The sequence below is a fragment of the Pseudomonas sp. Xaverov 259 genome (assembly GCF_019352915.1).
In the GTDB taxonomy this organism is placed as follows: Bacteria; Pseudomonadota; Gammaproteobacteria; order Pseudomonadales; family Pseudomonadaceae; genus Aquipseudomonas.
Map to the genome: position 1 here is coordinate 1 of NZ_JAAAFV010000057.1, position 57,671 is coordinate 57,671.

At 59.2% G+C, this 57,671-nt stretch carries 50 protein-coding genes and 2 tRNA genes (1 of these 52 running past the window's edge); 19 read left to right on the plus strand and 33 right to left on the minus strand.

From position 1 onward, the window contains the following. Window positions 1-76 precede the first annotated feature (76 nt). The 9 genes from msrQ to mrcB all read right to left on the minus strand — a co-directional run bounded on the left by msrQ (window position 77) and on the right by mrcB (window position 9,897). A complete protein-coding gene (gene msrQ, locus K0H48_RS22745; RefSeq protein ID WP_017139218.1) occupies window positions 77-697 on the minus strand; it encodes a protein-methionine-sulfoxide reductase heme-binding subunit MsrQ in 621 nt (206 codons plus the stop codon). Further along, a complete protein-coding gene (gene msrP / locus K0H48_RS22750) occupies window positions 697-1,710 on the minus strand; it encodes a protein-methionine-sulfoxide reductase catalytic subunit MsrP (protein ID WP_219269292.1) in 1,014 nt (337 codons plus the stop codon). The genes msrQ and msrP overlap by 1 nt, the downstream gene beginning before the upstream one ends. Window positions 1,711-1,773: 63 nt before the next feature. After that, window positions 1,774-2,631 carry a CDP-diacylglycerol--serine O-phosphatidyltransferase gene (gene pssA, locus K0H48_RS22755; RefSeq protein WP_017139220.1) on the minus strand — a complete coding sequence of 286 codons (858 nt, stop codon included), beginning with the start codon at window positions 2,629-2,631 and terminating at the stop codon, window positions 1,774-1,776. Between the two features lie 144 nt (window positions 2,632-2,775). Next, entirely contained in the window at window positions 2,776-3,792 is a 1,017-nt protein-coding gene (gene ilvC / locus K0H48_RS22760) for a ketol-acid reductoisomerase (protein WP_219269293.1), read from the minus strand. Window positions 3,793-3,839: 47 nt separating this feature from the next. Next, window positions 3,840-4,331: an acetolactate synthase small subunit gene (gene ilvN / locus K0H48_RS22765; protein WP_003176102.1), complete on the minus strand. Its 492-nt coding sequence runs from the start codon at window positions 4,329-4,331 to the stop codon at window positions 3,840-3,842. A 2-nt stretch (window positions 4,332-4,333) separates the two neighbouring features. Beyond that, on the minus strand, window positions 4,334-6,058 hold the full coding sequence (locus K0H48_RS22770) for an acetolactate synthase 3 large subunit (RefSeq protein ID WP_219269294.1): 1,725 nt from the start codon (window positions 6,056-6,058) through the stop codon (window positions 4,334-4,336). 431 nt (window positions 6,059-6,489) lie between these two features. Continuing rightward, a complete protein-coding gene (locus K0H48_RS22775; protein ID WP_219269295.1) occupies window positions 6,490-6,819 on the minus strand; it encodes a YqcC family protein in 330 nt (109 codons plus the stop codon). After that, window positions 6,819-7,556: a hypothetical protein gene (locus tag K0H48_RS22780; RefSeq protein WP_219269296.1), complete on the minus strand. Its 738-nt coding sequence runs from the start codon at window positions 7,554-7,556 to the stop codon at window positions 6,819-6,821. The genes K0H48_RS22775 and K0H48_RS22780 overlap by 1 nt, the downstream gene beginning before the upstream one ends. A 16-nt stretch (window positions 7,557-7,572) precedes the next feature. Next, on the minus strand, window positions 7,573-9,897 hold the full coding sequence (mrcB, locus tag K0H48_RS22785) for a penicillin-binding protein 1B (protein WP_219269297.1): 2,325 nt from the start codon (window positions 9,895-9,897) through the stop codon (window positions 7,573-7,575). 118 nt (window positions 9,898-10,015) lie between these two features. On the opposite strand from mrcB, the gene K0H48_RS22790 reads away from it, so the two are divergent. The 3 genes from K0H48_RS22790 (at window position 10,016) to K0H48_RS22800 (ending at window position 12,487) form a co-directional block, all read left to right on the plus strand. Then, window positions 10,016-11,572 carry a bifunctional aminoglycoside phosphotransferase/ATP-binding protein gene (locus tag K0H48_RS22790; protein ID WP_219269298.1) on the plus strand — a complete coding sequence of 519 codons (1,557 nt, stop codon included), beginning with the start codon at window positions 10,016-10,018 and terminating at the stop codon, window positions 11,570-11,572. Window positions 11,573-11,665: 93 nt separating this feature from the next. After that, on the plus strand, window positions 11,666-12,010 hold the full coding sequence (locus tag K0H48_RS22795; protein ID WP_056859776.1) for a pentapeptide repeat-containing protein: 345 nt from the start codon (window positions 11,666-11,668) through the stop codon (window positions 12,008-12,010). A 204-nt stretch (window positions 12,011-12,214) separates the two neighbouring features. Then, window positions 12,215-12,487, plus strand: a complete 273-nt coding sequence (locus K0H48_RS22800) for a TfoX/Sxy family protein (RefSeq protein WP_138813831.1) — start codon at window positions 12,215-12,217, stop codon at window positions 12,485-12,487. A gap of 243 nt (window positions 12,488-12,730) precedes the next feature. Here the strand turns inward: K0H48_RS22800 and K0H48_RS22805 are convergent, their stop codons facing one another. The 3 genes from K0H48_RS22805 to K0H48_RS22815 are packed head-to-tail and all read right to left on the minus strand — an operon-like array spanning window position 12,731 to window position 15,410. Further along, complete coding sequence (locus tag K0H48_RS22805) at window positions 12,731-13,498, minus strand: heme ABC transporter ATP-binding protein (RefSeq protein WP_219269299.1); 768 nt, start codon at window positions 13,496-13,498, stop codon at window positions 12,731-12,733. Next, complete coding sequence (locus K0H48_RS22810; protein WP_219269300.1) at window positions 13,498-14,535, minus strand: iron ABC transporter permease; 1,038 nt, start codon at window positions 14,533-14,535, stop codon at window positions 13,498-13,500. Before K0H48_RS22810 ends, K0H48_RS22805 begins: the two co-directional genes overlap by 1 nt. After that, window positions 14,532-15,410: a hemin ABC transporter substrate-binding protein gene (locus K0H48_RS22815; RefSeq protein WP_219269301.1), complete on the minus strand. Its 879-nt coding sequence runs from the start codon at window positions 15,408-15,410 to the stop codon at window positions 14,532-14,534. The genes K0H48_RS22810 and K0H48_RS22815 overlap by 4 nt, the downstream gene beginning before the upstream one ends. 157 nt (window positions 15,411-15,567) lie before the next feature. On the opposite strand from K0H48_RS22815, the gene K0H48_RS22820 reads away from it, so the two are divergent. Then, window positions 15,568-15,885: a Rieske (2Fe-2S) protein gene (locus tag K0H48_RS22820; protein WP_219269302.1), complete on the plus strand. Its 318-nt coding sequence runs from the start codon at window positions 15,568-15,570 to the stop codon at window positions 15,883-15,885. Here the strand turns inward: K0H48_RS22820 and sfsA are convergent. Beyond that, window positions 15,882-16,595 carry a DNA/RNA nuclease SfsA gene (gene sfsA / locus K0H48_RS22825; RefSeq protein WP_219269303.1) on the minus strand — a complete coding sequence of 238 codons (714 nt, stop codon included), beginning with the start codon at window positions 16,593-16,595 and terminating at the stop codon, window positions 15,882-15,884. The genes K0H48_RS22820 and sfsA overlap by 4 nt on opposite strands. Continuing rightward, window positions 16,595-17,767, minus strand: a complete 1,173-nt coding sequence (locus K0H48_RS22830) for a pyridoxal phosphate-dependent aminotransferase (RefSeq protein ID WP_219269304.1) — start codon at window positions 17,765-17,767, stop codon at window positions 16,595-16,597. The genes sfsA and K0H48_RS22830 overlap by 1 nt, the downstream gene beginning before the upstream one ends. Window positions 17,768-18,088: 321 nt before the next feature. On the opposite strand from K0H48_RS22830, the gene dksA reads away from it, so the two are divergent. From dksA to K0H48_RS22900, 14 genes are all read left to right on the plus strand, one after another. Continuing rightward, window positions 18,089-18,532: an RNA polymerase-binding protein DksA gene (gene dksA / locus K0H48_RS22835; RefSeq protein WP_003194150.1), complete on the plus strand. Its 444-nt coding sequence runs from the start codon at window positions 18,089-18,091 to the stop codon at window positions 18,530-18,532. A 95-nt stretch (window positions 18,533-18,627) separates the two neighbouring features. Beyond that, window positions 18,628-19,515: a tRNA glutamyl-Q(34) synthetase GluQRS gene (gluQRS, locus tag K0H48_RS22840; RefSeq protein ID WP_219269305.1), complete on the plus strand. Its 888-nt coding sequence runs from the start codon at window positions 18,628-18,630 to the stop codon at window positions 19,513-19,515. 62 nt (window positions 19,516-19,577) lie between these two features. Next, complete coding sequence (locus tag K0H48_RS22845; protein WP_003176118.1) at window positions 19,578-19,754, plus strand: hypothetical protein; 177 nt, start codon at window positions 19,578-19,580, stop codon at window positions 19,752-19,754. Next, window positions 19,738-22,692 (plus strand): sensor histidine kinase, encoded by a 2,955-nt coding sequence (locus K0H48_RS22850; RefSeq protein ID WP_219269306.1) that lies wholly within the window; start codon window positions 19,738-19,740, stop codon window positions 22,690-22,692. The genes K0H48_RS22845 and K0H48_RS22850 overlap by 17 nt, the downstream gene beginning before the upstream one ends. A gap of 22 nt (window positions 22,693-22,714) precedes the next feature. After that, window positions 22,715-24,145, plus strand: a complete 1,431-nt coding sequence (locus K0H48_RS22855; RefSeq protein WP_219269307.1) for a sigma-54 dependent transcriptional regulator — start codon at window positions 22,715-22,717, stop codon at window positions 24,143-24,145. 707 nt (window positions 24,146-24,852) lie between these two features. Beyond that, window positions 24,853-26,256 carry a polynucleotide adenylyltransferase PcnB gene (locus tag K0H48_RS22860; RefSeq protein WP_219269308.1) on the plus strand — a complete coding sequence of 468 codons (1,404 nt, stop codon included), beginning with the start codon at window positions 24,853-24,855 and terminating at the stop codon, window positions 26,254-26,256. Between the two features lie 2 nt (window positions 26,257-26,258). Further along, the gene (gene folK / locus K0H48_RS22865) at window positions 26,259-26,744 is read left to right on the plus strand and encodes a 2-amino-4-hydroxy-6-hydroxymethyldihydropteridine diphosphokinase (protein ID WP_219269309.1); all 486 of its coding nucleotides are present in this window, start codon (window positions 26,259-26,261) and stop codon (window positions 26,742-26,744) included. Between the two features lie 315 nt (window positions 26,745-27,059). After that, window positions 27,060-27,860, plus strand: coding sequence for a 3-methyl-2-oxobutanoate hydroxymethyltransferase (gene panB, locus K0H48_RS22870; RefSeq protein WP_069786517.1), 801 nt, complete (start codon window positions 27,060-27,062; stop codon window positions 27,858-27,860). Then, complete coding sequence (gene panC, locus K0H48_RS22875) at window positions 27,857-28,708, plus strand: pantoate--beta-alanine ligase (RefSeq protein WP_219269310.1); 852 nt, start codon at window positions 27,857-27,859, stop codon at window positions 28,706-28,708. Before panB ends, panC begins: the two co-directional genes overlap by 4 nt. Before the next feature lie 224 nt (window positions 28,709-28,932). Continuing rightward, on the plus strand, window positions 28,933-30,597 hold the full coding sequence (gene pgi, locus K0H48_RS22880; protein WP_065911187.1) for a glucose-6-phosphate isomerase: 1,665 nt from the start codon (window positions 28,933-28,935) through the stop codon (window positions 30,595-30,597). 105 nt (window positions 30,598-30,702) lie between these two features. Then, the gene (acs, locus tag K0H48_RS22885) at window positions 30,703-32,640 is read left to right on the plus strand and encodes an acetate--CoA ligase (protein WP_219269311.1); all 1,938 of its coding nucleotides are present in this window, start codon (window positions 30,703-30,705) and stop codon (window positions 32,638-32,640) included. Between the two features lie 18 nt (window positions 32,641-32,658). After that, on the plus strand, window positions 32,659-33,528 hold the full coding sequence (locus tag K0H48_RS22890) for an oxygenase MpaB family protein (protein ID WP_219269312.1): 870 nt from the start codon (window positions 32,659-32,661) through the stop codon (window positions 33,526-33,528). Window positions 33,529-33,584: 56 nt separating this feature from the next. Next, window positions 33,585-34,601 (plus strand): class I SAM-dependent rRNA methyltransferase, encoded by a 1,017-nt coding sequence (locus K0H48_RS22895; RefSeq protein WP_219269313.1) that lies wholly within the window; start codon window positions 33,585-33,587, stop codon window positions 34,599-34,601. 87 nt (window positions 34,602-34,688) lie between these two features. Continuing rightward, entirely contained in the window at window positions 34,689-37,622 is a 2,934-nt protein-coding gene (locus tag K0H48_RS22900; RefSeq protein WP_219269314.1) for a DUF748 domain-containing protein, read from the plus strand. A gap of 307 nt (window positions 37,623-37,929) precedes the next feature. On the opposite strand, the gene K0H48_RS22905 is transcribed toward K0H48_RS22900, so the two are convergent. The 16 genes from K0H48_RS22905 to rlmE form a co-directional block, all read right to left on the minus strand. Continuing rightward, complete coding sequence (locus K0H48_RS22905) at window positions 37,930-38,529, minus strand: BON domain-containing protein (RefSeq protein WP_219269315.1); 600 nt, start codon at window positions 38,527-38,529, stop codon at window positions 37,930-37,932. Window positions 38,530-38,824: 295 nt separating this feature from the next. Further along, the gene (pnp, locus tag K0H48_RS22910) at window positions 38,825-40,930 is read right to left on the minus strand and encodes a polyribonucleotide nucleotidyltransferase (protein ID WP_219269316.1); all 2,106 of its coding nucleotides are present in this window, start codon (window positions 40,928-40,930) and stop codon (window positions 38,825-38,827) included. Window positions 40,931-41,125: 195 nt separating this feature from the next. Then, complete coding sequence (gene rpsO / locus K0H48_RS22915; RefSeq protein WP_219269317.1) at window positions 41,126-41,395, minus strand: 30S ribosomal protein S15; 270 nt, start codon at window positions 41,393-41,395, stop codon at window positions 41,126-41,128. 115 nt (window positions 41,396-41,510) lie between these two features. Beyond that, window positions 41,511-42,428, minus strand: a complete 918-nt coding sequence (gene truB / locus K0H48_RS22920) for a tRNA pseudouridine(55) synthase TruB (RefSeq protein WP_017139248.1) — start codon at window positions 42,426-42,428, stop codon at window positions 41,511-41,513. 3 nt (window positions 42,429-42,431) lie between these two features. Further along, window positions 42,432-42,827 carry a 30S ribosome-binding factor RbfA gene (gene rbfA, locus K0H48_RS22925; RefSeq protein WP_003176137.1) on the minus strand — a complete coding sequence of 132 codons (396 nt, stop codon included), beginning with the start codon at window positions 42,825-42,827 and terminating at the stop codon, window positions 42,432-42,434. 159 nt (window positions 42,828-42,986) lie between these two features. Next, the gene (gene infB / locus K0H48_RS22930; RefSeq protein ID WP_065911181.1) at window positions 42,987-45,509 is read right to left on the minus strand and encodes a translation initiation factor IF-2; all 2,523 of its coding nucleotides are present in this window, start codon (window positions 45,507-45,509) and stop codon (window positions 42,987-42,989) included. A gap of 27 nt (window positions 45,510-45,536) precedes the next feature. Next, window positions 45,537-47,018 (minus strand): transcription termination factor NusA, encoded by a 1,482-nt coding sequence (gene nusA / locus K0H48_RS22935; protein WP_071485563.1) that lies wholly within the window; start codon window positions 47,016-47,018, stop codon window positions 45,537-45,539. A gap of 47 nt (window positions 47,019-47,065) precedes the next feature. After that, window positions 47,066-47,524, minus strand: coding sequence for a ribosome maturation factor RimP (gene rimP / locus K0H48_RS22940; RefSeq protein ID WP_032865935.1), 459 nt, complete (start codon window positions 47,522-47,524; stop codon window positions 47,066-47,068). Window positions 47,525-47,664: 140 nt separating this feature from the next. Continuing rightward, window positions 47,665-47,741: transfer RNA gene (locus tag K0H48_RS22945), tRNA-Met, on the minus strand. A gap of 96 nt (window positions 47,742-47,837) precedes the next feature. Further along, a tRNA-Leu gene (locus K0H48_RS22950) sits at window positions 47,838-47,923 on the minus strand. Between the two features lie 22 nt (window positions 47,924-47,945). Continuing rightward, the gene (secG, locus tag K0H48_RS22955) at window positions 47,946-48,329 is read right to left on the minus strand and encodes a preprotein translocase subunit SecG (protein WP_010206600.1); all 384 of its coding nucleotides are present in this window, start codon (window positions 48,327-48,329) and stop codon (window positions 47,946-47,948) included. Window positions 48,330-48,333: 4 nt separating this feature from the next. Continuing rightward, window positions 48,334-49,089: a triose-phosphate isomerase gene (tpiA, locus tag K0H48_RS22960; RefSeq protein WP_219269318.1), complete on the minus strand. Its 756-nt coding sequence runs from the start codon at window positions 49,087-49,089 to the stop codon at window positions 48,334-48,336. 66 nt (window positions 49,090-49,155) lie between these two features. Continuing rightward, window positions 49,156-50,493 carry a phosphoglucosamine mutase gene (gene glmM / locus K0H48_RS22965; RefSeq protein ID WP_219269319.1) on the minus strand — a complete coding sequence of 446 codons (1,338 nt, stop codon included), beginning with the start codon at window positions 50,491-50,493 and terminating at the stop codon, window positions 49,156-49,158. 16 nt (window positions 50,494-50,509) lie between these two features. After that, window positions 50,510-51,361, minus strand: coding sequence for a dihydropteroate synthase (gene folP / locus K0H48_RS22970; protein WP_219269320.1), 852 nt, complete (start codon window positions 51,359-51,361; stop codon window positions 50,510-50,512). A gap of 8 nt (window positions 51,362-51,369) precedes the next feature. Further along, entirely contained in the window at window positions 51,370-53,280 is a 1,911-nt protein-coding gene (ftsH, locus tag K0H48_RS22975) for an ATP-dependent zinc metalloprotease FtsH (protein ID WP_032865933.1), read from the minus strand. A 200-nt stretch (window positions 53,281-53,480) separates the two neighbouring features. Further along, the gene (gene rlmE / locus K0H48_RS22980; protein WP_017139255.1) at window positions 53,481-54,131 is read right to left on the minus strand and encodes a 23S rRNA (uridine(2552)-2'-O)-methyltransferase RlmE; all 651 of its coding nucleotides are present in this window, start codon (window positions 54,129-54,131) and stop codon (window positions 53,481-53,483) included. Window positions 54,132-54,237: 106 nt separating this feature from the next. Here rlmE and K0H48_RS22985 point away from each other — a divergent pair, with 106 nt between their 5' ends. Next, window positions 54,238-54,546, plus strand: coding sequence for a YhbY family RNA-binding protein (locus tag K0H48_RS22985; RefSeq protein ID WP_017139256.1), 309 nt, complete (start codon window positions 54,238-54,240; stop codon window positions 54,544-54,546). 8 nt (window positions 54,547-54,554) lie between these two features. On the opposite strand, the gene K0H48_RS22990 is transcribed toward K0H48_RS22985, so the two are convergent. The 3 genes in view from K0H48_RS22990 to carB are tightly spaced (at most 28 nt apart) and all read right to left on the minus strand, a layout consistent with a single transcriptional unit that may run on beyond the window. After that, window positions 54,555-54,959, minus strand: coding sequence for an MFS transporter (locus tag K0H48_RS22990; RefSeq protein ID WP_219269321.1), 405 nt, complete (start codon window positions 54,957-54,959; stop codon window positions 54,555-54,557). 28 nt (window positions 54,960-54,987) lie between these two features. Continuing rightward, window positions 54,988-55,464, minus strand: coding sequence for a transcription elongation factor GreA (gene greA / locus K0H48_RS22995; protein ID WP_056858277.1), 477 nt, complete (start codon window positions 55,462-55,464; stop codon window positions 54,988-54,990). After that, on the minus strand, window positions 55,461-57,671 hold the 3' portion of the coding sequence (gene carB, locus K0H48_RS23000) for a carbamoyl-phosphate synthase large subunit (protein ID WP_058419962.1). The gene runs 1,011 nt beyond the window's last position; only the last 2,211 of its 3,222 coding nucleotides appear in the window; the start codon falls outside the window, past its right edge; it ends in the stop codon at window positions 55,461-55,463. The genes greA and carB overlap by 4 nt, the downstream gene beginning before the upstream one ends.

Consider the following 57,671-nt stretch of genomic DNA (forward strand, 5'->3'; position numbering starts at 1 on the left):
CCAAGGAGTTTTCCGTTTCGACTGCGCCGGAAGTGGGGCGAATTATAGACAGATATAAAACGCCGTCAATCCTTAATTACGCTTTTGTCGCAGAAAGTGGTTTTTTCGCGATAAGACGAGGAATCCGGCGCATCACCGGCGGGATCCGCAACACCAGCAGCAGCGCCCCTATAGATGCATAGATCGCCCACTCCTTCAAATCGGCCCGCACAATCCACAGCATATGCAACAAACCGAGCCCAAGAATCACGTACACCAGGCGATGCAGCTTCTTCCAACGGCTGCCCAACCGGCGCTGGCTATAACGATTGGACGTTACCGCCAGCACCAATAAACCAAGGAACCCCAGCGCACCGACAATAATGTAGGGCCGTTTGCGTAGCTCCACGCCAAACTGCGACCAATCCAGCCCGAGGATGAATACGCAGTACGCGGCCAGGTGCAGCGCCACATACGCAAAACACCACAACCCCAATTGCCGACGTACAGCAATCCACCCTGCCCACCCGCTGAGCTTCTGCAACGGCGTCATGCCCAACGTGACCAGCAACAGGATCAAGGTGCCAAGCCCCAGCCGATCCATCAGCACTTTGCCTGGATCAGGCCCAAGTACAGAGCTCCACGCCTCATACAGCCAGAAGAATGGCCAGATCGCCGCGGCTATAAAGACGCCAATGCGCCAGATCGGATAACGCATCAGTAGTTCTTCCGCAGATCGAGGCCCGTATAGAGAGAAGCGACCTCATCCGAATAGCCGTTGAACATCTGTGTCTCGCGCACATTCGGGCTGAACAGGCCGCTCGGCAAACGACGTTCACGCGCCTGGGTCCAGCGAGGATGGTCGACGGTTGGGTTCACGTTCGCGTAGAACCCATACTCATTGGCCGCAATGCTTTGCCAAGTCGTCTTGGGCTGCTCGCTGACCAGGCTGATTCGCACAATCGACTTCACGCTCTTGAAGCCATACTTCCACGGCACTACAAGACGCAATGGCGCGCCGTTCTGGTTCGGCAATTCCCGTCCATACATACCCACGGCCAGGATCGCCAACGGGTTCATTGCTTCATCCAGACGCAGCCCTTCTACATACGGCCAGTCAATCAAGCCGAAGCTGGAGCGCTGCCCCGGCATGCTTTTGGGGTCTTGCAGTGTTTCGAAGCGGATGTACTTGGCTTTAGCGGTGGGCTCGACCTGCTTGAGCAAGGCTGAAATAGGAAAGCCCATCCACGGAATCACCATCGACCACGCCTCGACACACCGCAGACGGTAGATACGCTCTTCCAATTGATAAGGCTTCATGAAGTCTTCCAAGGCATAGCGCCCAGGTTTGCCGACTTCCCCATCAATCACCACACTCCAGGGTTCGGTCTTGAGTGAACCGGCATTCTTCGCCGGGTCGCCCTTGTCCGTACCGAACTCATAAAAGTTGTTGTAGTGGGTCGCGTCTTTGAACGGGGTAATGGCTTCGTCCTTTACCGTAACCGCCTGCCATTGAGTATTGGGCAGCTTGTCGGCAAACCAGCCTGGAGCATTGCCCGGCTCGACATCGGCATAACGCGCGGCATCTTCGGCGCTCGCCCAACGTGGCAAGGCAGTGGCAGCAACACCGGCCAGCGCACCGCCGAGCAAGCTGCGGCGCGAAAGATAGAAGGATTCAGGCGTGACATCCGATTCGTGACAATCGGATGTTTTGGGGATCTTGATTAACATGGCAACTCCGCAGCATTGGAGAACTGATGCACCAATAGACTGCGGAGTATGGGGGAAATTACATTAAGGCAATGTTTTGTCGCGGCGCAGGTGCAGCAGGTATTGAACCGGACCCGACGCGGCATACACCAGGAAGGCCAGCAGCAGAATACGCGGAGGATCACTGAAGACCACCGCGAACACCAGCACCACCACCAGGATCGCCACGAAAGGCACGCGCCCCTTGAGATCAAACTCCTTGAAGCTGTTGTACTTGATGTTGCTGACCATCAGCATGCCGGCGGCCGCAACCATCAAGGCCACCAGGAACGACATCTTCGAACCCTGGATGCCGTAGTCGCTGAACGCCCAGACGATACCGGCCACCACACCCGCCGCCGCTGGGCTGGCCAGGCCGATGAAGTAACGCTTGTCAGCAGTGCCCACCTGGGTATTGAAGCGCGCCAGACGCAACGCCGCGCCGGCGACATAGATGAAGGCAACCATCCAGCCGACCTTGCCCATATCACCCAGCGCCCAGGCAAATGCCAGCAGTGCCGGGGCAACGCCGAAGGCCACCATGTCCGACAGCGAGTCGTACTCGGCACCGAACGCGCTTTGGGTATTGGTCATGCGCGCCACCCGGCCATCCAGGCCGTCGAGCACCATGGCCACGAAGATTGCGATGGCGGCAAAGCCGAAATACTTGCTGGCACTCGCCGCATCACCCGCCGCCAATGCGCTTTGCGCACTCATGGAGTTGATGATGGAGTAGAACCCGGCAAACAGGTTGGCCGTGGTGAACAGATTGGGCAGAAGATAGATACCACGATGCCGGACCTTGCGACCTTCCGCATCATGCCCTTCTTCGACATGTTCATCGATCGGTAGCAGGCTTTCGGCGTCAGAGGCCTGGTTTGGCTCTTCGGGACGTTCGGTCATGGACTTTACCTTGCAACGGTGTGAAAAGAATTCGACAAATACTTGCAGCGCGTGTGCGCCCGCAAACGATGCAGCTTTATACCAGAACCCGCCCTCAAACGAAAAAACGCGGCCTAAGCCGCGTTTTCCCTTGATGCGTACGACTTAGTTTTTGGCTTTGTCGACGATCTTGTTGGCACCGATCCACGGCATCATGGAACGCAGTTGCTCGCCGATGATTTCGATACCGTGAGCGGCGTTGTTACGACGCTTGGCGGTCATCGAAGGGTAGCCGGTAGCGCCTTCGCTGATGAACATTTTGGCGTATTCGCCGTCCTGAATACGTTTCAGGGCGTTGCGCATGGCCTGACGGGACTCGGCGTTGATCACTTCCGGGCCAGTCACGTATTCGCCGTATTCGGCGTTGTTGGAGATCGAGTAGTTCATGTTGGCGATACCGCCTTCGTACATGAGGTCAACGATCAGTTTCAGTTCGTGCAGGCATTCGAAGTAGGCCATTTCTGGCGCGTAGCCAGCTTCAACCAGGGTTTCGAAACCGGCTTTGACCAGTTCAACGGTACCGCCGCACAGTACGGCTTGTTCGCCGAACAGGTCGGTTTCGGTTTCGTCCTTGAAGGTGGTTTCGATGATGCCGGTACGACCGCCACCAACGCCAGCTGCGTAGGACAGTGCCACGTTCTTGGCGTTGCCGGATGCGTCCTGGTAGATCGCGATCAGGTCAGGGATGCCGCCGCCTTTGACGAACTCGGAGCGCACGGTGTGGCCCGGTGCTTTCGGCGCGATCATGATCACGTCGAGGTCAGCGCGTGGCACAACCTGGTTGTAGTGAATCGCGAAGCCGTGGGAGAAGGCCAGGGTGGCGCCTATCTTGATGTTCGGCTCGATTTCGTTCTTGTACAGCGCGGACTGGAACTCGTCCGGGGTCAGGATCATGACCAGGTCGGCAGCTGCAACGGCGGAAGCAACGTCAGTCACTTTCAGGCCGTGGGCTTCAGCCTTGGCAACAGTGGCCGAGCCTTTGCGCAGGCCAACAGTCACGTTAACGCCGGAGTCTTTCAGGTTGCACGCTTGGGCGTGGCCCTGGGAACCGTAGCCGATGATGGCGACTTTCTTGCCCTGGATGATCGACAGGTCACAATCTTTTTCGTAATAAACTTTCATGAGGTTCCTCTATATATCCAGGCCGTAAGGCCATTCACTAATTTGGGTTAGATGCTGAGTACTTTGTCGCCACGGGCAATCCCGGTGACACCACTGCGTACCGTTTCCAGAATCGAGGCCGTCCCGATCGACTGGATGAAGCTGTCCAGCTTGTCGCTTGTACCGGTCAGTTGCACGGTATAAACGCTGGCGCTCACATCGACGATCTGCCCGCGATAAATGTCGGTGGTGCGTTTGATCTCGGCACGTTGGGCACCCGTGGCCTTGACCTTGACCAGCATCAGCTCGCGCTCGATGTGGGCACTTTCCGACAGGTCGACCAGCTTGACCACTTCGATCAGCTTGTTGAGGTTCTTGGTGATCTGCTCGATCACCTCATCGTGGCCAACAGTGGTCAACGTCAAGCGCGACAGGGTCGGGTCTTCGGTCGGCGCCACGGTCAGGCTTTCGATGTTGTAGTTGCGTTGCGAAAACAGGCCGACAACACGAGACAGAGCGCCGGGTTCGTTCTCCAGAAGCAGGGAGATAATGTGCCGCATGATTAGGTACGCTCCGTCTTGTTCAGCCACATGTCGCGCATAGAGCCGTCTTTGATCTGCATCGGGTAGACGTGCTCGCTGGTATCCACTTGAATATCGAGGAACACCAGGCGGTCCTTCATGGCGAACGCCTCTTCCATCATCGGCTTCAGATCTTTCAAATCGGTGATGCGCATGCCGACGTGGCCGTAGGCTTCAACCAATTTGATGAAATCCGGCAGCGATTCCATGTAGGAATGGGAGTGACGGCTGTTGTAGCTCATGTCCTGCCACTGACGAACCATACCCAGCACGCCGTTGTTCAAGCACACGATCTTCACCGGAAGACCGTACTGCAGGCACGTCGACAGTTCCTGGATGTTCATCTGGATGCTGCCCTCACCCGTCACGCAGGCGACGTCGGTGTCCGGGAAGCTCAGTTTCACACCCATGGCCGCAGGGAAACCAAAGCCCATCGTGCCCAGGCCACCGGAGTTGATCCAGCGGTTAGGCTTGTCGAACTTGTAGTACTGCGCAGCGAACATCTGATGCTGGCCCACGTCGGAGGTCACAAAGGCGTCACCCTTGGTCACTTCGCACAGGGTTTCGATCACGGTTTGTGGCTTGATGATGCTGCCGTCGCCCTTGTCGTAAGGGAACAGGCCGCGGTCACCGCGCCATTCGTCGATCTGCTTCCACCAGCTGGCAACCGATTCCTTGTTCGGCGTTTCGCCGATGTCCTTGAGCGCCGCAACCATTTCGGTCAACACGCTTTCTACCGGACCTACAATCGGCACGTCGGCCTTGATGGTCTTGGAGATGGACGCCGGGTCGATGTCGATGTGGATGATCTTGGCATTCGGGCAAAACTTGCTCGGGCCGTTGATCACACGGTCATCAAACCGCGCGCCCACCGCCAGGATGACGTCGGCGTGGTGCATGGCCAGGTTGGCAGTGTAGCTGCCGTGCATGCCAAGCATGCCGACGAACTGACGGTCCGTGCCCGGGAATGCGCCGAGGCCCATCAAGGTGTTGGTTACCGGCAGGTTGAGCAGCTTGGCCAGCTCGGTCAAAGGCGCAGAACCGCCGCCCAGAATCACGCCGCCGCCGGAGTACAGCACTGGGCGCTTGGCCGCCAAGAGCATTTCTGCCGCCTTGCGGATTTGCCCCGAGTGCCCACGAACGGCCGGGCTGTAGGAACGCAGCTTGGCTTTCTTGGGGAAGACGTATTCGAATTTCTCGGCCGGGTTAGTCATGTCTTTCGGGATATCAACCACGACAGGGCCCGGACGACCGGACTGTGCGAGGTAGAAGGCCTTTTTCATGACTTCCGGGATTTCCGACGCATGCTTGATCATGAAGCTGTGTTTCACGATCGGCCGGGAGATACCGATCATGTCGGTTTCCTGGAATGCATCGGTACCGACCATGGTGCTGGGCACCTGGCCAGAAATGATCACCATCGGGATGGAGTCCATATAGGCAGTCGCGATGCCAGTAATGGCATTGGTTGCGCCTGGGCCGGAGGTTACCAGTACCACACCGGCTTTACCGGTGGCACGGGCGTAGCCGTCAGCCATATGGGTCGCGGCCTGTTCGTGGCGAACCAGGATGTGGGTAACAGCCGGTTCCTTGAACAGTGCGTCGTAAACATGCAGCAGAGCACCACCTGGGTACCCGTAGATATAGTCGACGCCTTCGTCACGCAAAAAGCGGACGAGCATCTCACCGCCAGATAAAAGCTCCACGTTGTTCACCTCTAAAACGCCAGAATACCGTCCGTTAAAAACCGACGGGTCTTAATAGGTTTACTTCTCAACAGAGCATGAGCGACGGTGGTCGCCGACTACGTCAGCACTGACTGAGCAAGTATTGGGATCGTCCCAAGTGTTGCGGGCTTTTCCCACCCAGCGCGAGGTAACGCGTTGCGGGTGTTACAGGTCGGCGCGGATATGCGCCTCATGATCTGCTGAGCGGGCCTGCTTCTGGCAGTCCCGATACAGCGGACTTTGGATTCTTCTGTTTCAGCCCCTTCAAGTCAAGCAATAATTGCGCTTTTTTCCAACTAAGCGCATGAGAACGAAGATTAAAGGGGTTTGAGGAGGGATAAAACTCGCCTGAATGTCGTCAAGCGGTAGAAATGTGCGCAAGACTGCCGGAAAACCCGGCAGTCAGGCAATTAACGAGCGTCGACGATCAATTGGTCGAACTTTTTCAGCGCATTGCGTAAGCCAATGCTCTCAAGCGGGCGATCGGCGTAAACCATCTCCGCCATCTCCAGGATCCCCGATGCATTGGGCAATGGCAGGTCCTGCTCGAGAATCTGCTTCATGCGCGCCAGGAAAATCCATTGCAGCCACTGGTGAAAGTCCAGCGTGTCCACCGAAAACGGCTCGACGCTGCTGAGCGCTTCAGCGCTGGGGGGCACTTCGTCCCACCAACCCTGCACGCGTAACTCACGCTCAATCAGCAACAGCTGTTCGGCAATTGCCGGAAACCGTGCATCCATCAGAGGCTGACCTTGGCTTTTTGCCGCGCCTGGGCAGCACCGGCGGCGTCGCCTTGCGCAGCACGCGCGTCACCAATCAAAGCCCACAGGTTGGCTTGCAGGTCCGGGCGGCCGTTGGCCAGGGTCAGGCCGCGACGGGCGAACTGCTCGGCTTGCGGCGCATCGCCTTGGGCCATGCGCACCTGGGCCAGGCGATACAGCACTTGCGGCTCGCGCGGCGCCACACGCTGGGCACGCTCAAGGCTCGACGATGCACCGTTCAGATCACCACCCGACTGTTGCTGCTGGGCGGTGGTCAGCAAAGCCAGCACCGGCCCGTCCAGTTGCTCGTCAGCCGACAGACCACCCGCGTTAGACGACGACGGAATACCGCTCGGCGTCGATGGCGGCATGTTGTAGGTGCCCTGGTTGATCGGTGCGGTCTGGATCGGTGCGGCGTTAACCGGACCCGAAGTGCTTGGCCCTGGTGTCCAAGGTTCGGCACTGATCGGCGCCGACGTCGCAGCACCGCCGCCCGGCACCATCACCACCACGCCCGAATCCTGCGGTATGGCCTGAGGCGTGGCTTGGGCAGGACGCTTGACCACGGTCTGACGGAAACCGCCAGTGGCCGAGATACGGTCGTTATTGGAAACGTTCGTGCTTGAGTCCACCACGGGGATGGAACCGCGCTGCACGCTGGAGCAACCGCCGAGCATGACCAGGGCGGTAATAGCTGGAATCCACAACTTGTTCACTTGAAACCCTCTTTGCTTAATGCATCCAGCCCTTGACCCAATCCATCACCGAATCCGCGTCAGCGGGCGCACTGCCACCGCACGCAGCACCAGCAGGTGGCTCGCTGCCGCGAATATACGGCATCTGTACCGCGCCCGGACAGTTGGCATCGGAGCCCTGCCCCGTGTGCGGATCAATCCAGGCCTGCACGATATTGTCCGGCTGCGGCATGTTCAGCGGCAACGGGTCGGCCTTGCGCATGAAACTGGTCCACACCTGCAGCGCACCGGTGGCACCGGTGAACGGAGTTTTGCCGTTATCGTCGCGGCCCAGCCACACCACGGCCAGCACATCCTGGCCGAAGCCTGCGAACCAGCTGTCACGCGAGTCGTTACTGGTGCCGGTCTTGCCCGCCAGCGTCAGGTTCGACGGCAGCACGCTATAGACCGAACGCCCGGTGCCTTCACGCATTACTCGTTGCATGGCGTTCTGGATCAGGTAGATGGAGCCCGCGTCAAAGCGCTGCTGGATCTGGAACGGATAACGCTTGAGCGGTTCGCCGTCGGCGGTCAGTACGCTGCGAATGCCGCGCATCGGGGTATTGAAGCCACCGTTGGCGAGGGTCTGGTACATCGTCGCCACTTCCATCGGGGTCATGGCGCCAGCGCCCAGCAGCATCGATGGGAACGCCGGGAACTCACGGGTGATGCCCAGTCGCCCCAGGGTTTTCAGCACATTCGGCACACCCACTTCAAGCCCAAGGCGCGAGGTGGAGATGTTGTAGGAATGCGCCAGGCCTTGGTACAGGAACACGGTGCCGTGGGAGCGACGATCAAAGTTCTGCGGCGTCCACACCTGGCCATCCGCCCCTTTGACCGACAGCGGGTCATCCGACAGCCAACTGGTCAGCGTGTATTTGCTTGGTTTTTCCAGGGCCGTGAGGTAAACCGCCGGCTTGACCAACGAACCGATCGGCCGCACCGCATCCAGCGCACGGTTGAAACCGGCAAAACTGGCCTGGCGGCTGCCGATCATGGCCTGCACTTCACCGGTTTCCGGGTTGGTCACGACCATGGCCGCTTCGACTTCATCCGAACCTTTACGGCCGGTCAGGCGCTTGAAGGTATCGTTGACCGACGCTTCGGCCTTCATCTGCAGGATCGGGTCAAAACTGGTGAAGATCCGCAGGCCTTCTTCGGTCAAGTCTTCGTCGCGGTAATCTTCACGCAACTGGCGTTTGACCAAGTCGATAAAGCCTGGGAATGAACTGTCGGCCAGCTTGCCGCGCGTGGTCACACCCAGTGGCATTTTTTTCGCCGCCGCGACTTGTTCAGCGGTGGCTACACCCTGCTGTTCGAGTACATCCAGCACCAGGTTACGGCGTTCAAGTGCACGTTCCGGGTTGCGGCGCGGGTTGTAATAGGACGGCCCCTTGACCATCCCCACCAGCAACGCAACTTGATGCAATTTCAATTCAGACAAGGGCTGGCCAAAGAAGAACTGGCTGGCCAAGCCGAAACCGTGCACCGCGCGCTGCCCATCCTGGCCGACGAAGACCTCGTTAAGGTACGCCTCGAGAATCTCCTGCTTGCTGTAATGCAGCTCCAGCAGCATGGCCATCATGGCTTCGGTGAGTTTACGGGTGAGGCTGCGCTCGTTGGTCAGGTAGAAGTTCTTGACCAATTGTTGCGTGAGCGTACTGCCGCCCTGGGTCATTTTGCCGCCGGACGTGTTAACCCAAATGGCGCGCGCAATCGACTTGGGCGACACGCCCCAGTGGCTGTAGAAATCGCGGTCTTCCACGGCGATCAGCGTATCGAGCAGGTACGGTGGCACCTGATCAAGCTTGATCAGGATGCGGTCTTCGAGGTTCTTGGGGTAAATACCGCCGATCATCAGCGGTTCCAGGCGCACCACCGGCAACTTGGAGCCATTGAGCGACGACAGTTCGGCAACGTAATCGCCAGAGAAGCGCACGCGCACCGGCTGGGCTTTTTCCAGGCCTTCATAGAACTGGAAGCCACGGGTATTCAAATCGACGGTATTGCCGCTGACAGCGGCGGCGCCGGGGCCATTGCTCACCGGTTCGCGGCGATAGCCCAAGGCGTCGAGTTCGGTAAGGAAGTCTTCCTTGCTCAGCTTTTGGCCGGTAAACAATTCCAGCGGGCGTGCGTACACCTTGGCCGGGATGGTCCAGCGCTTGCCGGAGAATTTCTCCTGCACCACGGCGTCGAGGTACACCGCGAAGCCTGCGAGCACCACAAGGCCTACCAGGCTTAGCTTGATGGCCCAGCCCAGCCACGGGCGCAGGCCACGTGAAGGAGGTTTTTTACGGGAACGGGGAGATCGGGTTCGAGTCATGGCGGCGGATTATACGCACTTTATTGAGGATCAACATGAGCCGGACAGCGGTTTGCACGACCGACTGTAACCGCCATAATGCCGGCCATGATTTCCCCCAGACTTTGAAGGATCGCCCGTGAGCCAGTCCCTGATCGCAGCCCTGCAAAACCCGGCTTTGTATCCCCATCCGGTTGAAGCGTTTCAAGTCATTGAGACGCATATTTCCTGGGTCATACTGACCGGCCCCTATGCTTATAAGCTGAAGAAACCGATGAACTTCGGCTTTCTGGATTTCACCCAACTGGACGACCGCGGCCACTTCTGCCGCGAAGAGCTGCGCCTTAACCAGCGCCTGACTGAAGATTTGTATCTTGACGTGTTGCCAATCACCGGCAGCGTAGAGGCCCCGCAATTGGGCGGTGATGGCCCGGTCATCGAATACGCGCTGAAAATGCGCCAGTTCCCGCAAAGCCAACTGCTCAGCACCCTGCAAGCCAATGGCGAGGTCACCAGCGCGCACATTGATGACATGGCCAAGCAGATTGCGCACTTCCACCTCACTGCCCCGAAAGTGCCGCAGGACCACCCCGCCGGCACGCCGGATGAAGTGATGGCGCCGGTTCGCCAGAACTTCGACCAGATCCGCCCGTTCCTCAGCGACAAGGCCGACCTGGCCCAACTCGAAGCCCTGCAAGCCTGGGCCGAAGCCAGCTTCGAACGCCTCAAACCACTGCTGGCCCAGCGCAAGCTCGAAGGCTTCACCCGCGAATGTCACGGTGATATCCACCTGGGCAACGCCACCTTGATCGATGGCCAGGTAGTGATCTTCGACTGCATCGAGTTCAATGAGCCGTTCCGCTTCACCGATGTGTACGCCGACACGGCCTTCCTGGCGATGGACCTGGAAGACCGTGGCCTCAAGTCCCTGGCGCGCCGCTTTATCAGCCAATACCTGGAACTGACCGGCGACTACCAAGGCCTTGAAGTGCTGAACTTTTATAAAGCCTACCGTGCACTGGTGCGCGCCAAGGTGTCGTTGTTCAGCATGCCCAGCGAGGCCAGCCCGGTGCAACGCGCCACCACCCTGCGCCAATACCGCAACTACGCCAACCTGGCGGAAAGCTACAGCACTATTCCGTCGCGCTTCCTGGCGATAACCCACGGTGTTTCGGCCGTCGGTAAAAGCCACGTGGCCATGCGCCTGGTCGAAGCCTTGGGTGCCGTGCGCCTGCGTTCGGATGTGGAACGCAAACGCCTGTTTGGTGAACAGAAGGTCGAGAACACTCCGCAAGCCGGTATCTACGCCGCCGAAGCCAGCGCTGCCACCTATGCCCGGCTCAACGAAGTCGCCGATATCGTCCTGCGTGCCGGCTACCCGGTGGTGCTGGACGCGACCTTCCTGAAAAGCGCACAACGCAACGCCGCCGCCAAGATTGCCGAGGCCACTGGCGCGCCCTTCCTGATCCTTGATTGCAACGCACCGCAAGCCGTTATCGCCAGCTGGCTGGCACAACGTCAGGCAGATAAAAACGATCCTTCCGACGCGACGCTCACGATTATCGAAGAGCAACAGGCCAACCGTGACCCGTTGACCGCCGAAGAGCTGCTGCTGAGCAAACGCGTAGAGACCAACGAGAGCGGCACACTCGATGCGCTGGTGGCGCACATTCGTCAGCGCCTGCCTGGCCTGTAAGAAATATTTCTTGGTCGTGTCACCGATCTTCGGTGCACGGCTGAGCAATAGTGGCACTATAATGGCGTCATAATTCCAACAGGAGTCGCCGTCATGAGTCAGCCCAAGCTTCTTGATACTCCGCTCTACGCACTCCTGCATAAAGACGACATCCGCGGCTTTAACCAGGAGCGCCCCAAAGACGGCACCATCGACATGCGTGGTGGCGACTTCCGTGGGTTGGACCTGCGTGACCTGAATGCCACGGGCGTGGATTTCACCGATGCCTACTTCCGCTCTGCCGACCTGCGCGGCCTGGACCTGCGCGAGTGCTCACTGGAAGGCGCCAGCCTGGCCCATGCACAAATTTCCGGCACCTACTTCTCCCCCGAACTGACGGCTGACGAGATCCTCATGTCGGTCAATTTCGGTACTCGCCTGCGCTACCGCACCAAGTAACCTGATCTTTCGGGCCCTAGCTACGCCACACGCGTAGCGGGCGCCTCCTGCCTGCTTGTCGGCAATACCCTCAAAAAATTCTTATAAGCTTTTCAGCCGTTCCTGACCAAAGAACCACGCTTTTCCTACTGAGCGCTACACTCCTTTTCAGGCTTGCCTGGTCACGATACCCACCGCACCAATCGGCCGTCGCAAGGAGGCTTGATGAACGATGAGCTGCAACACCTGAAAAACCTGGGCAAGACGTCAGCGCAGTGGCTGCATGCGGTGGGCATCCACAGCGCGTCCGACTTACGTCGCCTGGGAGCTGTCGATGCCTACCGAGCCGTGCGCACGCGCGGCTTTCGGGCCTCGAAAGTGCTGCTGTACGCAATTGAAGGGGCATTGATGGACGTGCATTGGAATGACATCCCGACGGAACGCAAGGAGGCATTGAACCGCCAGCTGGAGGCCATTTCAGCGCGCCAGAAGAATTAGTTCTGCGACAAATCCCAATGTTTACGGGCAGTTCGAACGCACGTTTGAGAAAAACGTCAGGTCGTTGAAAAACAGATGTTGACTCTCAAATGAGAATCGTTATGATTATCACAACTGGTCGCGAGATCAGCCGATAACTGAAAGACCATTGGTTCGGACTCTCAGATTATCTCCTCATCAGGCTAATCACGGTTATTTGACCCGGCTCTTGCCGGGTCTTTTTTTACCTATAAAAAAGCCGGTTCAGCGCGCAATGATCAACGGATGACCACGCTCCGGGTGCGGCTGTACCAGCACATCCAGGCCGAACACAGCTTTAAGTGGCTCAGGCCGCATCACCTGCGCCGGCGTATCCAACGCGTGTGGGCGCCCCTGCTCCAACAACAGAATCCGGTCGCAATAACGCGCCGCCAGGTTCAGGTCATGAAGAATCACCAACACCGCAGCGCCACGGTCAGCAAAGGTACGTATAGCCCGCAAGGTCGTGTGCTGGTGCAAAGGATCGAGCATCGACGTCGGCTCATCCAGCAACAGCGTCTGCCCGGCCTCCCCCGGCCATAACTGCGCCAGCACCCGCGCCAGATGCACACGCTGGCGTTCGCCCCCCGACAGCGCCAAGTAGCTGCGGCCGCTTAAGTGGCCCACATCTGCCGCGTGCAGCGCTGCCTCGATGATTTCCTCATCACGCACGCGTCCGGTCTGATGGGGCAAGCGGCCCATACCGACAACCTCCTCGACACGGAATGCGAAATCCAGCGTGGAGGTCTGCGGCAACACAGCCAGGCGTTGCGCACGTTGCGGCCCGCTCCAGTCCGTCAAGGCTTGCTGGTCCAGCCACACCTTGCCCTGATCCGGCTTCAGTTCGCCGCACAACGCACCGAGCAGCGTGCTCTTGCCTGCACCATTAGGGCCCAGCACACCGAGCACCTCACCCGGCAGCAAGTCCAGGGTGACATCCGCCAGCACGGTTTTATCGCCACGCCGGATCTGCAACGCTTCTACTCGCAGCATCAGGCGCGCCCTCGCAACAACAAATAAAGAAAAAACGGCGCGCCGATAAAGGCCGTGACGATGCCGATCGGCAGCTCAGCCGGCGCCAGCGCCAGCCGTGCCACCAGGTCAGCAAACAGCAACAGGCTTGCGCCCGCGAGCACAGACGCCGGCAACAGCACCCGATGATCCGGCCCGGCCAACAAGCGCACCAGATGCGGCACCACCAACCCGACAAACCCGATCATGCCCGCCGCCGCTACCGCCGCGCCCACACCCAATGCAGTGCAGAACACCAGTTCACGCTTGAGCCCTTCCACATCAATCCCAAGGTGATTGGCCTCGGACTCACCCAGTAACAATGCATTCAAGGCTTTCGCACGACGCGGCAACCACAGCGCCACACCGGCGCTCACCATCAACAATGGCCACAACCGCGAATAGCTGGCGCCATTGAGGCTGCCCAGGTTCCAGAAGGTCAAGGTGCGCAAGGTGGCGTCATCCGCCAAATAGGTAAACAGCCCTACCGCCGAACTGGCGAGCGCCGTAAGAGCAATACCAGCCAGCAGCATCGTTGCGACGTTGGTCTGGCCGTTACGCCGCCCCAGGCGATAAACCAGGGCCGTAACGCCCAAGCCGCCAAGAAACGCGCACAACGACAGCAGATAAGGCCCGAACGCATCCGGCAGGCCGCCAAAAAAAGAACCGCCTACGATCGCAACCGCCGCACCCAGCGCCGCGCCACTGGACACACCGACCAACCCCGGGTCGGCCAACGGGTTGCGAAACAAACCCTGCATCGCCACGCCCGACAATGCCAGCACACCGCCCACCGCCAAACCCAGCAAGGTTCGCGGCAAACGAATCTGCCCCAGGATCAACTCAGCCTGCTCCAAACCCTGGGCTTGAATCGGTACGCCCATCAGGCGCAAGGCGGCCTTGAGCGTATCCAGCAACGGCAGGCTGACCGGCCCCAAGGCCAATGAAAGCCAGGTTGCCAGAAGGCATAACAGCGCCAGCCCGATAAACAGCGTTTTCGGTTTAACCAGAGTCGTCATTGGGCTGGTTTAGCCTGGGACGGATAAAACCCGGCAGACAATTGCACCAGGCTTTGCGGCAGGCGCGGCCCGAGCCCGCCGACCAGCAGAGTCGGGTCCAGCTCAAACACGCGGCCATTCTTGGCGGCCGGGGTAGATGCCAGAATCGGGTTTTCCTTGAACAAGGCCGCACGCGCCGCATCACCGGTGAGGGCGCGATCAGCAAACACCAGTACATCAGGGCTCAGACCGGCCAGCGACTCCACCGAAAACGGCTTATAGCCCGTGTGGGTCGCCAGGTTATGCCCGCCCGCCTGCTGCAACATCCAATCGGCGGCCGTGTCCTTGCCCGCAATCAGCGGCTTGCCACCGGCATGCCCGAGCAACAGCAGCACACCCGGCGCCTTCTGCGTGGCCTGGGCCTTGGCGACCCAGGCTTTCTGTTGATCCAGCCTCTGTTCATATCCAGCAAACAATTCGTTGGCCTTGGTTTCATCACCAAGCAGCTTGCCCAGGTGCTGAAGGTTGCCTTTCAAGGTCGGCAAATCCGGTTCCGCCGAGAACATCTCCACCTGCACGCCTGCGCCGCGAATCTGCGCCAGCACCGGCGGTGGGCCCATCTCTTCAGTCCCGACCAGAACCTGCGGGCGCAGGCTTAAAATCCCTTCCGCCGACAGTTGCCGTTGGTAACCAATGCTTGGCAACGCCTTGAGCGATTCTGGATGCTGGCTGGTGGTATCCACCCCCACCAGCTTTGACTCACCGCCCAGCGCCGTGACCCACTCCGATAGCGCCCCACCGGCACTGACCCAGCGTTGTGGCAGTTCAGAGGCTTGCGCCCCGTGGTTGACCAGCAGTGAGGCAACAAGCGCAATAGCGCTGGTACTCAGGCGCATAACAGGGTTTCCTTCCAGGGGCGGGGGCCACTCAAGCACTCATGGATGTGACAGATAAACCCTGTCTGGCATCGTACAGAGCACCCAACCAGCTAACGGGCGAAGCCAGCATTTGATAATTGTTTGCATTTGAACGTCAAGGCACTTAAGGATTGTTATGAAGTTTCTCTGCCCCTCAGATGCCCTCGCGCCCAACAGCAGCCGTGGTTTTGAAATAGACGGTTGCAAAGTGTTGGCCGTGCGCCGTGACGGCGCGGCCTACTTCTACCTCAACCGCTGCCCCCATCGCGGCATCCCGCTGGAATGGCAGCCCGATCAGTTCCTGGACAGCAGCGCCAGCCTGATCCAGTGCGCCACCCACGGCGCACTGTTCTTGATCGAAAGCGGCGAATGCATCGCCGGGCCATGCGCGGGCCAAAACCTTAAAGCCCTGCCCGGCCGCGAAGACGCCCAAGGCCTGTGGGTGCAACTCTAGTCGCCGATCAATACATCCAGGCGCCGGTCGATGATAATTTCCTGCGGCGTGACCCGCGCACCATAAGCCAACACCTCCACACCGGCCGCCTTGGCCTCGCGTAGTGCCGCGGCATAACCCGCATCGATTTCTACCGCCGGGCGTACAGCGTCGATCCCCGACAGGTTGACGCAATACAACTGCACCGCACGCACGCCCTCGCGCGCCAGGTGCGCCAACTCGCGCAAATGCTTGGCGCCACGTTGGGTCACCGCGTCGGGAAAGGCTGCCACCGGCGAGCCATCAAAGCCCAGTGTGACGCTCTTGACCTCCACATACGCCGCGCCCTGTGGGTACTCCAGGCGAAAATCGATACGGCTTTTTTCCTGGCCGTAAGGCACTTCGCGCTTCAAGGCGCTAAAGCCGTTGAGTTCAGTGATCACCCCGGCGCGCAACGCCTCCTCCACCAGTTGGTTGGCACGCGCTGTGTTGACGCACGCCAGCCGGCCTTGGGGGGTTTCGGCAATTTCCCAGGTGCCTGGCAACTTACGCTTGGGGTCTGTGGAGCGACTGAACCAGACCTGGCCGCCCTCCACCATGCAATTGAGCATCGAGCCGGTGTTAGGGCAGTGAATGGTCAGCAACTCGCCGGTCAGCGTTTCGATATCGGTGAGAAAGCGCTTGTAGCGGCGGATCAGCCGCCCTTCTTCGAGGGGAGGATTAAAACGCATCAGCCTTGCCAGCTCCGTAAGCCACGGGCAATGCGTTGCACCGCTTCCTGTAGCCGATCGAGGTTTTGCGTGTAAGCAAAACGCACATGGTGGCCGGCCTGATAACGACCGAAATCCAGGCCCGGCGTAAACGCCACATGTTCGGTTTCGAGGAAATGACGGCAAAACGCGAAGGCATCACCGCCGAACGTGCTGATATCGGCGTACAAGTAGAACGCGCCTTCGGGCTCTACGGCGATGCCGAAACCCAACTCGCGCAAAGCCGGCAGCAGAAAATCCCGGCGGCGCCCGAACTCGGCGCGGCGCTCTTCCAGAATGCTCAGGGTCTGCTCGGTGAAACACGCCAGCGCGGCGTACTGGGCCATGCTCGGCGCGCTGATGTAGAGGTTCTGCGCCAGCTTCTCCAGTTCGCCCACCGCCGCCGGTGGCGCCACCAGCCAGCCGAGGCGCCAGCCGGTCATGCCGAAATACTTCGAAAAACTATTTAAGACGAAGGCCTCGTCGTCGACTTCCAGCACGCTGGCGGCATCGGTGCCATAGGTGAGGCCGTGATAGATCTCGTCCACCACCAAATGGCCGTTACGCGCCTTGATGGCACTGGACAACCCCGCCAGTTCGTCGCGGATAAGAATGGTGCCGGTCGGGTTGGCCGGCGAGGCCACCAGCGCGCCAACGCTGTCTGCATTCCAGTGTTTGGCCACCAGCTCGGCGGTCAATTGGTAGCGCACGTCCGGGCCAACCGGTACCAACTGCGCCGCGCCTTCGACCAGGCGCAGGAAATGTCGGTTGCACGGGTAGCCTGGGTCCGCCAACAGCCAGTGCTTGCCCGGATCGACCAGCAGGCTGCTGGCCAGCAGCAACGCGCCAGAGCCACCGGGGGTGATCAGAATGCGCTCAGGGTCGACACTCAGGCCATAGCGCTGCTGGTAAAAACCACTGATGGCCTGGCGCAGCTCGGGCAGCCCACGGGCCGCGGTATAGCGCGTCTTACCGTTGGCCAGCGCGGCCTGGCCGGCCTGGATAATCGGCTCGGCCGTGGTGAAATCCGGCTCGCCGATTTCCAGGTGGATAACATCATGGCCGGCCGCCTGCAGTTCATTGGCTCGCGCCAGCAGCGCCATGACGTGAAAAGGTTCGATGGCGCGACTGCGCGCACTGTAGGGCTGGGCCATTAGCCTTCCTTAGACGGTGAGAACAAAATTCGGATTCTACCGAACCCGCGCGGTAAAACATGCTCTATTGCCTGCTCGGTCGTCCGTGATGAACCGAGCAAGCGCCTGCAAAACGACTAAAATCAACATTCGAGACAGGCTATACCCAGCCATGGCGGGCTATGACGGTTTGCAAGCCGGCCACGTTGGGCCTCGACAACCGGGAGTGGCGCACCCCGAATCTATCTGGTAAGTTCGCCCGCTTGCAGCCGCAGGGCCGGCAGGTGTCGGTGACGTTGCAATCCTGCGCAATGGATTAGAAGAGTGAGAGGCGGTCTATTCATGTCCACCCAAGCAAAGCAACAGCAGACTCAAGGCCTCGGCGGCTTCGAACCCTATGTGGAAAAAAAGGGCGAGGAGTACATGGGCGAGCCCATGCGCGAGCACTTCACCAAGATCCTGAACAAGTGGAAACAGGACTTGATGCAGGAGGTTGACCGTACCGTTGACCACATGAAGGACGAGGCAGCCAACTTTCCTGATCCGGCCGACCGTGCGAGCCAGGAAGAAGAGTTCGCCCTTGAACTGCGTGCGCGTGATCGAGAGCGCAAGCTGATCAAGAAGATCGACAAGACCCTGCAACTGATCAAGGACGAGGAATACGGCTGGTGCGAATCCTGCGGCGTCGAGATTGGTATTCGCCGCCTGGAAGCCCGCCCAACCGCGGACCTGTGCGTAGACTGCAAGACCTTGGCTGAAATCAAGGAAAAACAGGTCGGCAAGTAATCCTGCCGGGCTGAATGCAAAAAACGAAAAATGGGGCGTGCAAACGCTCCATTTTTGTTTCTGGCGTTCGGCTTTTTTCCAGTAGTATCCGGCCCATGACAGCCTCTACCTACATCGGGCGTTTCGCCCCTACGCCCAGCGGCCACCTGCACTTCGGTTCGCTGGTTGCCGCCCTCGCCTCCTACCTCGATGCCCGCGCCAATCACGGCCGCTGGCTGATGCGCATGGAAGACCTCGACCCACCCCGTGAAGAACCCGGCGCCCAGACCGCAATCCTGCACGCCCTGGAAAGCTATGGCTTCGAGTGGGATGGGGAACTGGTCCGACAAAGCGAGCGGCATGATGCCTACGCCAAAGTCTTGGACGACCTGTTCAACCACGGCCTGGCTTACGCCTGTACGTGCTCACGCAAACAGCTGGAGCCCTATCACGGGATCTATCCAGGCCTGTGCCGCAACCTCGGGCATGAGCAGCAAAACGCGGCGATCCGTTTGCGCGCACCGGAGCTGGAATATCACTTCACCGACCGTGTGCAAGGCGAATTCCGACAGCACCTGGGCCGTGATGTGGGCGACTTCATCATCCGCCGTCGCGATGGCTTGTACGCCTATCAACTGGCGGTAGTGCTCGACGATGCCTGGCAAGGTGTCACCGACATCGTGCGCGGTGCCGACCTGCTCGATTCCACGCCGCGCCAGTTGTACCTGCAAGAACTGCTGGGCCTGCGCCAACCGCGCTACCTGCATGTGCCGCTGATCACCCAGCCGGACGGCAACAAACTGGGTAAATCCTACCGTTCACCGCCATTGACACCTGACCAGGCCACGCCTTTGCTATTGAGGGCGTTGCGCGCCCTCGGCCAGCAACCCGGCAGCGAACTGTTGCACGCCAGCCCACGGGAACTGCTGGATTGGGGCATTGCACACTGGGATGCCAGCCGGATCCCGCGCACACTCACGCTGGCCGAAGCGCAATTGAGTTGAAGGCGCTTGCAGCTTGCCAAGCATCCGTTACCATCGCGGCAGTTTTTTAATCAGAGGCCAACATGTACATCTATCGATTGGTCCTGCTGCTGGTCGTCGGGATCTACCTGTTTTCCCCGGCCATCATGGATTGGTGGATCGACGCCACGGGCGCCTGGTACCGCCCTTATCTGCTGTGGTTGATCCTGATCGTCGTGACTTTCATCCTGCAGAGCCAAAAAGATGCCGATGAGCTTTAGCCTCACCCAGATGCTGCTGATCAGCGCCGCCTACCTGGCCGCGTTGTTCGGTGTGGCCTGGATCAGTGAGCGCGGAATGATTCCGCGGGCGATCATTCGCCATCCGTTGACCTACACCTTGTCCCTTGGCGTCTACGCCAGCGCCTGGGCATTTTATGGCACCGTGGGGCTGGCCTATCAGTATGGCTACGGCTTTCTGTCCAGTTACCTGGGCGTGTCCGGCGCGTTTCTGCTGGCGCCGGTGTTGCTGTACCCGATCCTGAAAATCACTCGCACCTATCAGCTATCGTCCTTGGCGGACTTGTTTGCCTTCCGCTTTCGCAGCACCTGGGCAGGCGCGCTGACCACGATCTTCATGCTGATCGGCGTGCTGCCGTTGCTGGCCCTGCAGATCCAGGCCGTGGCCGACTCCATCAGCATCCTCACCCGCGAGCCGGTACAGCATCGCGTCGCCCTGGCTTTCTGCGCGCTGATCACGCTGTTCACGATTTTCTTTGGCTCGCGCCATATCGCCACCCGCGAGAAGCACGAAGGCCTGGTGTTTGCGATTGCCTTCGAGTCGGTGATCAAGCTGATCGCCATCGGCGGTGTCGGCCTGTATGCGTTGTACGGCGTATTCGATGGGCCGCAACAGCTGGAGCTGTGGCTGCTGCAAAACCAGACTGCCCTCGCCGCTTTGCACACCCCGTTGCAGGAAGGCCCGTGGCGCACGTTGCTGCTGGTGTTCTTTGCCTCCGCGATCGTGATGCCGCACATGTATCACATGACGTTCACCGAGAACCTCAACCCGCGCTCGTTAGTGAGTGCAAGCTGGGGCTTGCCGCTGTTCCTGCTGCTGATGAGCCTGGCGGTGCCACTGATCCTGTGGGCCGGCCTCAAGCTCGGCGCCACTACCAACCCCGAATACTTCACCCTTGGCGTCGGTATTGCCGCCAACAGCAAATCCCTCGCATTGCTGGCTTACGTTGGCGGTTTGTCGGCAGCCAGTGGCTTGATCATCGTCACCACGCTGGCACTCTCCGGTATGGCGCTCAATCACCTGGTGCTGCCGCTGTACCAGCCGCCAGCCGAAGGCAATATCTACCGCTGGCTGAAATGGACGCGTCGCGCGCTGATCGTCGCGATCATCATGGCCGGCTTTGGTTTCTACCTGATGTTGGGTGCCGGGCAAGACCTGGCCCACCTCGGCATCGTTGCGTTCGTCGCCACCTTGCAGTTCCTGCCGGGCGTGTTGTCGGTACTGTACTGGCCGACGGCCAACCGTCGCGGGTTTATCGCCGGGCTGCTGGCTGGCATCCTGGTGTGGATTGTCACCATGCTGCTGCCGTTGGTCGGCAACCTGCAGGGCTTCTATATCCCGCTGCTGAACATGATCTACGTGCTGGACGACACCAGCTGGCACATGGCAGCGATCGCCTCCTTGGCCGCCAACGTGCTGATGTTTACCTTGATCTCGTTGTTCACCAACGCCAGCTCGGAAGAAACCAGCGCAGCCGAAGCCTGTGCGGTGGATAACGTGCGGCGCCCGCAACGTCGCGAGCTGCACGCGGCCTCACCGCAGGAATTCGCCACGCAACTGGCCAAACCCTTAGGCGCCAAAGCTGCACAAAAGGAAGTCGAGCAGGCACTGCGCGACCTTTACCTGCCGTTTGATGAGCGCCGCCCCTATGCCCTGCGCCGTTTGCGTGACCGCATCGAGGCCAACCTGTCCGGCCTGATGGGGCCGAGCGTGTCCCAGGACATGGTGGAAACCTTCTTGCCCTACAAAGCCGGCGGCGAAAACTACGTCACCGAAGACATCCATTTCATCGAGAGCCGGCTGGAGGACTACCACTCACGCCTCACCGGCCTTGCCGCCGAACTCGACGCCCTGCGCCGTTACCATCGCCAGACCCTGCAGGAACTGCCGATGGGCGTGTGTTCCCTGGCCAAGGATCAAGAGATCCTGATGTGGAACAAGGCCATGGAAGAACTCACCGGCATCGCCGCCCAGCGTGTGGTGGGCTCACGCCTGAATACCCTCGGCGAGCCCTGGAAAGAACTGTTGCAAGGTTTTATCAACCTGCCCGACGAGCACTTGCACAAACAGCACCTGGCGCTGGACGGCCAGACCCGCTGGCTCAACCTGCACAAAGCCGCGATCGACGAGCCGCTGGCACCCGGTAACAGTGGCCTGGTGCTGCTGGTGGAAGACCTGACCGAAACCCAGATGCTCGAAGACAAACTGGTGCACTCCGAGCGCCTGGCCAGCATCGGTCGCCTGGCCGCGGGTGTGGCCCACGAAATCGGCAACCCGATCACCGGTATCGCGTGCCTGGCGCAAAACCTGCGCGAAGAGCGCGAGGAAGACGCCGAAATTACCGAAATCAGCGGGCAGATCCTCGAGCAGACCAAGCGCGTGTCACGCATCGTGCAGTCGCTGATGAGCTTCGCCCACGCCGGCGCGCATCAGAACCTGGACGAAGCGGTGTGCCTGGCGGAAGTGGCGCAGGATGCCATTGGGCTGCTGGCCTTGAACCGGCGCAATTTCGAAGTACAGTTTTTTAACCTGTGCGACCCGGACCACTGGGTCGACGGCGACTCCCAACGCTTGGCGCAGGTGCTGATCAACCTGCTTTCAAACGCCCGTGACGCAACCCCTGCCGGCAGTGCGGTACGCGTCAAGAGCGAGGCTTTCGAGCACACGGTCGACCTGATCGTGGAGGATGAAGGCAGCGGTATTCCACAGAACATCATGGACCGATTGTTCGAACCTTTCTTCACCACCAAGGACCCGGGTGAAGGTACCGGTCTGGGCCTTGCACTGGTCTATTCCATCGTTGAAGAGCATTATGGACAAATCACCATCGACAGCCCGGCTGACACCGAAAGCCAACGCGGCACCCGTATTCGGGTGACCTTGCCGCGTCATGTCGAAGCGACGTCCGCTGTGAACTGAGACCGTCGAGAGAATTGAATCAATGCCGCACATTTTGATCGTCGAAGACGAAACCATTATCCGCTCTGCCTTGCGTCGCCTGCTTGAACGTAATCAGTACCAGGTCAGCGAAGCCGGCTCTGTGCAGGAAGCACAGGAGCGATTCAGCATTCCCACGTTCGACCTGATTGTCAGCGACCTGCGCCTGCCGGGCGCGCCGGGTACCGAGCTGATCAAGCTGGGCCAGGGCACGCCCGTGCTGATCATGACCAGCTACGCCAGCCTGCGCTCGGCCGTGGACTCGATGAAGATGGGCGCGGTGGATTACATCGCCAAGCCTTTCGATCACGACGAAATGCTCCAGGCCGTGGCGCGCATCCTGCGTGACCGTCAGTCGGCCGGCAGTGCGCCCGCCGAACAGCGTCCAACCGGCAAGGCCGCCGAGAAGCCGGGTGTCGATAACAGTAACGGCGAGATCGGCATCATCGGCTCCTGCCCACCCATGCAGGACCTGTACAGCAAGATCCGCAAAGTGGCGCCGACCGATTCCAATGTATTGATCCAGGGCGAGTCGGGCACCGGTAAAGAGCTGGTGGCCCGCGCCCTGCACAACCTGTCCAAGCGCGCCAAAGCGCCGATGATTTCGGTGAACTGTGCGGCGATCCCCGAATCCCTGATCGAATCCGAACTGTTCGGCCACGAGAAAGGTGCATTTACCGGTGCCAGTGCCGGGCGGGCTGGGTTGGTCGAGGCGGCGGACGGCGGCACCTTGTTCCTCGACGAAATCGGCGAACTGCCCCTGGAAGCCCAGGCGCGCTTGCTGCGCGTGTTGCAGGAAGGCGAGATCCGCCGGGTTGGCTCGGTGCAATCACAGAAGGTCGATGTGCGCCTGATCGCCGCGACCCACCGTGACCTCAAGAGCCTGGCCAAGATCGGCCAGTTCCGGGAAGACTTGTATTACCGCCTGCACGTCATCGCCCTCAAGCTGCCGGCCTTGCGCGAGCGTGGCGCCGACGTCAACGAAATCGCCAACGCGTTCCTGCTGCGCCAGAGCGCGCGCATCAACCGTACTGACCTCAAGTTTTCCGCCGACGCCGAACAGGCGATTCGGCATTACTCGTGGCCGGGTAACGTGCGCGAACTGGAGAACGCGGTCGAACGCGCGGTGATTCTGTCCGAGAGCCCGGAGATTTCTGCCGAGCTGCTGGGTATCGATATCGAGCTGAGCGACCTGGAAGACGACGACTTCATTGGCCTGGCCCCGCAACAGGGCGGTGGCAGCAATACCAGCCATGAGCCGACCGAAGATCTGTCACTGGAAGACTACTTCCAGCACTTCGTGCTTGAGCACCAAGACCATATGACCGAAACCGAGCTGGCCCGCAAGCTGGGCGTGAGCCGCAAGTGCCTGTGGGAACGCCGCCAACGCCTGGGCATTCCACGGCGCAAGACCGGGGTGGCCAGCGAAAGCTGAGGGCGCGCCCCCACAGGTAACACCCTCAGATGTGAAAAAACTGTTACCGCGACATTTTCACGTAACAGAAGCCGGGGCTTACGGTAACGAAGCCCCGGCTTTTTTTGCCCTCCAAAAAGCCAAAACCAGCTCAAACCCCTGGTTTTGCTGGGCGGCACAAAAGTTGGCACGCACCCTGCTATATGCTTAGTACAAAAACAATAACAAGCTTTGTACAAGACAATAAAAATAAGACGAATCGACTCACGCATAACAAAAACAACACGGCGGAGGCGCAGCTAACTGATTCTTTTGGAGAGGCGTTGCATTTGGGGCTTGCCCCGCAACCAGGCCGAGAACAACAAAAACTGCCCTAAGGCAGAGCCTGAACTGGTTGGATCGTAGATCAGCAACACAGCGACCAAAGCAATCCGTTTGCTCTTGGCTCCCGATTGGGAGTGTCATGAAGGTGAAGCTTCATGGCGAGGGCGATCAACAAAAACAAGAAGCCCGCAACCATAATAAAAATAGAGCACGCAACTACTTCTGGGGGAGCTTCGGCTCCCCTTGTGGTTTCCGGCATTCGACCGCTGAACAACCTTCTTTAAGCGTCTGGCGCAAGCCTTGCAGCTTGTTCCTACACCATCCCTCGACTAAATGCTAGAATCCCCGCCCATCATGCGGTCATTCTTCGTTATGGCCGAACATTCCTTCAAACAGTGCATCCCATGCTGAAGAAGTTGTTCCAGTCATTCCGTTCCCCCTTGCGTCGTACGCAACACATTCGCAGCACGCCTGAAGTGCTTAACAGCAATCAGCATTCATTGCAGCGCGCTCAATTCAGCCGTTATGCAGTGAACATCGTCGAACGTTTGCAAAACGCCGGCTACCAGGCTTATCTGGTGGGCGGTTGCGTACGTGACATGCTGCTCAATATCACGCCCAAGGATTTCGACGTCGCCACCAGCGCCACGCCGGAGCAGGTGCGTGCCGAGTTTCGCAATGCGCGAATCATCGGCCGCCGCTTCAAGTTGGTGCACATCCACTTTGGTCGCGAAATCATCGAGGTCGCGACGTTCCGCGCAGGCCATCCGCAAAACGATGATGAGGAAGACACCAATCAGTCTTCCCGCAACGAGAGCGGCCGCATCCTGCGTGACAATGTGTACGGCACCTTGGAAGAAGACGCGCAGCGCCGCGACTTCACCATCAACGCCTTGTATTACGACCCGGTCAGCGAGCGCATTCTCGATTACGCCAATGGCGTACACGATATTCGCAACAACCTGATCCGCCTGATTGGCGACCCGACGCAGCGTTACCAGGAAGACCCGGTACGCATGCTGCGCGCCGTGCGGTTTGCCGCCAAGCTGAACTTCGGCATCGAGAAACACACCGCCGCGCCGATTCGCGAACTGGCGCCGATGCTGCGGGAAATCCCTTCGGCACGCCTGTTCGAAGAAGTGCTCAAGTTGTTCCTCTCGGGTTATGCCGCCGACACCTTCGAAATGCTCGTCGACCTGCAACTGTTCGACCCGTTGTTCCCGGCCAGCGCCGAGGCACTGGAACACAACCCGACGTACACCCACACGCTGATCAGCGAAGCGTTGGTCAACACCGACCTGCGCATCAAGCAGAATAAACCGGTAACGCCGGCGTTCCTGTTTGCCGCCCTGCTGTGGCCGGCCCTGCCCAAGCGCGTATTGCGCCTGCAGGACCGTGGCATGCCGCCGATCCCGGCCATGCAGGAAGCTGCCCACGAGCTGATCGCCGAACAGTGCCAGCGCATCGCCATTCCAAAACGTTTCACCATGCCGATCCGCGAGATCTGGGACATGCAGGAGCGCCTGCCGCGCCGCAGCGGCAAACGCGCCGACCTGTTGCTGGACAACCCGCGCTTCCGTGCCGGCTACGACTTCCTGCTGCTACGTGAAAGCGCCGGCGAGCAGACCGACGGCCTGGGCGAATGGTGGACCGATTACCAGGACGCCAATGACAGCCAGCGCCGCGACATGATTCGCGACCTCGGCAGCAAAGGCGATGGCGAAGGCACTGGCCCGAAAAAACGTCGTCGCAGCGGCACTAAGCGCAAGCGCAGCGCGGCCGATGCCTCGGGCGCTGCGGGCGAATAAACGTGGAACGCATCTACATCGGCATGGGCAGCAACCTGGCTGCCCCGGACCAGCAATTGCGCAGCGCTGTCGAAGCCCTGGCGCAATTGCCCGGCACGGCCCTCGTTGGCGTGTCGGCGTTCTATCAAAGTGACTCCCTGCTCCCGGGCCAGCCGCGCTACACCAATGCGGTCGCCGCCCTGGACAGTGATCTTGCGCCACTGGATCTGCTCGATGCGCTGCAAGCCATCGAAAACGACCAAGGCCGCGAGCGCCTGGAACGCTGGGGGCCACGCACCCTGGACCTGGATATCCTGCTGTTTGGCGAGCGACTGATCGATGAGCCGCGCCTCAAGGTGCCGCACTATCAGATGCATCTGCGCGCCTTTGTGCTGTACCCATTGGCAGAGCTGATACCCGCCGACCTGCAACTGCCCAATGGCCAAACACTCGGAGAGCTGCTGGCAGCCTGCCCGTTTGTCGGCCTGGAACGCCTGCCCCAAGACTGACCCGGTCAATGTGGGAGCTGGCTTGCCTGCGATGCGGGCAACTCGGTACACCCGCTATTGCGCGGCGATGCCATCGCAGGCAAGCCAGCTCCCACCCGTAACAGCGGTAACACCCCACTCGTAACAATGCGGTAACACATCCAATTGACTTCCCGTGTCCTCATCACGACTATAGGCGTCCCGCTGCCGCCAACGCGGCGCTGAAGGGCGCAATCCAGGCCTTATAAGCACTGCTCTCAAGACAGTGCGCCTGTATACACAAAGACTCACGCGCGTTACTCGCTGTTTCCAAGCGCCTGAACGAGGACCCTTTCCATGCCAGACATTACCCTGACCACCTTGCAGAGCCTCAAGCTCAAAGGTGAAAAAATCACCATGCTGACCTGCTATGACGCCACCTTCGCCCACGCCAGCTGCGAAGCCGGGGTTGAAGTGCTGCTGATTGGCGACTCACTGGGCATGGTTCTTCAAGGGAATGACAGCACCCTGCCGGTCACCACTGACGAACTCGCGTACCACACGGCCAGCGTCAAACGCGGTAACAACGGCGCCTTCATCATCGCTGACCTGCCGTTCATGGGTTACGCCACCCTTGAACAAACCTTCCAGAACGCCGGCAAGCTGATGCAAGCCGGTGCCCACATGATCAAAGTCGAAGGCGCGGTATGGCTGGCGGAGTCGATCCGGCTGCTGGCTGAGCGCGGCGTTCCGGTGTGCGTGCACATGGGCCTGACACCGCAGTCGGTGAATATCTTCGGCGGCTACAAGGTGCAAGGTCGCAACGAAGCCCAGGCGCGCCAGATGCGTGCGGATGCGATTGCCCTGGAACAAGCCGGCGCCGCGATGATCCTGCTCGAATGCGTGCCCAGCGAACTGGCGGCAGAAATTACCCAAGCGGTCAAAGTGCCGGTGATCGGCATTGGCGCAGGTTCAGCCACCGACGGCCAGGTGCTGGTGGTACACGACATGCTCGGCCTGTCGCTGACCGGCCGTGCGCCAAAATTCGTAAAAAACTTCATGGCCGGCCAAGACAGCATCCAGGCAGCCCTGGCCGCCTACGTGCGTGAAGTCAAAGCCGTGACCTTCCCAGCCGACGAACACGGGTTCTCTGCATGAACACCGTTAAAACCGTAAGAGAACTGCGCGCCGCCGTCGCCCACGCGCGCAGTGCCGGCAAGCGCATTGGCTTTGTGCCCACCATGGGCAACCTGCACAGCGGCCACGCCACCCTGGTGACCAAGGCCGCACAGCAATCGGACTTTGTGGTGGCGAGCATTTTCGTCAACCCGCTGCAGTTCGGCGCCGGCGAAGACCTGGACAAGTACCCGCGCACGCTGGCCGCCGACCAGGAAAAGCTGCTGCAAGCCGGTTGCAACCTGTTGTTTGCGCCCACCGTCGAGGAAATGTACCCCGGCGGCATGACCGGCCAGACCCGCGTGAGTGTCCCGCAACTGTCCGAAGGCCTGTGCGGCGCCAGCCGGCCCGGGCACTTCGAAGGTGTCGCCACGGTGGTGAGCAAGCTGTTCAACATGGTCCAGCCGGACATGGCAGTGTTTGGCCAGAAGGACTACCAGCAACTGGCGGTCATCCGCGCCATGGTGCATGACCTGAACATGCCCATCCAGATCATCGGCGAGCCTACCGTGCGTGCCGCCGACGGCCTGGCGCTGTCATCTCGCAACGGTTACCTCACCGAAGAACAGCGCGCGATTGCGCCGGTCCTCTACCGCAGCCTCAGCCAGATTGCGGCGGCTATAAAGGGCGGCGAGCAGGATTTCGCCAAGCTGCGTGCCGAACAGATCGCGCAGATTGAAGCGGCCGGGCTGCGCATGGACTACCTGGAGGTGCGCCAAGGCGTGCACCTGCGTGCGGCCACGCCTGAGGATCGGGATATCGTCATCCTCGTGGCGGCCTACCTGGGTGCCACACGCCTGATCGACAACCTGCATTTGACCCTCAACTGACCCCGCCAGGCACTTCGCCTGTTGCCCTGATCGCTGCGCCGGTATAAAAAAGTACCGGCGACAGCGCAGACAAAGCCAAGACATATCGACACGCTAGGTTTAATGTAATCGCCCTGCGCCATTGTTGGCGCTGACCGGACTCAAACGCCTGATGAAAGACTCAACGTTCCGGATTTAGAAGTGTCCTAAAGGCAAGTCCCCGTAATAAAAGGAAACCCGCAGCGATGGCGTACTACCGCACTCCTCATGACGTTACCGCTCTGCCCGCTTGGCAAGCGCTCAATCAACATCGCCAAGCCATGCAGGATTTCAGCATGCGCGACGCGTTCAATGCCGATCCCCAGCGCTTTTCCCAGTTCACCTTGAGCAGCTGCGGGCTTTTCCTCGATTACTCGAAAAACCTGATCACCGCCGAAACCCGCGCCTTGCTCGTGAACCTGGCCAATGAAGTCGGCCTGAAAGACGCGATCAACGCGCTGTACGCAGGCGAACCGGTCAACTCTTCCGAAGGCCGCCCCGCCCTGCACACCGCGCTGCGCCGCCCAGTGGGCGACAAGCTGTCGGTCAACGGCGTGAACATCATGCCGGACGTGCACAAGGTGCTGAACCAGATCACTGACCTGGTCGGCCGCATCCACGACGGCCTGTGGCGTGGTTACACCGAGAAGCCGATCACTGACGTGGTGAATATCGGCATCGGTGGCTCGTTCCTCGGCCCGGAGCTGGTCTCCGAGGCATTGCTGTCTTACGCCCACAAAGGCGTGCGCTGCCACTACCTGGCAAACATCGACGGCAGCGAGTTCCACGAGCTGACCCAGAAGCTGCGCGCCGAGACCACGCTGTTTATCGTCTCGTCCAAATCCTTCAACACCCTCGAAACCCTGAAAAACGCCCAGGCCGCCCGCGCCTGGTACCTGGCCCAGGGTGGCTCGGAAGCCGAGCTGTACCGTCACTTCATCGCCGTATCGAGCAACAACGCGGCGGCCGTGGCGTTCGGTATTCGTGAAGAGAACATCTTCCCGATGTGGGACTGGGTCGGCGGCCGTTACTCGCTGTGGTCGGCCATTGGCTTGCCAATCGCTCTGGCTATCGGCATGTCCAACTTCAAAGAGCTGTTGTCCGGTGCCTACACCATGGACCAGCACTTCCAGAACGCCTCGTTCGAGCAAAACATGCCGGTGCTGCTGGGCCTGCTGGGCGTGTGGTACGGCAACTTCTGGGGTGCGCAGAGCCACGCGATCCTGCCGTACGACCACTACCTGCGTAACATCACCAAGCATTTGCAACAGCTGGACATGGAGTCCAACGGCAAAAGCGTGCGCCAGGACGGCACGCCGGTGTCGACCGATACGGGCCCGGTGATCTGGGGCGGCGTCGGCTGCAACGGTCAGCATGCTTACCACCAGTTGCTGCACCAGGGGACCCAACTGATCCCGGCCGACTTCATTGTGCCGATCGTCAGCTTCAACCCGGTGTCCGACCACCACCAGTGGCTGTACGCCAACTGCCTGTCCCAGAGCCAGGCACTGATGCTCGGCAAGACCCGCAGCGAAGCCGAGGCAGAGTTGCGCGAAAAAGGCCTGCCGGAAGCCGAAGTGCAGAAGCTGGCGCCCCACAAGGTGATCCCGGGCAACCGTCCGAGCAACACCATCGTGGTCGAGCGCATCAGCCCACGTCGCTTGGGCGCACTGGTCGCCATGTATGAACACAAAGTGTTTGTACAAAGCGTGGTTTGGGGCATCAACGCCTTCGACCAATGGGGCGTGGAGTTGGGCAAGGAGCTGGGCAAAGGCGTCTATAACCGCCTCACCGGCGCCGAAGAAACCCTGGCCGACGATGCGTCGACCCAAGGCCTGATCAACTACTTCCGCGGTCGTCACCGCGGCTGAGGCCGGTACACCAAGGCCAACGTCCGTTTGGACGTTGGCCTTGAACCCTCTCCCCACAGCGTGCATCTTTATGCCTTGTCGCCAAAACAAGAATAAGGACCGCTCATGTTCGATATCAGCACATACCCCAACGCCGATGCCGTCCGCCAGGTCGCGCAGCTCAGTCAAGACGAGTACCAGCGCCTCTATCGCCAATCCATTGAGCAACCCGATACTTTCTGGGCTGAACAGGCCAAGGGCTTTCTCGACTGGATCAAACCCTGGCACACCGTGCAGCACTCGGACATTACTACCGGCGCTGCCCAGTGGTTTGCCGGCGGCCAACTGAACGTCAGCTACAACTGCATCGACCGTCACCTGGCGCAACGCGCCGACCAGCCAGCCTTTATCTGGGAAGGCGACGATCCTGCAAAGTCCGCCAAAATCTCCTACCGCCAACTCCACCAAAACGTCAGCCGCCTGGCCAATGTGCTGAAAAGCCGTGGGGTAAAAAAAGGCGACCGGGTGTGTATCTACATGCCAATGATCCCGGAAGCCGCCTACGCCATGCTGGCTTGCACGCGGATTGGCGCAGTGCACTCGGTGGTGTTCGGCGGCTTCTCTCCAGACGCCCTGCGCGACCGCATCCTCGATGCCGACTGCCGCACCGTGATCACCGCCGATGAAGGCGTGCGCGGCGGCAAGCCGGTGGCGCTGAAAAAGAATGTCGACAAAGCCCTGGCCAGTTGCCCGAACGTCAGCACGGTGCTGGTGGTGGAGCGCACCGGTGCGGAGCTTGACTGGGTAGCAGGCCGCGACCTCAAGTATCAAGCCGCCCTGGACGCCGCCAGCGCTGATTGCCCGCCCGAGCCGATGGACGCCGAAGACCCGCTGTTTATCCTTTACACCTCCGGCAGCACCGGCAAACCCAAGGGCGTGCTGCACACCACCGGCGGCTACCTGCTGCAAGCGGCGATGACCTTCAAGTACGTGCTCGACTACCGTGATGGCGAAGTGTTCTGGTGTACCGCCGACGTGGGTTGGGTCACCGGCCACAGCTATATCGTGTATGGGCCGCTGGCCAATGGTGCGACGTCACTGATGTTCGAAGGTGTGCCGAGCTACCCGGACAGCTCGCGCTTCTGGCAGGTCATCGATAAACACCACGTGAATATCTTCTACACCGCGCCCACCGCACTGCGTGCGCTGATGCGTGAGGGCCACGGGCCGCTGGAGAACACCTCGCGCGCCAGCCTGCGCCTGCTGGGCAGCGTCGGTGAGCCAATCAACCCCGAAGCCTGGGATTGGTACTTCAACGCCGTGGGCGAGCAACGCTGCCCGATTGTCGACACCTGGTGGCAGACCGAAACCGGCGGCATCATGCTCAGCCCGCTGGTCAGCGCCCAACGGATCAAACCCGGTTGCGCCACCCAACCGATGTTTGGCGTGCAACCCGTGCTGCTGGATGAACACGGCAAGGAGTTCAGCGGCGCCGGCAGTGGCGTGCTGGCTATCAAGGCCAGTTGGCCGGGGCAGATCCGCAGCGTCTACGGCGACCCCCAGCGCATGCTCGACACCTATTTCAAACCCTACCCCGGCTACTACTTCACCGGCGACGGTGCGCGCCGCGATGAGGATGGCGACTACTGGATCACCGGCCGCATCGATGACGTGATCAACGTGTCCGGCCACCGCATCGGCACTGCCGAGGTGGAAAGCGCGCTGGTGCTGCATGACCAGGTGGCCGAAGCCGCTGTGGTCGGTTACCCCCACGACGTCAAAGGCCAGGGCATCTATGCCTTTGTCACCCCCATGAACGGCGTCGAGCCCAGCGATGAGCTGAAAAAGCACCTGCTCGAGCTGGTCAGCAAGGAAATCGGCAGCTTTGCCAAGCCGGAACTGATCCAATGGGCGCCGGCCTTGCCGAAAACCCGCTCGGGCAAGATCATGCGGCGTATTTTGCGCAAGATCGCCTGCAACGAACTCGACAGCCTCGGCGACACCTCGACCCTCGCCGACCCGAGCGTGGTAGACGGCTTGATCGACAAACGCTTGAACCGATAGGAGCCACCCAGAGTCGCCATGGAATTTATCCGCAGCCGTATCGAAACCCAGCTGATGAGCCTCACCGGCTTGTCACTGGGTCAGTTGGACCTGGAAAATCCCAAGGGCGACCCGGGCCTGTTCGGGCCGGACTCTGTGAGCTGGCAGGTGCATGGCGACTTCAGCAGCATGCTGATCGGCGGTATCAGCGCGTTGATGTTGCAAGCCTTGCACCCGCTGGCTCTGGCCGGCGTGTGGGACCATTCCAACTTTCGCCAGGACATGCTCGGGCGCTTGCGCCGCACCTCGCAGTTTATTTCCGGCACCACGTTCGGCTCACGCCAGGACGCCGAATGGCTGATTGAAAAGGTGCGCACCATCCACCTGCAAGTGGTCGGGCATGCACCGGATGGGCGAGCCTATGCGGCCAGCGACCCGGAGCTGCTGACGTGGGTACACGTGGCGGAGGTCAGCAATTTTCTGGCGGCGCACCTGCGTTATCGCAACCCGCATCTGTCGGGTCGTGATCAGGACCGCTACTACAGTGAAATAGCCTTGGTGGCCGAGCGATTGGGCGCACGCCACGTTCCGCGTTCACGGCAGGAAATTTCCGATTATCTGGCGCGCATTCGTCCACAACTGCTGTGCGACGATCGCAGCCGCGAAGTGCTGCGCCTGCTGGTTAATGCGCCCGCGCCCAGCACCTTGGCCAAGCCCTTTGGCAGCTTGATGATGCAGGCCGGTATCGATCTGCTGCCGGATTGGGCCAGTGCCATGCTTGAGCAACACCAGAGCCCGCTGCAACGCCAAATGATCCGCGCCGGGGTCAAGCGCAGCGCGCCCTTGCTGCGTTGGGCCATGCGCAATGGTTCGGTGCAACGCGCCCAGCGGCGGATGGGGTTGATGTAGCCTGGCGCCTATAACTGTTAAACTTCGCGCCCTCTTTTACCCGCAAGGCGCGCTCCATGACTCCCTTGAATCAGGCGCTGCGCGCCGCTCTCAACCATCGCCAAGACCTGATCAACGAGCTGCACGCCCAAGGCACCGACTGCTACCGGTTGTTCCATGGCAGCCAGGAAGGCGCCGGCGGCTTGACCATTGACCGTTACGGTCCGCAATTGCTGGTGCAAACCTTCCACCAGTCACTGCAAACCGAGGCGCTGCTGGACCTGTATCAACAGATCAACCAGTTCATGGGCCTGGAACTGCAGCTGGTGTACAACGACCGCTCCCGTGGCAACTCGCGCATCGACCGTGAAGACACGGTGTACCGCGCCGAGCCTGCGGCGTTGGAAGATCAGGTAGGACACGAATGGGGCCTCAACTACCGTGTACGCGGGCGCCATGCCGGGCAAGACCCACTGCTGTTCCTGGACCTGCGCAACACCCGTGGCTGGGTCAAGGACCACAGCGCCGGCAAAAGCGTGCTGAACCTCTTCGCCTACACCTGTGGCGTAGGCTTGAGCGCCGCAGCCGGGGGCGCGCGTGAGGTGTGCAACCTGGACTTCGCCGAAGGCAACCTGGCGGTGGGGCGCGAAAACGGTCTGCTCAACCCGCAATTGCCAACCATGGATTTCGTGCAGTCCGACTACTTCCCGGCGATTCGCCAACTGGCCGGCTTGCCGATCACCCAACGGCGCGGGCAGAAGCTGCCCAGCTATCCACGCCTGGAGCAGCGCCAGTTCGACCTGGTGCTGCTCGATCCACCCGCGTGGGCCAAGAGTGCTTTCGGCACCGTCGACCTGCTGCGCGACTATCAGAGCCTGCTCAAGCCCGCACTGCTGGCCACCGCCGACAATGGCGTGTTGATCTGCTGCAACAACCTGGCAAAAGTCAGCATGGATGACTGGCGTGAACAGGTACTGCGATGCGCCGAAAAAGCCGGCCGCCCGGTACGCGAGTGGCAAATCATGACGCCGGGTGCGGACTTCCCTTCGCAAGATCAACAGCCACCGTTGAAGACCTTGATCCTGCAGTTGTAGTACTTTTCCCAAGGAGCCCAGTACTTCGGAACCGAAAACCCGTGCCATACTCCAAGGCACTCTCGTTCTACATAGATGGCGTCACTCATGCCCAAAGGATTGATCCGCGCCGCTGGCGCCTTGTTGACCGCCCTGGCTCTGTACAGCTTGCTGGGTTTTCTGATTTTGCCGGGCATTGCCCTTCGCATTGCCAACCAACAACTGGCCAATTACGCCACGGTGCCGGCCCGCATTGAGCGCATCGAGCTCAACCCGTTCAGCCTGGAGCTGACGCTGTGGGGCTTGAAGATCGGCGAACCGGGCAAGGAACAAGTCGGTTTCGAGCGCCTGTACGCCAACTTGCAGATCGACAGTCTCTGGACGCGCGCGCTGCACCTGGCCGACGTACAACTGGACCAGCCGAAGACCGAAGTGCTGTTCGACAAAACCGGCCAGTTGAACCTGGCGCAGCTGTTCAAGCTGCCGCCGAGTGAGCCGACCCCGGCCGACCCGAATGCCAAGCCGTTCCCGCTGCGTATCGACAGCATCAAGCTGGCCGGCGGCTACGTGTACTTTCGCGACCTGCGCCCCAGCGAGCCGATTGAATTCCTCTACGACAAACTCGACTTCGAACTGAAAAACCTCAGCACCTTGCCCGAAGACAACGCCGACATGACCCTGGTGGCGGCCGGCCCTGAAGGCGGGCAGATCGACTGGAAAGGCAATTTCAGCCTGGTGCCGATCACGTCCGAAGGCACCCTGAAAGTCACCGATGGCAAGATGAAAGCCTGGTGGCCGTATGTACGAGACGCCCTGCCGCTGGTGCTTGAAGACGGCGTGCTGAACTTCAGCACCGAGTATAAATTCAGCCTGGCCAAAGAAACCGAACTGAACCTGACCAACACCGCCGCGAGCATCGCGCCCTTTGCGATCAAGGCGCCGGATGGCCGGCCACTGGTACGCCTGGAACGCCTGGACGTCAGCGAAACCACGGTGGACCTGGCCAAACAGCAAGTAGTGGTCGGCAAGATCCGCAGCAACAAGCTGGAAACCTGGGCCGCCCGCGAAGCCGATGGGCAACTTGACTGGCAGAAACTGTTCGCCAGCCAACCGAGCAAACCGGCCAAGGAACTCAAGCCTGCCAGCGCGCCTGCAACCGCCGATACGCCAAACGCCGCACCTGCCGCACCGAGCAAACCCTGGCAAGTGCTGCTCAAGGACGTGCAACTGCGTAACTATCAAGTGCACCTGGCGGACCGTGCTGCCAAACCGGCAGTCGCATTGGAGCTAGGCCCGCTGAATGTCGACGTGCAGAACTTCGACAGCCTCAACAAGAGCCCCTTTACCCTGAAGGTCGACTCCGGCCTGGGCAAGCAAGGCAAAATCAGCGCAACCGGCGAAGTCAACCTCAACCCGGTCAGCGCCAAGTTGAAAGTAAACACCCAGGACATCGACCTGCGGGTCGCGCAATCCTATATCAGCCCGTTTATCCGCCTCGAACTGCGCAGCGGCATGTTGGGCAGCAACCTGGATGTGAACCTTAAAAGCACCGAGCCCTTAGCGCTGCAGGTCACCGGACGCGCTCAGGTCGACCAGTTGCACACCCTGGACACCCTCAAGACCCGCGACTTTCTCAAGTGGCAGCGCCTTGTACTCGAAGGCGTCAACTACCAGCACGGTGACAGCCTGTCGATCGACAAGGTCAACCTGCTGCAGCCGTATGCGCGCTTTATGATCAACGATGACCGCACCACCAATATCGATGACTTGCTGATCCCGCAACCGGCTGACAGTGGCGCCAAGTCGGCAGCCAAGCCGGCGGCGAGCAAAGACAAGCCTTTGGGTATTCATATTGGGCAGATTGCGATCAACGACGGCTCGGCCAACTTCGCCGACTTCAGCCTTACGCCCAACTTCGCCACGGCTATCCAGCAACTCAACGGGCAGATTGGCACTATCGACAGTCGCCAGGCCAAGCCAGCCAGCGTCGACATCAAGGGTAAGGTGGATCGCTACGCGCCGGTGACGATCAAGGGCAGCGTCAACCCGTTTGACCCGATGGCGGCGCTGGACATCGCCACCAGCTTCAAGCGCGTCGAACTGACCACCTTGACCCCATATTCCGGCAAGTTCGCGGGTTTCCGCATTCGCAAGGGCCGGCTCAACCTCGATTTGCACTACGTGATCACCAAAGGCCAACTGAAGGCTGAAAACAAAGTGGTGGTTGAGCAATTGCAACTGGGTGAGAAGGTCGACAGTGCCGATGCCGTCGATTTGCCGATTCGCCTAGCCATTGCGCTGCTCAAGGACACTGACGGCAAGATCTCCATCGAACTGCCAGTAACCGGCGACTTGAATAACCCGCAGTTCAGCGTCATGCCGATTGTGTGGCAGACCCTGCGCAACCTGGTGGTGCGCGCAGCCACGGCGCCGTTCAAGTTTATCGGCGGGCTGGTCAGCGGTGGCGGCTCGGAAGACCTGGGTAACGTGTCGTTTGCCGCAGGCTCCAGCGAACTGAACAAAGAGGCCGAGGGTGCCCTGAACACCTTGGCCAAGGCACTGAAAGAGCGCCCTGCCCTGCGCCTTGAGATTGAAGGCACGGCGGCGGCCAGCAGCGATGGGCCTTTCATCGCCGCAGATCGCCTGGAGCGTGAATACCAGTACAACTACTACAAAATCCTCCAGCGTCGCGGCGACAAAGTGCCAGCCCAGGCTTCCTTGCTGGTTGTGCCGGAGAAGGAAAAAGCGCCCTTGCTGGAAGGCATCTACCGCACCCGCCTCAAGCAACAACCGCCGGCTGAATGGAAAGACCTGAGCAGCGATGATCGCACCGCGAAGCTGCGTGATGGCTTGATCAAGTTCTGGGGCGCCAGTGACGTCTTGCTGCGTCAATTGGGGCAGGACCGTGCCAGCACTATCAAGGACTACCTGGTGGACAAAGGCCAGCTGGAAGATGACCGGGTGTACTTCATTGACGCGAGCCTTGGGCAAGCGGAGAAAGATGGCAGAGTGGTAACGCCGATGCATCTGGATGCTGAGTAACATTCAACTAAAACAGATCTAAATGTGGGAGCGGGCTTGTGTGGGAGCTGGCTTGCCTGCGATGCAAACACCTCGGTTGTTCAGTTAAACCCGGGTGATGCTATCGCAGGCAAGCCAGCTCCCACAGTTGATCTTCATTTGTCCTGCGAATCTTTCCGACCCCTGAATAGAACAGGCCCCGACACAAGTGCCGGGGCCTGTAATGACCACATCCGTGTGGTCGGTCGCATGAACTCCAGAGGTGCATCGGGTGGATATCTAACTCACCCTAAGCCGCCGCCGTCTAGCTCAGACGATGCGTGTAGCGTTACTGAACGGTCAGACCATCAGCCGATACAGATTTAACGCCTTTGATTTTCTTGGTGATCGCAACTGCGGTGTCTTTCTGAGCCTGGGTCACAGCAGCAGTCGACGACAGGGACACTACACCGTGGTTGGTTTCGACTTTGATGTCGGTACCAGGAATGCCTTTCTCGGTGACCAGATCGGATTTCACTTTAGTGGTGATCCAGGTGTCCGAAGTGCTGGTCTTGGCTTTGTCGACGTTGTCGGCTTTAGCTACGCCACCAGCCAGCAGGCCATCAGCGGAAACAGCTTTAACACCTTTGATTTTCTTGGTGATTGCTACAGCAGTGGCTTTCTGCGAGTCAGAGACTGCTACTGTCGAGGACAGGGAAACCACACCTTTGTTGGTTTCAACCTTGATGTCCGAACCAGGAATGCCTTTCTCGGTCAGCAGATCAGCTTTTACTTTGGTGGTGATCCAAGTGTCCGAAGTGGACTCTTTAGCCTTGGTCATTTCACCGGCCGCCAGGGTCATTGGGGCTTGGGAAGTCTGAGCAAAGGCTACGTTAGCACCCATGGCCAGAGTCAGAGCGGTAGCAGTAGCGAGAGCGAACTTCTTCATACGAGTAACTCCTGTTTTATTAATAGTCTGCAGCGTGTAAACCTTGATGCTGCAGCGTTAACAGGGTTATTGCAGGCAGTGTGCCAAGTCGGCAATACGAATAAAATCCTTTATAAACAACAACTTATAAAAGCAGGTGATTTTCGAAATCGTGCATCTTGCATGAAGTCCATCGTGCCTGCATGCAAGTTGCGGCTTTTGGAATTTACTAAGCGACTGATTTCCCGGTACTTTCCTACGGGCATAAAAAAAGGACTCCGAAGAGTCCCTTTTTCAGCGTAGAGCCTGCGGGTAATTAAACGCCCGAAGCCTTGGCTGCTGCTACGTCCTTGATGGACAGCTTGATACGGCCGCGGTTGTCCACGTCCAGTACCAGCACTTCCACTTCCTGGCCTTCTTTGAGAATGTCGGTCACTTTCTCAACACGAGCGTCGCTCAGCATGGAGATGTGCACCAGACCGTCTTTGCCCGGCAGAATGTTGACGAATGCGCCGAAGTCGACGATGCGCTCAACCTTACCCACGTAGATCTTGCCGATCTCGGCTTCAGCGGTGATGCCCAGAACGCGCTGACGTGCAGCTTCAGCCGCTTCCTTGGTTTCGCCGAAGATCTTGATCGAACCGTCGTCTTCGATGTCGATCGAAGCCTTGGTTTCTTCACAGATCGCACGGATAGTCGCGCCGCCTTTACCGATAACATCACGGATTTTGTCGGTGTCGATTTTCATCGCGATCATGGTCGGAGCATTTTCCGACAGTTCGGTGCGGGACTGACCAATGATCTGGTTCATCTGACCGAGGATGTTCAGGCGCGCTTCCAGGGCTTGGCCCAGAGCGATTTCCATGATTTCTTCGGTGATGCCCTTGATCTTGATGTCCATCTGCAGCGCGGTAACACCTTTAGCGGTACCGGCTACTTTGAAGTCCATGTCGCCCAGGTGGTCTTCGTCGCCCAGGATGTCGGTCAGGATGGCGAACTTCTCGCCTTCTTTAACCAGGCCCATGGCGATACCGGCAACCGGTGCCTTCATCGGTACACCAGCGTCCATCAGTGCCAGGGAAGCACCGCAAACGGAAGCCATGGAGCTGGAACCGTTGGACTCAGTGATTTCCGACACAACACGGATGGTGTACGGGAACACGTCGGCAGCCGGCAGCATCGCGGAGATCGAACGACGAGCCAGACGGCCGTGACCGATTTCGCGACGACCAGCGCCACCCATGCGACCACACTCGCCCACCGAGAACGGAGGGAAGTTGTAGTGCAGCATGAACGGGTCTTTTTTCTCGCCTTCCAGGGTGTCCAGCAGTTGTGCGTCACGGGCAGTACCCAGTGTTGCAACGACCAGAGCCTGGGTTTCGCCACGGGTGAACAGCGCCGAACCGTGAGTCTTCGGCAGAACGCCGACTTCGATGTTCAGTGGGCGCACGGTGCGAGTGTCGCGACCGTCGATACGCGGCTTGCCGTTAACGATGTTTTCGCGAACGGTGCGGTATTCGATTTCGCCGAAGGCCGCTTTGACTTCGCTGGAAGAAGGCTGGCCTTCTTCACCGGACAGCTTGGCTACAACCTGATCCTTCAGCTCGCCCAGGCGCGCGTAACGGTCGGCCTTGACGGTGATGGTGTAGGCGTCGGAGATGGCAGCACCGAACTCGGAGCGGATAGCGCCCAGCAGTTCAGTCGCTTCAGCTTGTGGAGCCCAGGCCCATGTTGGCTTGGCAGCTTCGGCAGCCAGTTCTTTAACGGCCTTGATCACGCACTGGAACTCGTCGTGAGCAAACAGTACGGCGCCCAGCATCTGGTCTTCGGTCAGCTCTTTGGCTTCCGATTCAACCATCAATACGGCTTCAGAAGTACCGGCAACGACCATGTCCAGGCTCGACGCTTTCTGCTGCTCGTAAGTCGGGTTCAGCAGGTAGCCGGTGCTTTCGTGGAAGGCAACGCGCGCAGCGCCGATCGGGCCATCGAAAGGAATGCCGGAGATAGCCAGGGCAGCCGAGGTACCGATCATCGCAGCGATGTCCGGATCGGTCTTCTTGCTGGTGGAAACGACGGTGCAGACAACCTGCACTTCGTTCATGAAGCCTTCTGGGAACAGCGGACGGATCGGACGGTCGATCAGTCGGGAAGTCAGGGTTTCTTTCTCGGAAGGACGGCCTTCACGCTTGAAGAAACCACCAGGGATCTTACCGGCAGCGTAAGTCTTTTCCTGGTAGTGAACGGAAAGAGGGAAGAAGCCTTTGCTCGGGTCAGCGGTCTTGGCGCCAACAACGGTCACCAATACGGTAACGTCGTCGTCAACGGTAACCAGCACTGCGCCGGAGGCTTGACGGGCGATACGGCCTGTCTCGAGGGTAACGGTCGACTGACCGAACTGGAATTTTTTGATAACCGGGTTCACGGTGTCCTACCTTCTTTGTGGCTCTTGGGGGAACTTGTCTTCTTGCGAAATTCTTGGGCAATGCCGGGAATCGGCCCGACGCTCGTCCAGGGTAAAACGTGTATCCAGATAAAACTTGAGGCTGGGAGCCTGCCATGGGCCAGCGGGAATCCCACTGACACACGGCAGACAACCAACCTCTAGCGCAATCGCTTATTAGCGACGCAGACCCAGGCGACCGATCAGACCCTGATAACGAGCCAGGTCCTTGCCTTTCAGGTAGTCCAGCAGCTTACGGCGCTGGTTTACCATGCGGATCAGACCACGACGGGAGTGGTGATCTTTACCGTTGGCCTTGAAGTGACCTTGCAGCTTGTTGATGTTGTGGGTCAGCAGTGCAACTTGCACTTCTGGCGAACCAGTGTCACCAACAGCTTGCTGATAGTCAGCAACGATTTGTGCTTTTTCTTGAACGTCGAGAGCCATGAGGCAATCCTTTTTTCAGGAAACCACCCAAAGGGCAATTTCAACAGGCCAGGGACAAATCCCTGTATCTAAAAATGAGTGTTGACCGTGCCTGTTAACAGCCACACTCGTTCGGTCATTCTGACCGAATCAGTCTACGCGGCGCGATGCGCCCGTCTTCGCTCACTTCACCGATACCGATAAAGCGACCGTTATGATCCTGTACCCGCACCATACCGAACTTTGGAGCGTCCGGGGCACGTACCGGTTGGCCGTTGAGCCAGTAGAACGCGCTGTGCTCCGAGAAGTGCAGCAATGGCCAATCCAGCAAACCGCTGTCCGATGGCATCAGGAAGCGATCAACTGCTTCATTGCCGCCTTCGGCGTGTACCGCTTCCAACTCTTCCAGCGTGACCGTCTGGGCCAGGGTGAAAGGTCCGGCTTGAGTACGTCGCAACTCTGCAACGTATGCACCACAGCCCAGTTGCTCACCGATATCCTCCACCAGGGTACGAATATAGGTGCCTTTGCTGCAGTCCACCGACAATCGTGCGGTGTCGCCTTCACTGGCGAGCAATTCAAGCCGCGCAATAGTAACAGAACGCGGTTCGCGCTCCACTACTTCGCCCGCACGTGCCAGCTTGTAAAGAGGCTGGCCATCACGCTTGAGCGCCGAGTACATCGGCGGTATCTGACTGATTTGCCCACGAAAAGCGGGTAAAACGGCCTCGATATCAGCACGACCAACGGTCACGTCGCGAACCTGCAGAACATCACCTTCGGCATCGGCCGTGGTGGTGGTCTTGCCCAGTTGCATGAGGGTTTCGTAACCCTTGTCGGAATCGAGCAGGTATTGCGAGAACTTGGTGGCCTCGCCAAAGCACAACGGCAGCACGCCGGTGGCCAATGGGTCGAGGCTACCGGTGTGCCCGGCCTTCTCGGCATTGAGCAGCCAGCGAACCTTCTGCAGCGCGGCATTGGAGGTAAAGCCAATGGGCTTGTCGAGCAGAATGATGCCGCTGACGTTGCGACGGATACGTTTGACCTGAGCCACCGCTTACTCCTTGGCGTCTTCAGGTGTGGACGGGTGCTGGCTGTCTTCAGCCACGGCGCGCTCGATCAATGCCGACAGGTGCGCACCACGCACGACGCTTTCGTCGTAGTGGAAGTGCAACTGGGGAACACTGCGCAGCTTCATTTCACGGGCCAACTGCATGCGCAGGAAGCCAGCAGCCGAGTTGAGCACCTTGATGCTTTGCGCGATTTCTTCGCTGTTGTCCTGGCCCATCACGGTAATGAAGATCTTGGCGTGACCGACGTCACGGCTCACTTCAACGGCGGTGATGGTGACCAGGCCAACGCGCGGGTCTTTGACTTCGCGACGGATCAGTTGGGCCAGCTCACGCTGCATCTGATCGCCGATACGTTGGGTACGGCTGTATTCTTTTGCCATGTCTTGTTACCTGTTACTGCCACACGGTGAAACCCGTGGGGTCTGAAAGCGGCAAACGCCCGGCCTGACAAAAGCCAGACCGGGCGTTGCGTTTAGAGTCCGTACGCTGCGCGGGGCATTTGCATGCCCACACGCGGCGTGGCTCCGGAAGTGCGCGAGTTAGAGGCTGCGAGCAACCTGGACCTTCTCGTAGACTTCGATCTTGTCGCCAGCCTTGACGTCGTTGTAGCTCTTGACGCCGATACCGCATTCCATGCCGGCACGTACCTCGGAAGCGTCATCCTTGAAGCGGCGCAGGGATTCCAGCTCGCCTTCGAAGATAACGATGTCTTCACGCAGTACACGGATCGGACGGTTACGGTACACAGTACCTTCGATAACCATGCAACCGGCGATCGCACCGAATTTCGGCGAGCGGAACACGTCACGCACCTCGGCAACACCCAGGATGTTCTCCCGGACATCGCTGCCAAGCATGCCGGTAAGGGCTTTCTTGACGTCTTCGATGATGTCGTAGATGACGTTGTAGTAACGCATGTCCAGGCCTTCCTGCTCGACGATCTTGCGAGCGCCAGCATCGGCACGCACGTTGAAGCCGAACAGTACAGCGTTGGAAGCCAGTGCCAGGTTGGCGTCGGACTCGGTGATACCACCGACACCGCCACCGACAACGCGCACTTGCACTTCGTCGTTACCCAGGCCGTTCAAGGCGCCGTTCAACGCTTCGAGGGAACCACGAACGTCAGATTTGAGGACGATGTTAAGCGTCTTCTTCTCTGCCTGGCCCATGTTCTCGAAGATGTTTTCCAGCTTGCCGGCGTGAGCACGAGCCAGTTTGACTTCGCGGAACTTGCCTTGACGGAACAGAGCCACTTCACGGGCTTTCTTCTCGTCAGACAGCACGCTCATCTCGTCGCCAGCGTCCGGTGTACCGTCCAGGCCGAGAATTTCGACTGGGATGGAAGGACCGGCTTCCTTGATTGGCTTGCCGTTCTCGTCGAGCATGGCACGTACACGGCCATAGTTCGAACCGACCAGGACCATGTCGCCTTGGCGCAGGGTACCGTCTTGAACCAGAACGGTTGCAACCGGGCCACGACCTTTGTCGAGACGCGATTCAACCACAACACCGCGACCAGGGGCCGATGGCGTTGCTTTCAGTTCGAGTACTTCAGCCTGCAACAGGACTGCTTCGAGCAGCTCGTCTACGCCAGTACCGACTTTCGCCGACACCGAGACGAATGGCGTATCACCGCCCCACTCTTCGGAAGTCACGCCGTGCACCGACAGTTCGCTACGGATGCGATCGAGATCAGCGCCCGGCTTGTCGATTTTGTTCACTGCAACTACCAGTGGAACACCAGCGGCCTTGGCGTGCTGAACAGCTTCAATGGTCTGCGGCATCACGCCGTCGTCCGCTGCAACTACCAGGATCACGATGTCAGTCGCCTTGGCACCACGAGCACGCATTGCGGTAAACGCAGCGTGGCCAGGGGTGTCCAGGAAGGTGACCATGCCGCGCTCGGTTTCAACGTGGTATGCACCGATGTGCTGAGTGATACCGCCGGCTTCGCCAGCAGCTACCTTGGCACGACGGATGTAGTCGAGCAGCGAGGTCTTACCATGGTCAACGTGACCCATTACGGTCACAACTGGCGCACGGGAGAACGTCTCACCTTCAAACTTCAGGGACTCGGCCAGGGAATCTTCCAGGGCGGTGTCGCTGACCAGGGTCACTTTGTGGCCCAGTTCTTCGGCTACCAGCTGAGCAGTTTCCTGATCAAGCACCTGGTTGATGGTCGCTGGAGTACCCAGTTTGAACATGAACTTGATGATTTCAGCTGCCTTGACCGACATCTGATTGGCGAGATCGCCAACAGAAATGGTCTCGCCGATCTGCACATCACGCACAACAGGGCCGGTTGGGCTCTGGAAACCGTGGGCGTTGCGCTTTTTCAGCTTGGCCTTGCCGCGACCACCACGACGGAAGCTATCGCTTTCTTCGTCGGTAGTACGTGGGGCAACGCGTGGAGCCGGCGCCTTCTCTTTGACCGAAGCGCGATGCGGAGCGTTTTTACGCTCGCCATCACCACCGCCACTGCGACGATTGTTGTCGTCGGCACGTGGTTTGTCCGGACGACGAGGTTCGTCGCGCTTGCGATCAGCTGCTGGAGCCGGTGCGGCGGCAACCGGAGCGGCCTCACGCACAGCTTCTACAGGAGCGCTTGGCGTGGCGACCGCTTCAGTACCAGCAGGTTGCGCAGCAGCAGGCTGGCGACGCGCTTCTTCTTCGGCGCGACGCTTGGCTTCTTCTTCAGCCTTCTGGCGAGCAGCATTCTCTACTGCGCGACGTTCTTCCAGCTCGCGTTTGCGCTCGGCTTCGATTTCTTCCGGGCTGCGCTGTACGAAGACTTTCTTCTTGCGTACTTCAACGCTGATGCTCTTGCTACCAGCAACACGCAGGGTGCTGGTGGTTTTGCGCTGCAATGTAATCTTGCGCGGTTCTTCCACTTTCGCCTTGTGGCTGCTCTTCAAGTGAGTCAGCAAAGACTGCTTCTCACTATCGCTCACACCTTCATCGGCGGCGGTGTGCGGCAGACCTGCCTCACGCATCTGCTGCAACAGGCGCTCTACCGGTGTTTTGACCTCATCGGCCAGTTGTTTCACCGTGACTTGCGTCATGCACTTCTCTCCTCAGGCCGCGCCTAGTTACTCGAACCAATGGGCTCGGGCGGCCATGATCAACTTGCCGGCACGATCATCGTCAATGCCGTCGATGTCGAGCAGATCGTCAATAGACTGCTCGGCCAGGTCTTCGCGGGTAATTACGCCGCGCACCGCCAGTTCCATCGCCAAATCCTTGTCCATACCCTCAAGCGAGAGCAGGTCTTCGGCCGGATGGGCGTCTGCCAGCTTTTCCTCAGTAGCGATGGCTTTAGTCAACAAGCGATCCTTGGCCCGAGCGCGAAGCTCGTTGACGGTGTCTTCGTCAAAGCCGTCGATGTTGAGCATTTCTTCCAACGGTACGTAGGCAATCTCTTCCAGGCTGGTGAAGCCTTCATCTACCAGCACCTGCGCCAGGTCTTCGTCGACTTCCAGCTCGTCGATGAAGTTGCGCAGGATGTCACCGGTTTCAGCTTGCTGCTTAGCCTGGATGTCCGATTCGGTCATCACGTTCAGGGTCCAGCCGGTCAGTTGGCTGGCCAGACGCACGTTCTGACCACCACGACCAATGGCCTGAGCCAGATTGTCTGCGCCAACGGCGATGTCCATTGCATGGGCATCTTCGTCAACGATAATTGCCGCCACTTCAGCCGGCGACATGGCGTTGATCACGAACTGCGCCGGGTTATCGTCCCACAGGACGATGTCCACACGCTCACCGCCCAACTCGCCCGACACTGCCTGGACGCGCGAACCGCGCATACCAATGCAAGCACCTTGCGGGTCGATGCGTTTGTCCTTGGAGCGGACCGCGATCTTGGCGCGCGAACCCGGGTCGCGGGACGCAGCCATGACTTCGATCAGGCCTTCGGCGATTTCCGGCACTTCGATGCGGAACAGCTCGATCAGCATTTCCGGCGCGGTACGCGACAGGATCAGCTGAGGGCCGCGGTTCTCGGTGCGGATTTCCTTGAGCAGCGCACGCAGACGCACACCGACACGGAAGGTTTCGCGAGAGATGATGTCTTCGCGGGCCAGCAACGCTTCGGCGTTGTTGCCCAGGTCGACGATCACGTTGTCACGGGTCACTTTTTTCACGGTGCCGGAGATGATCTCACCCAGGCGTTCGCGATAAGCGTCAACGACTTGAGCGCGCTCAGCTTCGCGAACCTTCTGCACGATGACCTGCTTGGCGGTCTGTGCAGCAATACGGCCGAACTCGATCGACTCGATCTTTTCTTCGACGACATCACCGACCTGGGCGCCCGGATGCGTTTGCGCAACCTTGCTCGGCCAGGTTTCGATGGCCGGATCATCAAGATCGGCTTCTTCGACGACCGTCCAGCGACGGAAAGTCTCATAGGCACCGGTGTGGCGGTTGATTTCCACACGCAGATCAACTTCGTCTTCAAAACGCTTTTTGGTAGCAGTGGCCAGGGCCAGCTCCAGCGCTTCAAAAATCACGTTTGCCGGTACGCCCTTTTCATTGGATACCGACTCAACAACCAGCAGTACTTCTTTGCTCATCGTACGCCTCGCCTTTCGCAAGCCATTGGATCCGCGGGATCCGCGTCTCAGTCAAAACTGGGAATAATGTTGGCCTTGTCGATCATATCGATCGGCAACAGGAACTCATGGTCTTCTACCTGCACCACGACATCCTGTTCTTCTACACCGCGCAGAAGGCCCTGAAAGTTGCGTCGCCCTTCAAAGGGAGAGCGCAGCTTGATCTTCACTTGTTCACCGGCAAATTTTGCAAACTGATCAATAGTGAACAGTGGGCGTTCCATGCCTGGCGAGGAAACTTCGAGGGTGTATTCAACGGCGATTGGATCTTCAACATCCAGCACACCGCTGATCTGACGGCTGACAATGGCACAATCGTCCACCAGCACGCCGCCCTCTTTATCGATATAAACGCGCAACATTGAGTGGCGACCTTGAGCCGAAAACTCAATACCCCAGCATTCATAGCCTAGGGCCACGACCACCGGGGCCAGCAAGGCCTGCAACTCTTCTAGCTTGCTCGACACCTGAACCCCCTCGTGCATGTATGTGCATGCTGTGCAAAATAAAAAAATGGGCGAAACGCCCATCCTTGAAACGCCGTCGAACAGCGGCGTTGAAAGTATCCAGCTAACAAAAAGCCCCTTAAAAGGGGCTCCGCTAAAACTGGTTGCGGGGGCCGGATTTGAACCGACGACCTTCGGGTTATGAGCCCGACGAGCTACCAGACTGCTCCACCCCGCGACAAAGCTGGGGCGGAAGTATACGACCGATCCCTTACAGGGTCAATGTAACCTTCCACCTACAAGAAAGCCCGCAACAGCGGGCTCTCCTGATAATTGGTACCGAGAAGGGGACTCGAACCCCTACACCCTATGGGCACAACCACCTCAAGGTTGCGTGTCTACCAATTCCACCACCTCGGCAATACAGCGTTTACAACCCTTCTTACTTCTGCTCTTGAGCTGGAGGTACGTCAGTCGCTGGAGTAGCCGACTTTTGCTCTTGAAGCACCGGGACATCATCAGAAGCCGGTTTTGCTTTTGGTACTTCCAACACTGCTGGGTTTGGGAGACCTACTTGAGTCAGCACATGAGCTTTCTCTTTAGCAAAGTAACCTAACCCCAAGCTGGTTATGAAGAAACCGGCGGCAAGTATAGCAGTAAACTTACTAAGAAAGGTAGAGGAACCTTGGCTTCCGAACACAGTATTTGAAGCACCTGCACCGAAAGACGCACCAGCATCCGCACCTTTACCCTGTTGCAACAAAACCAGGGCAACTACGCCCAGGGCAGCCAACAGATGAAAAACGACTACGACTGTTTCCAGCATTTTTTCAGTTTCCCGCGGCGCGACAAATCGCACCGAACTCATCTGCATTCAGGGAAGCTCCACCAATGAGCCCCCCATCGATATCCGGCATGCCGAACAGTTCGACCGCATTGGCCGCCTTCACGCTGCCGCCGTATAGAAGCCGCACACCTTGCGCGACTTCAGAATTCTCTGCCGCTAACTGAGCGCGAATGGCTGCATGCACATCCTGCGCTTGTTGCGGTGTAGCAGTCAGCCCGGTACCAATGGCCCAGACCGGCTCGTAAGCGATTACTGCCTTTGTAAACGCACCAACACCCAGCTCCTCGATGATGCTGCCCAGCTGACGCGAGACAACTTCAAGAGTCTTGCCCGATTCACGTTGCTCCAGGGTCTCCCCTATGCACAACACTGGAATCAAGCCACAAGCCTGTGCCGCTGCGAACTTGCGATTGAGTGTCCCATCACGCTCGCCCATCATCTGACGACGCTCGGAGTGCCCGACAAGCACATAGGAACAACCCGCATCAACCAGCTGACTCGGTGAAATCTCACCGGTCAACGCACCTTGCATGGGTTCCACCGCAGAGTTCTGCGCGCCGACCTGAATCGACTTGCCTTTCAAGCCATCAACCACTTGGTTGATATGCAAGCAAGGCGGGAAAACCGCGACATCAACACCGCTAGGCAAGGCCAAGTGACGAAGGCCATTGATCAGCTCAGCGACACTGGCGCGGGTACCGTGCATCTTCCAGTTACCAGCTACCATAGTGCGACGCATGCTGTACCTCGTCGGTCAAAGTGGGCGCAGATGTTACCCAACCACATCATCACTGGCAAGCCGAATTCAGGCGCAAATTTCAGTTACCAGTTTTGCCAGGTCTTCGGCGTGGCCGCGAACCTGCGTTTCGTCCTCGCCTTCGACCATGACACGTACCAGCGGCTCTGTGCCGGACTTGCGCAACAACACGCGGCCACGCCCCGCCATTGCGAGGGTCACACGCTCGCAGGCGTCTTTGACAGCAGGGTGCTCGATAGGGTTTTCGCCACCGGCAAAGCGCACATTCAGCAAAACTTGCGGGCATTTGCGCAGCGCCTGGCGCGCTTGGGCAAGACTCTCTTTGCGACGACGCAAGGACAGCAATACCTGTAGCGCAGCAATAATGGCGTCGCCCGTGGTGGTGTGCTGGAAGCAAACCACATGCCCCGAGTTCTCACCGCCCACCAGCCAGTTACGCTCCAACAGCTCGGCGATGACATAGCGGTCACCGACATTGGCGCGCACAAACGGAATACCCAGCTCGGCCAGAGCCAACTCAAGCCCAAGGTTGCTCATCAGCGTGCCAACCACGCCACCATGCAGCTTGTCACGCTCATGCAGGTCGCGGGCAATGATGAACAACAACTCATCACCGTCCACCACCGCACCGGCGTGATCCACCATCAATACGCGGTCGCCGTCGCCATCGAAGGCAATTCCGAGGTCGGCGTGCTCGGCCAGGACAGCAGCCTGCAGCTGCTCCATATGCGTCGAGCCGCAGTTATGGTTGATATTCAAACCATTTGGCTGGGCCGAGAGCACCGTCACATCGGCGCCCAGCTCCTTGAATACGCTGGGCGCCACCTTGTAGGTTGCACCGTGAGCGCAGTCGACAACAATTTTGAGGCCGGCAAAATTGGTGCTGGTCGGCACGCTGCTCTTGCAGAACTCGATGTAACGGCCCGAAGCGTCATTGATACGCGAGACCTTGCCCAACTTGCTGGACTCAACCACCGTCATCGGCGCATCCAGCAACTCTTCGATCATCAGCTCGATCTCGTCCGGCAGCTTGGTGCCCTGGCCCGAGAAGAACTTGATGCCGTTGTCATCATGGGGATTGTGCGAGGCACTGATCACGATACCGGCTTCAGCGTGGAACGTACGCGTCAGGTAAGCGATTGCCGGTGTCGGCATTGGCCCCAGCAGCATCACATCGGCGCCTGCAGCAGACAGACCCGCCTCCAGCGCAGACTCGAACATGTAACCCGAGATGCGGGTGTCTTTGCCCACCAGGATGCGGCAAGCGCCCATGCTGCGGAACGCCATACCGGCGGCCCAACCCAGCTTGAGCATAAAATCAGGAGTAATCGGGAATTCGCCGACCCGACCACGAATACCGTCGGTGCCAAAATATTTTTTAGTCATAAGTGCTCCATCATTCTTATTCGGCTGATTCTACCGCGGCCAGCATGCGCACCACATCAACCGTCTCGGCGACGTCATGCACCCGCAAAATACGCGCGCCCTTGGTCACGGCAAGTGCCGCCAACGCCAGGCCACCGTACAACCGCTCACCCACCGGGCGATTCAGGGCCAGCCCTATCATGCTCTTGCGCGACACGCCAACCAACAGGGGGCGACCGAGCGCGTGCAAGGCTTCCATATGCTTGAACAGGCTCAAGTTGTGTTGCAGGGTCTTGGCGAAGCCAAACCCGGGATCCAGGATAATCTTTTCGGCGGCGATGCCCACCTTGGTGCACTCAGCCATTCTTTGCGCAAGAAAACCACTCACCTCACCCACGAGATCATCGTAGTGCGGGCTGTCCTGCATATTGCCGGGCTCACCCAACATATGCATTAGGCACACCGGCAGCCCGGTTGCCGCCGCCGCATCCAGGGCACCATCACGCTGAAGCGAGCGCACATCGTTGATCAGCCCGGCACCGAGGCGCGCCGTCTCGCGCATTACAGCGGGAGTCGAGGTATCCACCGAGATGATCACATCCAGCTCACGGGCAATCCGCTCGACGATTGGCGCGACCCGCTCAAGCTCCTCCAACGGGGAAACTACGCGAGCGCCGGGCCGGGTTGACTCACCACCGACATCAATCAAGGTCGCGCCCGCCGCCACCATCGCCTCGGCATGACGCAACGCGGCATCCTGCTGGCTAAAGCGGCCGCCATCAGAAAAAGAATCGGGGGTTACATTAAGAATGCCCATGACATGGGTATGGGCCAAATCAAGAACCCGGTTGCCGCAAGGCAACCGGGTGGAGGACAGCGCAGAAGTCATTTCAAACCTTAGTGGTCAGCTGCCGGGCCGCCGATCGGGGCTTCAGGACGTTCGTTCTGTACCACAGGCGGGGTGCCCGAAGTGCCCGAACCACCTTCCCAATCCCGAGGCTCACGCGGTGCGCGACCCGCCATGATGTCGTCGATCTGATCGGCATCAATGGTTTCGTACTTCATCAGCGCATCAGCCATTGCATCCAGCTTGTCGCGGTTATCCGTCAGGATCTGCTTGGCCGTGCCGTAGCACTGATCAATGATGCTGCGCACTTCGGAATCGATCAGCTTGGCCGTCTCACCCGAGAAGCTGGCAGCTTGACCGCCACCACCACGACCCAGGAACACTTCGCCTTCTTCCTCGGCATACATCAAAGGACCGAGCTTCTCCGACAAGCCCCACTTGGTCACCATGTTCCGTGCAATCTGGCTGGCACGCATGATGTCGTTGGAAGCACCGGTGGTCACACCGTCGAAGCCAAGCGTCATTTCTTCAGCAATCCGGCCGCCATACAAAGAACAGATCTGGCTGATCAGCGCACGCTTGGAGAGGCTGTAACGATCCTCCTCCGGCAGGAACATGGTCACACCCAGCGCTCGGCCACGTGGAATGATGGACACTTTGTAAACCGGGTCATGCTCAGGCACAACGCGACCAACAATGGCGTGACCGGCTTCGTGATAGGCAGTGTTCTGCTTCTCTTTCTCGGACATGACCATGGATTTGCGCTCGGCGCCCATCATGATCTTGTCTTTGGCCAGTTCGAACTCTTTCATTTCAACAATGCGCTTGCCGGTACGGGCAGCGAACAACGAAGCCTCGTTGACCAGGTTGGCCAGGTCGGCACCGGAGAAGCCTGGCGTACCACGGGCAATCACGGCCGGAGCCACGTCGTCACCCATTGGCACTTTGCGCATGTGTACTTTCAGGATCTGTTCGCGACCGCGAATATCCGGCAGGCCAACCACAACCTGACGGTCGAAACGGCCTGGACGTAGCAACGCAGGGTCGAGCACGTCCGGACGGTTAGTCGCGGCAATGACGATGATGCCGTCATTCATTTCAAAGCCGTCCATCTCAACCAGCAATTGGTTGAGGGTCTGCTCACGCTCATCATGACCGCCACCCATGCCGGCACCACGATGGCGACCCACGGCATCGATTTCGTCGATGAAGATGATGCACGGCGCGTGCTTCTTGGCCTGTTCGAACATATCGCGAACACGGCTGGCACCGACACCGACGAACATCTCGACGAAGTCAGAACCGGAAATGGTAAAGAACGGCACCTTGGCTTCACCGGCAATCGCCTTGGCCAGCAAGGTTTTACCGGTACCCGGAGGACCCACCATCAGCACGCCGCGAGGAATGCGGCCGCCCAGGCGCTGGAACTTGCCCGGATCGCGCAGGAATTCAACCAGCTCACCGACTTCTTCCTTGGCTTCATCACAACCTGCGACGTCAGCCAGGGTGGTTTTCACCTGGTCTTCAGAGAGCAGGCGTGCCTTGCTCTTGCCGAAACTCATCGGCCCGCCCTTGCCTCCTGCACCACCTTGCATCTGGCGCATGAAGAACATGAACACGGCGATAATCACCAGGATCGGGAAGCTCGCTACCAAAAGCTGAGTCCAGATGCTCTGCTGTTCAGGCTGTTTGCCTTCAACCACCACGTGGTTATCCACCAGGTCGCCGATCAGACCGTTGTCCTGAATTGCCGGACGAATGGTCTTGAAGCTGTCGCCATCGTTGCGCTTGCCGGTGATCACGTAGCCATCAACCGCTACGCGCTCGACCTTGCCATCCTTAACTTGCTGGATGAAGTCGGAATAGTTGAGGGTCTGCGGCTCGTTAGGGCTGGAGAAGTTGTTCATCACCGTCACCAGGACAGCCGCGATGATCAACCACAGGATCAGATTCTTTGCCATATCGTTCAATTAACTACCCTCTGAAGCAAGCTCCGCTACTGGCGCGCGCTTCGCATGATATTCACCGGCCTAACTTACTACATTACCTACAACTCTGGCAGGCGCCGTCTGTAACCCTTTGTGAAACTTTGACTACGCAATATTCGTAAAGCTTCGTGACGAAAGCGATATAAAAAAACCTATCGCCCTCCTCGAATTCCTCAAAAACGCTCTTCGCTCTCCGCACCTTCGACACCACGAAAGCCGCGGCACAGCAGGTATTGCTCGCGCGACCGGTCTCGCGAAGAGTCAGGTTTGCGCGTCTGTACCTTGTCGAACAATTTGCGGATGTTCTTGTGGTACTCGTCAAAACCTTCACCCTGGAAGACTTTCACCAGGAAATCACCACCCGGACGCAAAACCCGACCCGCCAGATCCAGTGCCAACTCGCACAGGAACATGGCTCGCGGCATATCAACGGCCGGTAATCCACTCATATTGGGGGCCATGTCGGAAATCACAAGGTCTACCTGCGAATTTCCCACAGCCTCGAGGATCTCGGCCAATACCGTGTCCTGGGTGAAGTCGCCGTGTACAAAGGTCACATCCGGGATGCTGTCCATCTCAAGGATGTCGGACGCGATCAACCGACCTTGCCCACCAATCAGACGACTGGTCACTTGGGACCAGCCACCAGGGGCTGCGCCAAGGTCGATAACGCTCATGCCTGGACGAATCAATTTGTCCTTGTCCTGGATCTCCAGCAGTTTGTAGCTGGCCCGGGAACGGTAGCCGTCCTTTTGCGCCTTTTTGACGTAAGGATCGTTGAAATGTTCTTGTAGCCACTTAAGGCTGGTTTTGGAACGGGCCACGGGCCACCTCGAAAAATAAAACGGGTCGTGATTAACTGGGCGGTCCCGGACTCGCTCGGGTAAACTGGCCGCCGCTTTTTACAAGATCAGACGCAGGGGTCAGATTATGCCGCTCACTCAAGAGCAGAAGAAACAGTACAAATCCATTGGCCACCATCTGAAACCAGTTCTGATTGTGGCAGACAACGGTTTGACTGAAGGTGTGTTAGCCGAACTGGAACGCGCATTGGGCGATCACGAACTGATCAAGATCAAGGTCAACATCCTTGACCGCGAAGCGCGTTTGGCCGCCATTGCAGAACTGTGCAAGGTCGGCAAAGCAGACCTGGTACAGGTCATCGGCAAGATGGCACTGCTGTATCGCAAGAACTTCAGCGTCAACAAGCAGCTGTCGAACGTACACCGCTTCAAGTAATACAAGGGTCACGGGCGTGCTTCGCGCGCCCTGCCGCTCCATCCCGGTGCCGGCTGTATAACCAGCACCAGGCCGGAGAACCCTAGCACAAGATAGCTGAATAGCTGCCAGCGCAACGCTTGCGGCAGCCAAACATGCACCACGCAAAACATTGCGCACGCATACAGCGCCATCAACAGCAGTTGGCCGCGGATATCCCGCCACAAACTCCCCAAACCCTCAGCCTTGACCAGCACCAATGCCTGGAGCGTCACGCACGCCGCCGCAAAACCCACCAGCAGCGCACTCAGCATTCCGTTGAGCTCATCGATCAGCAGCGGCGCCAGGCCAATCACGCCCAACACCGGCAGCACACCGATGTGCAACAGCCACAGGCCGCCCACCCACAGCATCTGGGCAAGCTGCCAAAGCATGGCGCCCGCACGAAGCGGGCGCCGTCTTTCAGATGTGGCGAACTTCAACAATCTCGTACTCGATTACGCCACCGGGCGTTTTCACAGCCACCACGTCACCCTCTTCCTTGGCAATCAAGGCGCGGGCCAGTGGCGAGCCGACAGAGATTTTGCCGAGTTTGAAGTCAGCTTCGTCTTCACCGACGATGTGGTAAACCACACGCTCGTCAGTCTCAACGTTGGCGATTTCCACGGTCGTGCCGAAAATCACTTTGCCGGTCTTCGGGATCGTCGTGACATCGATGATGACCGCATTCTGCATACGACCTTCGATGTCTCGGATCCGCGCCTCGACCATACCCTGCTGCTCACGAGCAGCGTGGTATTCGGCGTTTTCCTTCAAGTCACCCAGCTCGCGGGCCGTACCGATGTCCTGGCTCAGCTTCGGGCGGACGACCTTGGTCAGATGGGCGTGTTCTTCTTCCAGGGCTTTGGCGCCCTGGACAGTCATTGGGTATTTGGTCATGCCTTCAATCCTGCGTGTAGATCCTGCAAGCGGCGTACGGTCTTTTCCGGACCGAACTTGAGCGCTTCGCAGATGGCTTCGCCAGCAGCAATGGTAGTGGTGCAGTAGATCTTGTGCTGCAAGGCATTACGACGAATGGAGTAGGAGTCCGCGATCGACTGGCGACCTTCGGTGGTGTTGATGATCAGGGTGACTTCGTCATTCTTGATCATGTCGACCACGTGCGGACGGCCTTCCGTCACCTTGTTCACGCGACGTACTTTCAGGCCGGCAGCTTCGATCAGCTTGGCGGTCCCGGCAGTAGCCACGACTTCAAAACCCAAGTTGATCAGATCACGGGCCACGCCTGCAACCAGTGGTTTGTCATCATCACGCACGCTGATAAACGCAGTACCGCCGGTCGGCAGCACTTCGCTGGCGCCCATCTGGGCCTTGGCGAACGCCTCACCGAAGGTATCGCCCACGCCCATCACTTCACCGGTGGACTTCATCTCCGGGCCCAGGATCGGGTCCACACCAGGGAATTTGGCGAATGGGAACACCGCCTCTTTCACGCTGTAGAAGTTCGGAATGATTTCCTTGGTGAAGCCGATTTCCTTCAGGGTCTTACCGGCCATCACGCGGGCAGCGATCATGGCCAGGGACACACCGATGCATTTGGAAACAAATGGCACGGTACGCGAAGCACGCGGGTTCACTTCGATGACGTAGATGTCTTCGCCTTGCAGCGCCAACTGAACGTTCATCAGGCCGACCACGCCGAGCTCCAAGGCCATTTTCTTGACCTGCTCACGCATCTCGTCCTGGATATGCGCCGGCAGCGAGTACGGCGGCAGCGAGCAAGCGGAGTCACCGGAGTGAACGCCAGCCTGTTCGATGTGCTGCATGATCGCGCCGATGACTACGTCAGTACCGTCGCAAACCGCATCCACGTCCATTTCGATGGCGCAGTTGAGGAAGTGGTCCAGCAGCACCGGGCTGTCGTTGGACACTTTCACCGCATCACGCAGGTAGCGCTTGAGTTCGTCTTCTTCGTAAACGATTTCCATCGCGCGACCGCCCAATACGTAGGACGGACGCACCACCAACGGGTAGCCGATCTTGCTGGCGGCGCGGATGGCTTCATCTTCGCTGCGCACGGTGGCGTTTGGCGGCTGACGCAGGTTCAGGCGCTCAACCATTTGCTGGAAGCGCTCACGGTCTTCGGCACGGTCGATGGCGTCAGGGCTGGTACCGATGATCGGCACGCCGGCCGCTTCCAGGGCACGCGCCAGTTTCAGCGGGGTTTGGCCGCCGTACTGCACGATCACGCCTTTTGGCTTCTCGACGCGGCAGATTTCCAGCACGTCTTCCAGGGTTACCGGCTCAAAGTAGAGACGGTCGGACGTGTCGTAGTCAGTGGAAACGGTTTCCGGGTTGCAGTTGACCATGATGGTCTCGTACCCGTCTTCGCGCAGAGCGAGGGCGGCGTGTACGCAGCAGTAGTCGAACTCAATGCCCTGGCCGATACGGTTCGGACCGCCACCCAGGATGATGATCTTGTCGCGGCCCGACGGCGCAGCTTCGCACTCTTCCTCGTAGGTGGAGTACAGGTACGCGGTGTCGGTGGCGAACTCGGCCGCGCAGGTGTCAACGCGCTTGTAGACCGGGAAGATATCCAGCTTGTGGCGATGGGTACGCAGGTTCTTCTCGGTCACACCCAGCAGCTTGGCCAGGCGCTGATCGGAGAAGCCTTTGCGCTTGAGGCGGAACATCAGGTCGCGGTCGATGGACGACAGACCGAGGGTCTTGACCTTCTCTTCTTCCTTGATCAGATCTTCGATCTGTACCAGGAACCACGGATCGATCATGTTCATGCCGAAGATATCTTCAACGGTCATGCCCGCGCGGAAAGCGTCAGCCACGTACCAGATACGCTCGGCGCCCGGCACGGTCAGTTCGCGCTTGAGCACGCTCATGCTTTCCGGGTTGCTCAGGTCAAGCTTCTCGTCCAGGCCGCAAACACCCACTTCCAGGCCACGCAGAGCTTTCTGCAGGGATTCCTGGAAGGTCCGGCCGATGGCCATGACTTCACCAACAGACTTCATCTGCGTGGTCAGGCGCGCGTCGGCTTTCGGGAATTTCTCGAAAGCAAAGCGCGGCAGCTTGGTCACAACGTAGTCGATGGACGGCTCGAAAGACGCCGGCGTAGCGCCGCCCGTGATTTC

What these genes read in the sequence shown, in the direction of transcription:
- ilvN (WP_003176102.1), bottom strand. Translation starts at nt 4,331, where the DNA reads ATGCGGCACATTATCTCCCTGCTTCTGGAGAACGAACCCGGCGCTCTG.
- glmM (WP_219269319.1), bottom strand. Translation starts at nt 50,493, where the DNA reads ATGACTAAAAAATATTTTGGCACCGACGGTATTCGTGGTCGGGTCGGC.
- msrP (WP_219269292.1), bottom strand. Translation starts at nt 1,710, where the DNA reads ATGTTAATCAAGATCCCCAAAACATCCGATTGTCACGAATCGGATGTC.
- pssA (WP_017139220.1), bottom strand. Translation starts at nt 2,631, where the DNA reads ATGACCGAACGTCCCGAAGAGCCAAACCAGGCCTCTGACGCCGAAAGC.
- acs (WP_219269311.1), top strand. Translation starts at nt 30,703, where the DNA reads ATGTTCGATATCAGCACATACCCCAACGCCGATGCCGTCCGCCAGGTC.
- K0H48_RS22905 (WP_219269315.1), bottom strand. Translation starts at nt 38,529, where the DNA reads ATGAAGAAGTTCGCTCTCGCTACTGCTACCGCTCTGACTCTGGCCATG.
- dksA (WP_003194150.1), top strand. Translation starts at nt 18,089, where the DNA reads ATGTCCACCCAAGCAAAGCAACAGCAGACTCAAGGCCTCGGCGGCTTC.
- K0H48_RS22800 (WP_138813831.1), top strand. Translation starts at nt 12,215, where the DNA reads ATGAACGATGAGCTGCAACACCTGAAAAACCTGGGCAAGACGTCAGCG.
- rbfA (WP_003176137.1), bottom strand. Translation starts at nt 42,827, where the DNA reads ATGGCAAAAGAATACAGCCGTACCCAACGTATCGGCGATCAGATGCAG.
- K0H48_RS22900 (WP_219269314.1), top strand. Translation starts at nt 34,689, where the DNA reads ATGCCCAAAGGATTGATCCGCGCCGCTGGCGCCTTGTTGACCGCCCTG.
- K0H48_RS22860 (WP_219269308.1), top strand. Translation starts at nt 24,853, where the DNA reads ATGCTGAAGAAGTTGTTCCAGTCATTCCGTTCCCCCTTGCGTCGTACG.
- K0H48_RS22985 (WP_017139256.1), top strand. Translation starts at nt 54,238, where the DNA reads ATGCCGCTCACTCAAGAGCAGAAGAAACAGTACAAATCCATTGGCCAC.
- K0H48_RS22845 (WP_003176118.1), top strand. Translation starts at nt 19,578, where the DNA reads ATGTACATCTATCGATTGGTCCTGCTGCTGGTCGTCGGGATCTACCTG.
- K0H48_RS22850 (WP_219269306.1), top strand. Translation starts at nt 19,738, where the DNA reads ATGCCGATGAGCTTTAGCCTCACCCAGATGCTGCTGATCAGCGCCGCC.
- infB (WP_065911181.1), bottom strand. Translation starts at nt 45,509, where the DNA reads ATGACGCAAGTCACGGTGAAACAACTGGCCGATGAGGTCAAAACACCG.
- mrcB (WP_219269297.1), bottom strand. Translation starts at nt 9,897, where the DNA reads ATGACTCGAACCCGATCTCCCCGTTCCCGTAAAAAACCTCCTTCACGT.
- secG (WP_010206600.1), bottom strand. Translation starts at nt 48,329, where the DNA reads ATGCTGGAAACAGTCGTAGTCGTTTTTCATCTGTTGGCTGCCCTGGGC.
- K0H48_RS22990 (WP_219269321.1), bottom strand. Translation starts at nt 54,959, where the DNA reads ATGCTTTGGCAGCTTGCCCAGATGCTGTGGGTGGGCGGCCTGTGGCTG.
- rpsO (WP_219269317.1), bottom strand. Translation starts at nt 41,395, where the DNA reads ATGGCTCTCGACGTTCAAGAAAAAGCACAAATCGTTGCTGACTATCAG.
- K0H48_RS22775 (WP_219269295.1), bottom strand. Translation starts at nt 6,819, where the DNA reads ATGGATGCACGGTTTCCGGCAATTGCCGAACAGCTGTTGCTGATTGAG.
- K0H48_RS22810 (WP_219269300.1), bottom strand. Translation starts at nt 14,535, where the DNA reads ATGACGACTCTGGTTAAACCGAAAACGCTGTTTATCGGGCTGGCGCTG.
- K0H48_RS22855 (WP_219269307.1), top strand. Translation starts at nt 22,715, where the DNA reads ATGCCGCACATTTTGATCGTCGAAGACGAAACCATTATCCGCTCTGCC.
- msrQ (WP_017139218.1), bottom strand. Translation starts at nt 697, where the DNA reads ATGCGTTATCCGATCTGGCGCATTGGCGTCTTTATAGCCGCGGCGATC.
- sfsA (WP_219269303.1), bottom strand. Translation starts at nt 16,595, where the DNA reads ATGCGTTTTAATCCTCCCCTCGAAGAAGGGCGGCTGATCCGCCGCTAC.
- K0H48_RS22805 (WP_219269299.1), bottom strand. Translation starts at nt 13,498, where the DNA reads ATGCTGCGAGTAGAAGCGTTGCAGATCCGGCGTGGCGATAAAACCGTG.
- panB (WP_069786517.1), top strand. Translation starts at nt 27,060, where the DNA reads ATGCCAGACATTACCCTGACCACCTTGCAGAGCCTCAAGCTCAAAGGT.
- gluQRS (WP_219269305.1), top strand. Translation starts at nt 18,628, where the DNA reads ATGACAGCCTCTACCTACATCGGGCGTTTCGCCCCTACGCCCAGCGGC.
- K0H48_RS22820 (WP_219269302.1), top strand. Translation starts at nt 15,568, where the DNA reads ATGAAGTTTCTCTGCCCCTCAGATGCCCTCGCGCCCAACAGCAGCCGT.
- K0H48_RS22795 (WP_056859776.1), top strand. Translation starts at nt 11,666, where the DNA reads ATGAGTCAGCCCAAGCTTCTTGATACTCCGCTCTACGCACTCCTGCAT.
- ilvC (WP_219269293.1), bottom strand. Translation starts at nt 3,792, where the DNA reads ATGAAAGTTTATTACGAAAAAGATTGTGACCTGTCGATCATCCAGGGC.
- tpiA (WP_219269318.1), bottom strand. Translation starts at nt 49,089, where the DNA reads ATGCGTCGCACTATGGTAGCTGGTAACTGGAAGATGCACGGTACCCGC.
- pgi (WP_065911187.1), top strand. Translation starts at nt 28,933, where the DNA reads ATGGCGTACTACCGCACTCCTCATGACGTTACCGCTCTGCCCGCTTGG.
- ftsH (WP_032865933.1), bottom strand. Translation starts at nt 53,280, where the DNA reads ATGGCAAAGAATCTGATCCTGTGGTTGATCATCGCGGCTGTCCTGGTG.
- K0H48_RS22815 (WP_219269301.1), bottom strand. Translation starts at nt 15,410, where the DNA reads ATGCGCCTGAGTACCAGCGCTATTGCGCTTGTTGCCTCACTGCTGGTC.
- K0H48_RS22890 (WP_219269312.1), top strand. Translation starts at nt 32,659, where the DNA reads ATGGAATTTATCCGCAGCCGTATCGAAACCCAGCTGATGAGCCTCACC.
- K0H48_RS22895 (WP_219269313.1), top strand. Translation starts at nt 33,585, where the DNA reads ATGACTCCCTTGAATCAGGCGCTGCGCGCCGCTCTCAACCATCGCCAA.
- panC (WP_219269310.1), top strand. Translation starts at nt 27,857, where the DNA reads ATGAACACCGTTAAAACCGTAAGAGAACTGCGCGCCGCCGTCGCCCAC.
- greA (WP_056858277.1), bottom strand. Translation starts at nt 55,464, where the DNA reads ATGACCAAATACCCAATGACTGTCCAGGGCGCCAAAGCCCTGGAAGAA.
- nusA (WP_071485563.1), bottom strand. Translation starts at nt 47,018, where the DNA reads ATGAGCAAAGAAGTACTGCTGGTTGTTGAGTCGGTATCCAATGAAAAG.
- folP (WP_219269320.1), bottom strand. Translation starts at nt 51,361, where the DNA reads ATGACTTCTGCGCTGTCCTCCACCCGGTTGCCTTGCGGCAACCGGGTT.
- K0H48_RS22830 (WP_219269304.1), bottom strand. Translation starts at nt 17,767, where the DNA reads ATGGCCCAGCCCTACAGTGCGCGCAGTCGCGCCATCGAACCTTTTCAC.